Raw genomic sequence first — 57671 nt, forward strand, 5'->3', positions numbered from 1 at the left:
GGGTCGCGCTGACCGCGGACGACCATCGCGTAGAGGGTCCGGCGGTTGCGATCCTCAGGGAGCGGCGATGGCTGATACGCCGGAGCATAGGTGCCCATGACCTGACGGGGCTGAAGCGCCGCCTCCAGGTTCATGTCGGGCCGGACGGGGACGCCGCCGAGCGCTGGGTTCAGCTCGCCGGAGGCGGTGAGCATCGCGTCTCGGATCTCCTCGGCCGCCAGGAGCCGAGGCCGGAATCGGGCGAGGAGGATCCCTTTCGGATCCCTCGCGGCAAGTTCGTCCGGGGCGGGGTGGCGGGTCGATCGGGCATAGGCGTCACTTGTCATGATCCGTCGATGCATTGCCTTGATCGACCAGCCGGTCTGGACGAACTCGGAAGCGAGCCAGTCGAGCAATTCGGGGTGGGTCGGCGGATCGCCCTTGGTGCCGAAGTTATTCGCCGAGGGGACGATTCCCCGGCCGAAATGCCCCTGCCAGATCCGGTTGACCATCACCCGGGCCGTCAGGGGGTTCTCCGGGCGGACCAGCCAGTCGGCGAAGGCCCGGCGACGGCCGGAGACCGTGTCGGGAATATCGGCGATCAGCGGCGAGGAGGGCGGTCCCTCGATCAAGGGGACGCAACTCAGGGCCCCCGGCGCAACTGGTTCGGTGGGGGAGAAGACATCGCCCCCGGACAGGATGGCAGTCTGCTCGACGGTGCCTTCGTGCAGGGGGTCGTTGGGCATCGCGATCGGCGAGGAGACGTTCTGTCGCGCCCGGGTGGCACCCGAGTAGACCGAGAAGGCAACCGGGCGATACCGATCCAACTCCCATCGGTGCCGTTCCAGGGACTTGCGGGCGATCCGCTCCAGGCCGAGGTCCTCGGCGGTCAGGCCGTAGTTCTTGGGGACGACCTGGTCGGCGGGCACGTCCTTCTGAAACTTGACGTTCCGGGGGGCATAGTCAAGCCCGCGATCGGCGTACCAGGAACGGGCGGCCGCCTCGGCCTTCGCCTGGAGGTCCCGAAGGATCGCCTCGTACCGGGCGATCCGATCCTCAAGATAGCGCTGGCCGTCGAAGCCGGCCGTGGTGTTCTCGACGGGCAGAAATGGGGCCTCCCGGTCGGCGAACTGGGTGGTGGCGAAGACGGCCTGGATGGCGTAGTAGTCTCGGGTCGGGATCGGGTCGAACTTGTGGTCGTGGCATCGGGCGCACTGAAGCGGGTGGGCAAGGAAGGCCTGGCCGACGAGGTCGGTCACGTCGTCGAGGAACTGCTGGCGCGTGACCTTCGCCACACTCATCCCTGTTTGCTCCCAGGGGCCCATCCTCAGGAAGCCGGTGGCGATGAGGGCCTCGGGGTCGCTCTTGCCCTCGTCCAGCTCATCGCCGGCGACTTGCTCGCGGAGGAACTGATCGAAGGGGGTGTCTTCGTTGAACGATCGGACGACGTAGTCGCGGTATCGCCAGGCGTTGGGCCGCTCGTAGTCGTTGGCAAATCCAGCGGTGTCGGCATAGCGGACCACGTCGAGCCAGTGGCGGCCCCAGCGCTCGCCGTAGTGGGGGGAGGCGAGCAGTTCGTCAATCAGAGCGGAGAAGGCTTCCCGGTCCCCCCGGGGATCGTTCACAAAAGCGTCGATTTGATCCGGAGAGGGCGGCAGGCCGAGTAGGTCGAACGACGCCCGCCGAATCAAGGTGCGACGACTGGCGCGGGGGGCCGGTGTGAGCCCGGCAGCGTCGAGCCTCGCGTTGAGGAAGGCGTCGATCGGGCTCGATGCGGTGCGGGACTCGGGGACCTCGGGGCGCTGGACGGGGCGATAGGCCCAGAGTGCCTCGGGAGCATAGCGCCGGGTCGTCCAGTCCTCGGAGAGTCCACCGCGGGTGGGGACGATCACTCCTTCGGCCTCGGCGGCGACGATCGCGGCGATCCGGGCGTCGTCGGGCCAGGGGGCACCGGCATTGATCCAATCTCGGATGAACCAGGTCTGCTCCTCGGTCAAGGCGTCATTCTGCTTGGGGGGCATCTCCAGGCCGGGCTCGGTGCGGGTGACGGCCCAGTAGAGCGGGCTGGCCTCCGCGTCGCCCGGCTCGATCGAGGGCCCTTGGATCTCGCCGCCGTTGAGCAATCCCTCGCGGTGGGACAGGTCGAGGCCCCCTTCCAGCGCCTCCGGATCGTCGCCGTGGCAGGCGAAACACTTCGCGGCCAGGATCGGCCGGACGTGAAGGGCGAACAGCCGATCCCCCTCTCCCTCGTCACCCTGCGCGGGCGCGACCAGCATGAGGAGACAGACCAGCAGGGCGGATCCGGCAGGAACAATCGATTGCACGGACATGGAGAATGCCTCCGAGGACCGAGAGGCAGGCGTGGCGTCTTGACCATTGCTTCTCCATCCTATCCGATGGCGTGGGGTGGGGTCATCCGACCTGCGGGGGAGCCTGGTGAGCAGCGCGCAACGACTTTGTTCGAGAGCCGGGGCTTGCGTGACGTTTCAGGAGGGAAGCTCATGCTTTCACAATCCGGTCCCGGTGTTCGGTGACCCCGCGCGTGGCGTTTCGGGTATCGATGATCAAAGGAGCGTGCGCCACGATCCAGGGCCAGTCGTAGGCCGAGTGATCGGTGACAATCAGGACACAGTCGCGGGAGGCGAGGAACTCGGGGGTCAATTCCTGGCTCTCCATGCGAAGGTTGGGATACTTCCGCATCGAGGGTAGGACGGGGATGTGGGGGTCGTGGTAGCTGACGTCGGCCCCGCGTGCGAGCAGGAGTTCCATCAACTCGAAGCCGGGCGACTCGCGCGGGTCGTCGACATCCTTCTTGTAGGCCATCCCGAGCAGGGTAATCCGGCTCCCTTTAACCGGCTTGCCCCGATCGTTCAGGGCGTCGGCGACCTTGTGCACGACGTACTCGGGCATCGAGGTGTTGATTTCACCGGCCAGTTCGATGAACCGCGTGCTCATGCCAAAGCGACGGGCCACCCAGCTGAGGTAAAAGGGGTCGATGGGAATGCAGTGCCCCCCAAGCCCTGGCCCCGGGTAGAACGCCTGGAAGCCGAAGGGCTTGGTCTTCGCCGCGTCGATCACCTCCCAAACGTCGATGCCCATGCGGTCGTAGAGGATCTTCAGCTCGTTGACCAGGGCGATGTTGACGGCGCGATAGGTGTTCTCCAGGATCTTGCACGCCTCGGCCACCTCGGCGGAGGAGACGGCGACGACCTTGACGACGATCTGCTCGTAGAAGGCCGCGGCCAGCTCGGTGCTGATCGGGTCGAGGCCGCCGACGACCTTGGGGATCGTCGGGGCGGAGAAATCCGGGTTCCCTGGGTCCTCGCGTTCGGGGCTGAAGGCGAGGAAGAAATCCTCTCCGGCGAGCAGGCCGCTGGACTCCAGGATCGGCTGGACGACGTCTCGGGTCGTGCCAGGGTAGGTCGTGCTTTCGAGCACGACCAGCTGGCCCGGCCGCAAGGTCGCCGCGATGGCCCGCGCGGTGTTCGTCACGAACGAGAGGTCGGGCTCCCGGGTCTCACCCAGGGGGGTGGGCACGCAGATGAGCACGACGTCGGCCTCGCCCAGCCGGCCCAGGTCGCTGGTCGGCTCGAAGCCCGACGCGATCATGGCCCGGACCGCCTCGGGACCGATGTGGCCGATGTAGCTCTGGCCGTTGCGCAGAAGCTGGACCTTGCGCGGGTCGGTATCAAAGCCGAGCACCGGGAACCCCCTGGTCGCACAGGCCCGCGCTAGCGGCAAGCCCACGTACCCGAGGCCGATAATCCCGACACGGGCTGAGCCCTGCTGGATCTGCTTGAGGAACGTGTCTCGATGAGCGTTCAACATGGATCACAGGTCCGTGACCGTTGGGAATCCGTACCCTGCACACTTAGCTTATCTTACAAGGACCGCCAGGTAGGATGTGACACGCTGTTCGCATCCCAGGCACTTCTCTCTTGAGTTGGGACGGGATGGTCGAGCACCTGGTCCACGGAGACCGCTGCGTCGCGGAACTGGTCCTTCTCGATCCCCGGCCTGGGACATGACCGGCGATTGACTGCCTGCTTGGGCCGAGGTCACCACCTGAAGGCTGGTAACCCGCCATCATGGGCTGTCTTAATAAGATGATAGTGTCCGTGTTTCGGCGTTGTTTGACACAAGTCAAGAAATTACAAATGATAGGGAAGATTTTGCTTGGCGCGCAGTGGATGCGAATGTGAGGATGAGTCAGGATCGGTTCTGTGTGTGACCTTGATTCGTAGCGTGTGCTGACGTCTGGGATTTCAAGGAAGCAGGCGGGATCGATTGATGTGTTTTTTCGTCCGAAAGAGCGGATCAGGTTCGATTGAGTTAGCAATCAATCTCAGCGTTGGAGCACGGCCCATCGCCACACATCCAGGGTGATATGTGATTCGGGAGTTCGATGCCGTTGTGATTCTGGGCCTCGTACCGGGACCGGCATGCAAAGAATTGAGGGCCGAGTACCCGACACGGCCCAGTATTGGTGGAGTCCAAGTCATGACTCAGAATTATTCCGGATTCGGAATCCGGGCTGGGTATGCGCAGATCATCGCATTTCTCGCGATGGCTGCCATTACACATCTGACCATACCTACGGCGCAAGCGGGCCTTGATCCCGCGCCGTTTAGCGGATCTAGATCGACCGCCGACCTTCAGGTTTTTGCCACGGATCCCAATGCCAGTGCTGGCTGGGACTCCAGCCACGGTGGGTTCAAGATCACATGGGAGATTGTAGCAGTCAACTCTACGACGCTGAAATACACTTACACCATCACAAACCAGACGGGGGGAAATCTTGGAAAAGCTCTGAGCAATATTATCATTCAGGTGACTTCTCCGGATGAAGCCTTGGCTGCTGGCACCACGGGTTTCACCTACGATAATGCGAGCACAACCAATGTAGGAAGCGTCGAAGTTGGCACGTTCGTTGGTGGTGGTGGTAGCACTCCTGGGCTTCCCGGGACCCTCTACGGAATTAAGTTCAACACGACGGGTGATCCCGCTCAATTCACCTTCTCGTTTGAAACCACGAAGGTGCCAGTCTGGGGCAGCTTCTATGCCAAAGACGGCAAATCTGACCAACTCGAAATCTATGCCATGAATCAGGGTCTCTATGGGACCGATGGCACAAATGGGTCTTCTCGGCCGGGTTCCGGCGATGATGTTCGATTGTGGATCGCTACCCCAAACGGTGAGAATTTCACACCGGGTCCTCTCCCCATCCCCGAGCCTTCCTCGCTTGCCCTGGCAATTGGCTGCATCGCGCCGCTGGCGACAATAGGAGTGATCCGACGTCGGCGTCAGCTCAAAGCGGACGCGGCCTGATTGGCTAGAGAATTAGTTGCGAGACGAAGTCAACGAACTGCGTGGCAAAGGGCCTCGTCACCGATCGAATCGGTGGCGAGGCCCCACCCGTTTTGGGTGCCAGTAATCAGATCTCGCGCTCTGAGAAAGATGGGTCAGCGAGGTCATTTCCATCTGACAGGTAGCTTCGCACTCAGTCGAGGGCCCACCAGGGACGATCAAGCCCGACGCCGAGCCCGTGGCGGCGGTTGGAATGGGTTTCGACGATCTGGTCGACCAGGTCAATGGCGCCGCCGCCGGGGGTGGCGATTGGCAATTGAGCGGGAGAGAGGCTTGCCAGGTTCGGGGAATCGGCCAGGAACAGCAAGGGAGTGCGCGGCATGGCGTCGCGAACCGGCTCGGGCGAGGCGTCGGGGGCCGGTGTCGTCTCGGTCGCCGCGGAGGCAGCTTGACAGAGGGAGCAGCCGCACCCGAAGGCGAGGAAGTCGTCGATCACGCTGCTCGACGAGCCGTTAGAAGAGACCAGGTTCAGGCCGAGGCCGTTGCTCTGACCGTTACCTTGCCCTCGACCCTGGCCGCCGCCCTTGGTTGCGGAGGGTGTGGTCACGGAAACGGTTCCGCTGGCGGGTGATTCACCGGCGTCGTTGAAGGCATAGACGCGGTAGAGGTAGGTTTTGCGGGCGCTGACGCTGGAGTCGGTGTAGGTGGTGACATCGGAACTCGTTTGTCCGACCGTCGACCAGCCCTTGCCGCCGTTGGAGGAGCGTTCGATTCGGTAGCCGGTCTCTCCTTCGACATCGTTCCAGTTCAGGACTACCCGGTTACTGGTGGCCGAGGCGGTCAGTCCGGTCGGGGAGTTGGGAAGCGACGGGGCGTCGAGGGTCGTGGCGCTGGCGGTGCTGCTGAAGGCCGACGCGCCGCCGGCGTTGAGGGCCTGGACGCGGTAAAGGTAGGTGGTGTTGGAGGCCCGGCCGGTGTCGCTGAAGGTGGTGACCCCGGCGTCGGTGGTGCCGGCGAGGGTCCAGGTGGTGCCGTTGGTACTGCGTTCGATGCGATAACTTGTCTCGCCAGCGACGTCATTCCAGGACAGATTGATCCGGCTGGACGAGACGGCCGAGGCGGCCAGGCCCGAGGGAGCCACGGTGACCGTGGTGGCCGAGGCGGTGTTGGAATAATCGGAGGTTACCGAAGCGTTAAAGGCCTGGACGCGGTAGGAATAGGCCGTACCCGCGGCCGTCGTGGTGTCGCTGTAGGAGGTGGAACCGGCGGGCAAGGAACTGGTGAGGACGGTCCAGTTGGTGCCGTCAGTGCTGCGCTCGACCCGATAGCCGGTTTCGTTCGTGGCGTTGTCGGTCCAGGAGAGATTGATCCGGCTGGTCGACTGAACCAAGGCCGTGAGATTGGAGGGGCTGTTGATGAGATTGGTGGAGGCGACAATCGAGCCGTTGACGAAGTACTGGCCGACGCTGCCGTAGGTCCCATCGCTGGCCACGACGATCCGGTACGAACCGGCCGCGAGATTCGCGCTGACCGTTGCGCTGAAGTTCGACGAAGGGCCGGCAGTCGCGATCACCGTCGAACCGCCCGCGTCACGCAGCTCGATGCGAGGGGTGAGGTTGTTCACCGGCGTCGGCGTGCTGACGGTGAAGCTGACGGTTCCGGCCCCGGTGCTGAAGGAGAAGGTGTCGAGGTCGGACATCTGCCCGATAATGCCCGAGGCGGTGGCGGTCGAGCCGGAGATGGTCAGCGGCGTGGCTGAGCCTGCGGTGTTGCCGTGGTCGTCGGCGCGGTAGCCGAAGCCGTTGGCCGACCGGGAGATCACGGCCATGTCGTCCTGGAAGGTCGATGCGGAGCTGGTGGTTCCGTTCCACCAGAGGCTCCGGGTAGCACCATAGCTGTTGCCCATTAGCGGGGCGGTTCTGCCCCCGTCGGTCCCGGTGGAGTACGTCTCCAAGAGGTTCCCGCTGCTGTCGTACTTGCTCTGGTGCCGCAGGCCGAAGGCGTGCCCCGCCTCATGCGAGGAGGCGTCGGCCGTGTATTTCGGGTTGCCGTTGCCCAGGTTCTTCGGGAAGACGTAGGCCACGCTCGCTGTCGAGCTGGTGAAGCTGTTGACGTAGGCTACCCCGCCATACGTCCCCCCCGTCCACGACCCGTTACCTCCAATCACCACCCGCAAATCGCGTCCGTTGATGAAGGTGGAGGGTTCCACCGTCGTAACGTTCACGTTGAACGGCGCGTAATCTTCCGCAACGTATTCCCAGATGCGGGTGATGTTGGCGATCTCGGAGGTCGTGAACGACGACGTGTTGCCGTCAGTATCATAGGCGGGCGTGTCGATATTGCTGTATGACCCCCATTGCGACTGGAAGTGGCCGTCGAAGTCGAGGTAAACGGTCGCGGCGGCTCCGACCAGGCTGTTCAGCACCGGGATTGACGAGAGCACAATCCGCGGTTCCAGCTCCATCAACCGGACGTCAACCCGAGGGGAGAGGCGAGGTCCCCCGGAGCGCCTGGAGGAGCGAACCTTCACCGCGAGCGCACGACGAGAGGCGGTCGCGGTCCGACCGGACACGGAATGGGGAACCATCATGTTTGTCGAACCTGTTGCGTGATTCTTGGACTCAGTCAATCCATCGTCTGCCGATCACTCCTGCATCGCCCGATCAATACCCGGCGAGAGCCGGGGCAGGCTCGGAGAGGACCTGCGTGGTCCCCGATCGCGACCACTCGTTCGGAGTGGTCTCATCAATCAGCGCACATCACGATCGTCAGCGTCTGGAGGGTGCGCTCCAGGCTGTCATGGGCATGTGAGATGTGCGAGAAGAGTCGAGGTCAAAGGAATGGTAGGTCGAAGATTGTGGTCTCGACCAGAAATTGAGAGCGGATCATAATGAGTCTTGAGTCCCAATGCGACCCTGACGCGAGGCGAGTTTCATCAAATGGGAACGAATCTTCCAAAGTGTTGTTTTTGGTAAACACTTCAATCACAACATGTTGCGTTCCAGGAGCCAAGGATCATATCGTGCTTCGAGCATTGGTTTAATGGAGGCATGATTCGATGAAATGGTCTTCTCAATGGAGAAGACAGGAGGGTGTGCCAAGACGGCGGATGGGATGGTATCGCAGGCGGTGGAAATCCGTGATAATGGAACGGGATGGGTCGTGACCCCGTCACGGTGAAGCCGGATGTGTTCGTGGATGAACATCATTTGAGAGAAGGCGAGGCGCGGGGCTGTGGATCGACGCGTGATGCAGCGGTTCTGGGAGTCCTGTGGCGCGCGGGGGCCGATGGAGGTCCGAATTGAGGGGGGGGCCGACGCGGGGGACGTGCATCGGATCATTCCGGGGCCGTTCGCGGTGATTGGGAGAGATCCGAAGGCAGATCTGGTGCTCGAGGACGAGGCGGTGAGCCGTCGTCATGCGTTTGTGCAGGTGATTGCGGGGCGAGTGTTCTGGATGGACCTGGGGAGCAGAACCGGTATTGAGACCGGAGGAATCGTCGCGCCGATGGGGTGGCTCGATGAAGGGGGGACGATCGGGATCGGGCCGTTTCGGGTGTCGATCGTGGTCAAGGGGTTGTTGGCCGATCCTTCAGGAGATCGGCCGAGCCCGCTGGCAGATCGAGGGTCGGAGGGTTGGCCTGACGCGAGCTTCGAGTTCCCGAACCATCCCGGGGGCGCAGCCCGTTGGAGGATGGGGCGTGTCTTGACCCTGGTGGGCCGGGGAACCGACTGCCGGCTCCGGATTGGCGATGACGGGATCTCGCACTTTCACTGCGCTCTGTTGCGGACGCCCAAGGGCCCGTGGGTCGTCGACCTGTTGAGCCGGACGGGGATCCGACTGGAAGGGGCTCGGGTGCGTTGTGCCCCGTTGGAGCCGGGGGCGAACCTCCACGTGGGACGGTATCGGATGATCGTACGGCCGGTCGATCTGGCCTGGCAGCGATCGGACAGTGGCGAGGCTCTGGCGGCGGACGTCTCCCCCCTGCCCCGCGAACAGCTTCCGGAAGTCGCTCCGCGCTGGAGGCCGCCCGCAACGAGGGAGGAGCGTCAGCGGGTCGAAACACCGGCGGTGTTGGGTCCGTCGGGGGATCTTGATGCGTACATCGGGCGGCTCGAACAGATGCAACAGCAGATGTTCGACCAGTTCCATCAGATGATGATGGCGATGTTTCAGGCGTTCGGCAGCATGCAACGCGATCAGATGACCCAGGTCCGCGAAGAACTGGACCGCATCAAGGACCTGGGCCAGGAGCTCCGATCGCTTCAGGAAACCGTCAAGGAAGCAGCTCCCGAGGCCCCGAGAACTCCCTCTGCTTCTGCCTCCTCAGGCAAGGAGCCGCGGGAGACAGCGACCGAACGACCCGCTTCTGCTCCCTGGCAGCCAAGGGACCGCACCGATCGCGAAGTCCACGATCTGATCTGTCAGCGGATCGCTCAGATTGAGGGGGAACGTCAAGGGCGCTGGAAACGGGTGATGGACCTGGTGACGGGGAACTCGGGCGGCTGATCCTATTTCGGCGCGCAAAAAAAAGGCCGCCCCGGTGAGGGGGCGGCCTTTGAGGCGTGAACCGGAATGTCGTCGAAGGTACGGCTAGACGCGTTGCTCGGGAAGTCGAGAGCGGCTCAGGAGCCGTTCGAGACGCCGAGAGTCCGCGTCAGCTGCTCGAACGCAGAGCGCTCGACGGGGGGAATCGTGCTTTCGTCGAGCCCGAGCGCCCGGGCGCTGGCCAGGGCTTCAGCCGCCTCGGTCCGGCGGTTGGCCGCCAGATGGGCCTGAGCGAGGTGGACGTACCAGATCGCGTCGGGTTGGCGGGATCGGGAGATCGCCAGGGTGAGGTCGTTGACCGCGTCGTCGACCCGATCAAGTTGGAGCAGGACGAGCGCCCGCGTGTCAAGCAGGTTCGGATCAGGTCCGACATTCGCAATCGCTTGATTGATCAGGTCAAGGGCCTCGGGCGCCTTCGAACGATTGGAGATCGCGAGGAACCAGGCGAGGTTGTTCAGCGGGCCGGGCTGGCCCGGTGCGCGCCGGACGCTGTCGCGGAAGAGGCGCTCGACCTCGTCGTTGCGTCCCTGGAGGCTGCGGAGGTTGGCGAGCTGGAAGAGGATTTCGACCTCGTTGGGGTTCTTGATCCGAAGCTGGTCGACGAGTGTCGCGGCTCGATCGAGCTGATCGGAATTGGCGGCTCGACCAAAGATCAAGGCCACGACGGCGTTGGCAACCGCGTTGGGCGGGCAGGAGGCGACGGCCTGCTCGCAGAGGGCCAGGGCGTCGTCGAGCCGGCCTTGACGGGCGAAGAAGCCGGCCAGCGGGAAGACGGCCGTCGGCTCCGATGACTCGGTCGCAAATTGGCGGTAGAGCTGTTCGGCCTCGGCCAAGCGGTCCCCTTCCTGTCGTTCGAGCGCACTGGCCAGTCGGAGCAGCGGAGCCGGCGTGTCGCCTTGCTCGACCAGGCGACGGTAAAGGGGTTCGGCGCGGGCCGGGGAGTCGAGCCGGTCGACGAGCAGGGCGACGGCTTCAAGCTGATCGGGCTGGCGATCGGCGAAGCGCTGGAGGCCGGCGATCGCCTCGTCGAGCTTGTCGGTGGCGACGAGATAGCGTGCCTGGGCCTCGGCGGTCTGGATGGTGTCGGGGGCGAGCCGGGCGAGCCGCTCGATCCAGGGGCGGGCGGCCTCGGGGTTCGGCTCGTGCCCTCGGCCGGGCTCGGGGACAAGGAGCCAGCCAACGTATCGGGTGACATAGGTCGGGTTGTCGCCGAATTCGGCCAGCAAGCTGACCATGGTTTGCTGGGCTCGGCTCCACTGGCCGTCGGCTTCGAAGAGCTGGGCGAGCAGGTAGCGGTCGTCCGGGGTTCCCGCAGCCCGCTGGTCGATGATCTGTTCCAGGAGCCGGATGGCCTGCCGCCGGGACTCGGGGTCGACCTGGAGGGTGAGCACCTGAGCCCGGGTCCGCAGTTCATCGACGATTGCGTCTCCGGCCGCGGGTTGGTCGGTGCCGAGCTGGTCGAGGGCCTCGCGACGCTTGGTCGGGTCGCCGCTGGCGGCCATGATGAGGGCCAGGGTGCGGCGGGCCCAGGTGGCATCGTCGGGGGCCTCGGCACCGAACCGGGCAAGTTTCCCGAGGTAGTCCTCGGATTTCGGAAGCTGGTTGGTGATCAGGGCCGTCTCGGCGGCGGCGCGCAGTGGAGCAGGGTCCTTGGGGGCCGATGCAATGGCGCGATCAAACTGAGCGAAGGCCTGATCGGTGTCTCCCAGGGCAGCATAGCAACGAGCCAGGGTGAGAGCAGCCTGATCGGCGGGAAGGTCGTTCTTGGCCGATTCGATCGCCTCAAGAGCCTCGTCGCGCCGATCGTTGGCGGCCAGGAGCCGGACCAGAGAGATCAAGGGGGCGGGTTCCCCCTTGGCCAGCGCGAGGGCCTTGCGCAGCTCGGCCTCGGCCTCGTCGATCTGGTCAGCCGCGAGGAGGAACTGGGCGAGCCAGAGATGGTCGCGGTAATCCTCCGAATCGGCCGGCACGATCGCGCGGGCCTGTTCGAGGGCTCGGGCCGGATCGGCCTGGCGGAGGCTCGATTCGGCGTTGAGGCGGGCGATCAGGCCGTCTTCGTCACCCAGCCCGAGGGTTTGGAGCTCGGCGGCCAGCGCATCGGCCTGCTCGGTGCGTCCCTCCCCCAGATAGAGGCGATAGAGCCGGAGCAAAGAGGTGCGGTCGCGGACGCCTAACTCCCTGGCCTGTTCAAGGGCCCGGATCGCGGCCGGGGCATTGCCGTCGAGGTCCTCGACGAACGAGAGCGTCAAGGGGACAGGAGCCCATCCGGGACGGCGCGAGGCGGCTTCGTTCAGGAGCCCTCGGGCCTGGGAGAGCAAGGCCCGGCGCTCGGGCCCCTGGTTCAGCCGCTGGGCCTGAAGGATGAGCAGGCGGGACTCGGCCTGTCGCCAGATCGGGCCTTCCTCCCCTTCGGCCGGTCGCAAGAGCTTCAGGACCTTCGCAGCCTGCGGCTCGGCATCGGCCGCGAGGGCAAGGTCAAACAAGCGGGCGAGGATCGGCAGATCCTCGGGAGGCAGCTTGGTCAGGAGCGTGTCGATCTCGGCGGCGACCTCCTTCCGTGCCTCGTCGGTGTCCTCGGCCAGGGTCAGTTCCATGCCGACGAGTTGGAGGGCCACCTCGCCGGGCACGAGCTTGCCCAGGTCGCCCAGGAGCCGCTCAGCCTCGGTCAAGTCGCCGAGCTGGCGACGGGCGATGATTAGGGCATTGATGATCCGACGCTGGTCGTCGGGCTCGAACGAATCGATCCCCTGCTCCAGTTCGGAGAGCGCCGCTCGGGCCTCGTCACCGCCCTGAGCAACCCAGTAGCTGATGCGGGCGATCCGAGTGGTGGCAGTGTCCCCCTCGCGAGCTTCCAGGTCGTCCAGCTCCTCCAGGGCGGCGTCGCGATCGCCATCGCGGCCGATCAAGGAGGCGAGAGCCGAGCGGAGCGCTGGATCTTCTGGATGCTGCTTCACCGCCTGGGCGAGCCGATCGCGGGCCGCGGTGGTCTGGTTGCGGGCGAGCAAGGCCTGAGCCCTGAGCAGGGGCAGTTCGGTGGAATCGGGCTGATCGGCTTCGGCCTCGGTCAGGGTCCGATCGACCGCAGCCCAGTTGCGGGCACTCTCGGGCCGAGCGAGGACCTCGGCCAGGCTCAAGCGAGCGATCTCGGTCCGAATGCCGGGAACCTGATCGACAAGCGGGCGGTAGGCGGCAATCGCCTCCTGGTAGCGTCCCAGTGCCGCCTGCGACGACGCCAGGCCGAGCAAGCCGGGAATGGCCACCGGATTGGTCGCCACCGCGCGACGATACGAGGCGAGCCGCTGGTCGGGATTGCCAATCCGCTCGTACGCGTTTCCAAGTAGTAGGTCGATCTGGTACGTCAGCTCGTCCTGATCGATAAGGGACGTCCTGGCGTTTGCGAGCGAGGAGATGCCCTCTCGCCAGTTCCCCTCGGCGATGTGCGCCTTGCCTTCGAGGAAGTCGAGCAGGCCAGGACGGATGTTGTTGCGGCGGAGGTCGGAAAAGTGCTCGCGGGCCTCGTCGAATCGTCCCGCGTCGACGAGGGTTTCGGCTAGGCTGAAGAGGAGCTGGACACGGGCCTCCGTGTCGTCTTCGGAGATGGTATCCAGCCCTTGCTGGAGGCTCGCGATGGCGGCCTCGGAGTCGTTGTCGAGCATCGCCAGGCGAGCCAGACCTTGAGCAACGCGGACATCCTCGGGGGCTTGCGTGCGGGCTCGCTCTAGCAGGACCTTCGCCTCGTCGGGATTCTCCCGGTCAAGAGCCACTCCGGCCGAGGCGAGCAGGACCTCCGGATCGTTCGGAGCCAGCTCCAGGGCGCGGTCGAAGTCCTCGGCCACCCCCTCCTGCTCGTGTCTGGCCCGATAGAGCCCGCGTTCCAGATAGGCGCTGGCATCGTCAGGATTGTTCGCCACGAGGCCTTCAATGGTCGAGGTGATCCCCATGACCCGATCGGCCGCGGCCTCATTGTCGAACCGGTCCCGGTACAAGTCTGCTAGCCGGACATAGGTTTCGATTCGTTGCGGATCGACCTTTAACGCTTCCTGATACGCCTCCTCGGCCTCGTCGTCCTTCCGGTCCCCATCCAGCGCGCTGGCCATCAGAAACCGCAACTCAGGGTCCTCAGGCTCCTTGTCCAGAAGGACCTTCAGATGCACGACCGCGTCATTGAACCGCGCCAGGTCGGGCCTCATCGCCAGCTCGACCGCCTTGCGCCGGACATCGTCTCGGCTCGGATCCAGCCTCAAGGCCCGTTCCAGGACGAGGAAGGCCTGGAGCGCCTCTCTGCCGTCGTCCACCTGGTCCGCCCGGATCAGGCCGGCCTTCGCAGCGGCCTCGGCATCGTCGGGTCGCAGGCCGATATAGCGATTGAGGTAGCTGAGAGCCTCGTCGAGGTCCCCCTCCTGCTCAGCCAGGTCGGCCTGCTGAAGCAGGAGGCCCGCACTCCGCTTGATTTGTGCCCCATGCAGAGCATACACCCCGGCGCTGGCCGCGAGGAGCGGGACGGCAACCGCCACGAGGAACTTGAGATTCGGGCGCCTAATCATGGTCATCGCTCATCGCTACAAAGACAGGGAGAGGAAAGGGAATCACGGCCGCGAGGGTAGGGAACGGGAGCCATTCTTCCATCAACTCTTTGAGGGGACGAATCTCTGCACAGCCCGTAACCGAATGCATCAATTAATGTGGCGAATCGTCGGCCGGCTCGGCAAGTCAATTCGTTCGCCTTGCCTTGAAAAAGCCACAGGACGATCCGAGGGATGCCATTCGGGGCCCGATCCGTCACGAATGCGGGGCGGCTCGATGGGCCGCCCCGCAAGGGTGCCGCTGAGTAGACTCTACGCCGCGGCGGTATCCCCGCGGAACTCGGTCGGCGTCATGGCCAGGACGCGACGGTCACGCCACGGCGTCGGCGTCCTGCGTGCTCGGATTGCGGCCTCCGGTCGTTGTTCTGTCGATCGAGCGGCACCCGGCGACGCAGCTTCCGGTCACGAGGTAGCCCCGATCGACCCAACACCGCAGCGGTAGGTCGCTCCGCGAATCCCTGTAGGCGATCGAGCCCTCCGGCGGCTTCACCGCGTCTAGAAGCCGCCGCATCACCTCGACCTTCTTCGCTCTCTTGCAATTCGCTCCGTCCAGACGGCCCGAGCACTGGCTCCCCTCGCTGGCGACCCGCATGCTGACGACCTCCTCGAAGCAGCTCTATGGTCAGGAGGTGTAGTCGTGGCACGCCGAGAGCAGGCAGCCGTCCCGGGACTCACGCCTCGACGAATCACTGGGTGTGCTCCTCGATCTCCGCGCTCGGCCGGCCCCCGTGAAAATCCCGGATCATTACCCCTTCGCCTTTTGATCCTTCAGGACCTAGGTGGTGAGGTACTATCTGACGACGGCTGGCATGATCACCAGAGTTACCACCCGCCACCGGGCGGAGAAGGTCGCGAGAAAGGGCACGAAGGCGTCGGAGCGGGGCACTGTCTGGCATCACGGATGCCGCGCATGGAACGAGCGAGGGGTGACCCGGATCGGGCCACCCCCCACATTGGGTGACATCATGACGATCGGCGAACGCCTCAAGCGCGGGCCCGACGGCGTCGTGACAAGTAGCCGAGCCCCAGCAGCGGCAGGCCGGTCAGAGCCAGGGCAACCGTACCCGGTTCGGGGACCGGAACAGCGGTAATTGAACCGGAGTAGGACGACATGAATGGATTGTTGAGGAGCGTTGTCAGGCTCACGCCTTGCGCGAATTGGAATGAGAGTGTTGTGACACCTCCATTAGGCGTCGCCTCATCGCGGAGCTGAATCAGGTCGGAGTTGGTCCCTGTGTACGCAACGTTAGTAAGGTTAATGGAGCCCGACGTGTTGATCAAACCGCCCGTTCCCAAGGAGGCGATGTCAATTCCTGTGATCGTGCCGGTAAAATTCCCGCTAGGACTGTAAAGGGTGAGCGTGCCGGATCCGCTCAGCGACGCTGTTTGCAATGGCCCGATGACCGTGATCGGGGTTCCAAACGTGTAGCTTCCGGAGATATCCCCGAACAACCCGACGGCATCCCCGAGCCCATTAAAGACGCTGGTGATTTCAAAATTGCGACCTCCCGGATTCAACAGCGTCACAGTCCCCGGGGTCAGCGTAAAGGAGGCCGAGGTTCCGGGCACCACCGGCGTGAAGGAGATGTTCGATCCTTCCGCCGCGGCGAAGTTGAGAACGATCGCAGCCTCGGAACGAGTGCCTGCGAGGGCACCAAGGAACAAGGCCAGTGCTAGACTGAAGCGACTCATGGAATTCTCTCCTGGAGCTATCGTAGTCAGAGAGGGCGTAAAGAACGAAACAATGGGCCTCGCCGGACTGACGATCAAGTCATGCCGACGTTTCTCCACCGGAATCACTCCAACGGAGTCTTCATAATTCCGGTGGGATTCGCGGACTGTTGGTCGGGTTGACAGACCCAACGCCGCCGACCGTACTCAGAACAGCCTCGCCACCGACTCCCTTAATAACAACACATTGAGTTGTGTATCAATCTTAAATGCTTGGCGACAAGGACTGATAATCGCTGCTAATCCTTACATTATTCCACCAAGCATAATCGGAACTTTAAAGAGATCGCGTCTCAAATGCAACAAAAAAATAGCCAGAGAATTAGAATGATAAACTTACCAATAATAGACACGATTGCCTTTCAGTTCACGCATAAAATAACGCATCCACAGAGGGCAATTAGGCCATGACCGCACTGATCGGTTCAGCCGCGTCAGCGCTCGATCGGGCATTGAAAGATATCTATCGTCCGGGAGGGCGTCGAGCCGGGGCCGACTTGATCGCAGACTCCGCCCGCCCAACCCGGCCACAACATCGCGGGCGGCCGATGCAGGCTCAAGCCGCCAGACCCATTGGCCACGGTAAGTAGGCCGTGTTCATCCAAGTTGTCGACCGCGATACCTGTCCGGCGGACGACGACGATGGTCGGCCCGTTCGCCGGGACCGGCCCTCTGTTGATTCTTTGCAACATGTCAATTCCGCGACTCGGCGTCATTCCCCGAGGAGACGAACACGACAGCCAACCCGCCGAAGCGGTGGATTGCCTTGTGGACGACCTCAACTCGCCACGACGCCTCGTGGGGTCCTTCCTCAGCGAAATTGATGACGCAGCGGACGTTGGAAGAGCCATCGAACGTGATCAAGAACCGGTCGTGTTGGTGGAGGTGAGGCCAGCCGGAGGCTTCGACGAAGGATCGCTGCCCACTCGCTTCGAGGCCCGAGCGAAGGACATTGGGATCCCAGAAGATCTGGTCGCCCAGGGCTGAATGACACACATTGGTTATTGATAATTCAGCACGATCTCTGAAGAAAGGGTGCGAGGATACGTCGAGCATTTCGCACCGTCGATTCGCCGGGCTATATCGGCCGCCCGACCGAAGTGGCCTTCATCTAGCAACGCAACGAGTCGTCGCCGCCCGCGTCGGATTCCGGAGTACGTACGGACGTGGCTCAGGCCTTGGAGCGGCAGACGGGGCTGTCCTGGATCAAACTCCCAAGGGTGGAAGTACAGTGTTGCCACTGCCGGGTCACCGTGGCGGAACGATTGCCTGATCCCCCACTTAAGGAACAATGTGGGCAGGAGACGGAAGTACCCCCCGCCACCGACGGGCAGGTTCATACCCCCGATCCTGAGCGTCGCGGGTGGCAGTTCCAGGATCCGGCCTCCGCCAGGTCCCTCGACCAGGAACGGGGAGCACGGCGCGTCCGGGATGCCGTACCGATCATGGCAAACCGGGTAGATCGACGAATCGTAAAGTAAGCCAGATTCGGCCAGGATGTCGATTGCCCATGTGGTGTGCTGGACAACGCTGAATGTCGGTGCCCGGTATCCGCAGACCGCCTCGCCGGTGATTTGTTGCAATAGATCAACACTGCACCGGAGATCCTCGCGGAATTCACCCGGGGTCATGGCCAGGATGCGGCGGTGATCCCAGCCGTGGCTGGCGACTTCGTGTCCGGCGGAGTGGATGTCTCGGACCAAGCCGGGGTCGTTTTTTGCCAGTTCACCCACAATGAAGAAGGTCGCCTTGATGTCCCGCTCGCCGAGTTGTTCGAGGATCCAGCGCGTGACCGGACCGACTCGAGCGGCATACTGAGCCTTCACCTCCGGAGAGAAGGAGAGATGTGAGGCGGCCTCGATCCGGTAATGCTCCTCAACGTCGAAACTGAGAATGACGCAGGGCTCGGGCGTGGTCCCGGAGTCAGGGGGAAACGAGAAGGGTGCGGGCGTTGAGTCGACCACCTGATTGCTGTCGTTCATTGGGGACTCCGATACTCATAGGCTCCGACATCAGGAGCACCGCCCAGGAACGGGGCGGTTTCTTCGGCAGGGTCGACCGCAGCGTCGACGGGAGGAAGTTCATCACGTGAAAGTTGAAGGTTTCCCCGAGACGGGTCAACGAACCACTCGTGACGAGCGTCGGTGATGTTTCCCTGTTCGGCCAGACGGGCGCCGTCGCGCGCCATGATCCGGCGGTTCGTCAGGTTGTTCAGGACGTCGGCATCGGTCGAGGGGAATCGGACGCTGATGGACCAGGGCATCTTACCTTCCACCAGGACCGTGTTGTGCTCAATTCGAACGCCGGGGCAGGCATTGGCTTCAATCGGTTCGTCGGCCCACCGGTTCAGGTTCCAGACCACGTTTCGACGAATTGCCCCGCAGAGATGGTCTGAAAAGGCCGCTTGGTTCCCCTGCCCCCCTTCAGGCTGATTCGTGAGTCCGAGGGCAATCCCACGGTAGCAGTCGAGGACGAGGTTCCCCTCGATGAGGGTCTCGGCGGAACCGCGCCAGAAGAGGATGGCAGGGCCGGCCTGGGGGCGACCTTCCGGCCCTCGGATGCGTTGGAAAATGGTCTGACGCACCGTCCAGCCACGTCCTCCGAGGACATCCACACCATTCGTGTAGTCACTCGGTGCGTGGCTGGAGTATGCGAACCGAGAGCAGGCGACGGTGCCCCGATGAGGTCCCCGGCCATCGGATCCCATACTTCCTTTCAGCAGTTGCTGACCCGTGTTGATCACGCGAACATTGTGGAACATGCAATGATCAGCCCGCTTTTCACCGCGGACCTGAATTCCATGGAATCCTACGTTCCCCACGGTGATGTCTGCCAGCGTTATCCTTGATGCACTGAGTGACAGCGCGACGCCAACCTGACGCTCATTCATGCCGGCTCCCAGGAGCATCACGCGATCAGGATCACCACGCTCTCCCCTCAGAACAACGTCTGACGTGTTGATATCGATCATTCTTCGGAGTCGATACGTTCCTTCTTTCAGCAGGATCGTCGTGTTTGGTCGTGCGTGCAAGACAGCGCGCTCCAATGATGCAAGATCACGAACCGTCACGAGATGCTCGGTCTGAGGTGGGCTCCACCCACACCGGTCACAGAGGGACCGCGGACCGAGGTCTTTGGCGTTGATTGAACCCACGACTCCCGGAAAAATTCCCAGGTATAAAATACCTATGAATGCATGGCGTAAATCGTGTCGGATCATTTTGCTCGACTCAATAATTTTGTTTACAGAAACGATTTTCCGGCCTAAATTGCTCTTGCAAGAAAGCTAGATAAGCGACTATTATCCCTCAATGATCGCTTTTTAAAGAATGGCGGATGACGAAGTCGTCTCAATGGCCATCAGTCTTCCATGCAAGGAAGAAATCGCATGTGCATTGGCCCCGTTCACAAAAATCACCATTTGACCGCGTCATGATCGGTCGAAGGTCTGGACTGTTTCGGCTGATTCTGTATCGTATCGACCTTCCCTTCGGCGTGGCACGCGATGGTGCACAAGTCGTTCAGAACCACGCCGAATCTCTCAATCGTTCCTGACCATCACATCCAGAGACGTACCACCGATCGATTCGCGTGTGCACGCATGTGAAAGAAACGCGCAATCGTCCGGTTGAGTGTGGAGAACGCGGGCGATGACGACCAGGTTTCGGCTCCGACGTCGGAGCAACGTTGAAGCGGCTTCTCGGCGGACCAATCGATTTCACCTCGCGATGAACATGGAGCAGCTTGAAGAACGAGCCCTCCTGAATGGCTCTCAAGAGGTCCTGCGCCTGGATTTCGGACTCCCTACATCGGCCGTAGCGTCTGGATGGAATGGCTTTGCCCCGTCTCTTTACAGTCCCGAACGCGGTTATGGTTGGACAGGGACACTACCGCCGAGTGCAGCAGATTTCGGCACGATGATTTCTGATTCACTAGTAACAGATTTTCACTACGGAATAGACAACTCATTCAAGCTCGATGTGCCGAATGGACAGTACGACGTTGTGGCGATCGTGGGCGCCCGCCCATTCCTCAAATACGGCATGACCGTGTGGGCAGAAGGGTTGATCGCTGCTTCCAGGAACGACGACCAACTTGCCTTTCGGGTTGATGTGACGGACGAGCAACTAGACCTCCGGTTTTTAGGTATCAAGGGGTCGATCTATTTGCTCGCAGGATTGCAGATTGATCGCGTAAGTGGAAGTCGCTCCGTGTCTGCGGGCAACGGTTACAGTGGACAAGAAGGGGCACCGATCACTCTGCGGGCCACGGCGTCGAGTGATAATAGCGACCTGACGTTCTCCTGGGACCTCAATGGGGATGGCACGAGCGACGCAACGGGCCAGGAAATCGTTCACGTCTTCCCGGACAACGGCACGTATCCCGTCACGGTCCGCGTCACCGATCCCAGCGGCCAAGAGGCCTCGGCGACCACAACGGTGACGGTTACCAATGCGCCTCCTCGCGTCACCCTCACCAGTCCCACGGAGGGCGTGATCGGTAACCCGTTGGTGTTCGAGTCGATTGCAACAGACCCGAGCTCAATCGACCAAGCTGCCGCATTCAAGTATGTCTGGGATTTTGGTGATGGAACCACCAGTACCGCGGCCAGACCGAATCACACGTATACGACCGCAGGCACGTACAACGTCTCCGTGACTGTTACGGATAAGGATGGCGGTGTTGGCTCAGTCACCAGCTCGATCACGATCAAGTCCTCAGGGCTCACGGCATCGGCAGGTGGGCCCTATCAGGCGAACGAGGGTTCGCCCGTGACCCTGCGGGGGTCGGCCAACGGGACGTCCGTGGGACCACTGGCCTTTTACTGGGATACGAACGGCGACGGGAATTTCGACACGGCGGGACCCCAGATTTCACCTACGTTCGCGGATAACGGTCAATACACTGTCCGGTTGCGGGTCAGCGACGGCTCGGGTCAGCAGTCCTTCGATTCGACGACCGTGTCCGTCGCCAACGTCGCTCCTTCAGTTTCTGTCGGAGGCCCCTACTCCGGCATGCCAGGAATGGGAATCTCGTTCCACGGCTCGGCGACGGACCCGAGCTCGCTTGATCAGGCTGCTGGTTTCCAGTACGCCTGGGATTTCGGCGACGGGAGCACCAGCAACGCGGCGATGCCAACCCACACCTATGCCTCGCCAGGAACCTACACCATCCGTCTGCGCGTCACCGATAAAGACGACGCTGTCGGCTCCGCGACGACCACCGCCACCGTCACCATGACTGATCATGATCATGGGAACCCCATCCATACTCATCACGACACTATTCCGGATTTCGGTGCCAATGCGACCATCGTGAGCGCTTCCAGCGGTTCATGGTCAGACCCCAACACCTGGTCGACCGGGCGCCTGCCGACCACGGATGATGTCGTGGCCATTCAACAAGGCCACACCGTGTCGTATGACCTCGTCAGCGATGATTCATTGAAAGCCGTCTCGATCCACGCCGGCGCCACGCTCGACTTCCGGACGAACATCGACACTAAGATGCTCGTGGGCACACTCCTGGTCCGACCAGACGGCGCTTTGATTGTTGGCACTGAAGCTAACCCGGTTCATTCCGACGTTCGAGCCGAGATCGTCATCGCCGACCGAGCAATCGACACGACCTTCGATCCGGATCAGTTCGGCACAGGACTGATCGCTCTCGGCAAGGTCACGATGCATGGTGCGGCAAAAAGCGAAACCTTCGTCAATCTCGCGGTCGAGCCAAAGGCAGGTGACACGACCTTAACCTTGAGCCAATCAGTAATTGGCTGGCAACCAGGCGACCAGCTGATTTTACCTGACACAAGTCAATGGAAAGGAAGCCTATTCGAAGAACTGACCCTAGACAGCATCTCTCCCGATGGAACAATACTGACTCTGAGGAATCCCCTGCAGTATCACCACCTTGGGGCTCGAGACGGTGAGGGAAACATTGACTTTTTAGGGGACGTAGGCAACCTGACCCGCAATCTTATCCTCCGCTCGGAAAACGCTCGGGGCACACGCGGACATAGCATGTTCACATCAAGGGCTGATGTTGACATTCGATACGTTCAATTCGCAGACATGGGGCGAACACAGAATACATTATTCGACAACACGAAATACGACTCAAGTGGAAATGTCATCCACGTTGGAACCAATCAGCTTGGCCGTTATGCACTTCACATGCACCACATGATGGGACCAGTCGAGACACCTGAAAATGGATACCAGTACACACTTCAGGGGAATTCGATTGTCTCACTTGGAGAGACAAATCCGAATCGCTGGGGAATCACAATTCACGAAAGTCACTACGGGCTGATCCAAGATAACGTTGTCTACAACGTGGCCGGAGCAGGAATCATCACTGAGAATGGCTCCGAAAGCTTCAATGTGATCGCTCATAACTTTGTTGTTCGAGTTAATGGCACTGGCCACCGATCTGATGCTGGCGGTGGCAAGGATCTCGGTCGCGAGGGCGCGGGATACTGGTTCGGGGGAACAAACAATATCATTCGGGAGAATGTAGCCGCGAACATTTCTGCACCAGGAAGTACATACGGATACACCTATTATAATCAGGGAATAGTTCGTGTTCCAAAGTTTAAAGGTGCTGATACTTCCATGCAAGGTCAATTCGAATTCAGAAACATGAAGGAAACTCCAATTTTAGACTTCACAGGAAACACTGTTTATGGAACGCACCGAGGACTAACCATATGGAACCTCGGCGCAGGGATTACACTCACACTGCCCATCTCAACAAGCGTGGTGAAAGACTTCCAAGCATGGCATGTGCTGAATGCATTCTATAACTATCCAGTTAATAACTTAGTTTTAGATGGCATGATTGTTCGTGGAGATTGGGAACAACTAAAGAACGTCAATATAGGTTCTACAGGGGTCTCCATGACAGATTACTTGGGCCACAATATCGTCATTAGAAATGCTGATATTCAGGGGGTGGCAGCTGGCATTGGTGTTGTAACCAAAGTGGGCGACACAAGAGACACCGAACAAGCAACCATTAGCTACACTATCGAAGACTCACACCTCCAAAACCGGACAAATGTGTATATTGAATCGATGTGGGCAGTCACTGGCGGCAAAGAAGGATTATCTCCGAGAAAGACAATAATCGATAATGTAAAATTCACACCTGTTAATAATTTATACGTTGGCTTAAGTAGCCAATATGATATATTTACAAAAATAAGTCTTGATGGGAGGCCCGGTCGCAACTTGATTCAGCGAGACGAAATTTTCGTTCACAACTACAATGGAGTCATGGGCGACAATTATCAAGTTTACTACGAAGAACAACGGGCAGATTATGTTGTCCCTAAGTCCGAGGGGGAAATTCTCGCATCTCCGGAAGAGGGACTAACCAATCAAGAAAACTGGGAACGCTATGGTATTGCGATGGGGGGAGGGATCGCACCCAACAGTGTTGTTAGAAAAAATCGGGTTAAAGGTCTTGTTAATCATTCATGAATAACGCTCCGCCGGCTAAATAACTCCCCGCAACTGAAAAAAGTGCTGACCGTCACGGATATTGGGTGGATGGCTGTCGGCGTGCTGACGTGATCCGACAAAACGGCCATGATCCACGGTGCACGGAAGGAGGTGGATCATGGCCGACGGGACCGTGGCGCGGCCCTCGCGAGGGCACCGTACCATCTGTTTGCCCATCTCGGAAGATTCCAACGCGCACACCGTCGACGATCCGGCAGCGTTCCGCCTGCTACTCGACGAGGCCTTCCGGGCGACCCCGGAGCTATTCCCACCTGGGTTCGCCCGGGGCTATGAACTGAAGGACGAGCGGACGTCGGCCAAACGGGGGCTGCCGATCCGACGCATCCGCTTGCGGGACGGCGCCGCCTACAGCGTCCGGCCCTCATTCCTGATGCCCTACATGACGGCCCGCGTCGCGGACGTCGAAGGCCCGCTGTTTCTGCGGACCTTCGGCGTGCCGTTCTGGGAGTTGGCCAGCGTCTTCGGCCGCAACCCGCTGTTCTGGTATCGGCTGACGTGCGGCCTGGGTCGGTCGAGCATCGTGGTGACCACCGTGCGACGGGCCCGGCTGCCCGAGCACCTCCTGGCCGACGAGAATCACCAGACGATCGACGGTGAGAAGGTCTACCTGGCCACGACCGTCGGCGGCGGCTGCGTCCTGGACGTCGAGCTGGCCGCGTCGGCCGGGGCCGCCGCGCTGACGGACGCCTACGGCGTCTTCCAGGCCGAGGCTCGCGACGTCGAGCCGGAGTACACGCCCCGGACGGTGAGCGTCGACTGCTGGACCGCGACGCATCAGGCGTGGCTGACGCTGTTCCCTCTGGTCGTGCTTCTCCGCTGCTTCCTGCACGGCTGGCTGAACATCCGCAGTCGGGGCAAGCTGAGCGAGACGTTACGGGAGCTGTCGCAGCGCGTCTGGGAGGCGTACCACGCGCCGTCGCGCCGGAGCTTCGCGCAGCGGCTGAGGCGGCTGCGCGAATGGGCTCGGCGGCAGGCGATGTCGGCGTGGCTGCAGGAGCAGGTCGAGAAGCTGTGCGGCCGGTCGAAGGAATATGCCAGAGCCGACTCGCACCCCCACGGGCGTCGCACGAGTAACATGCTCGACCGGATGATGCGCGGGATGAACCGCTACTTCGATCGCGGCCAGCACCTGCATAGCTCGCCTGCCGCCTGCCGACTCCACGGCCGGGCCTGGGCGCTGCTGGCCAACTATGCCCCCTGGCACCCGGCCGTCGCGCGAGCCAACGCGGGATGGTGATGTCCCGCCGAAAGTCTCAACGGCCATCGCTACCACGACGACTGGGTCCAGAACCTGCTCATCTCCGCTTCCCTCGGCGGATACCGCTCGGCTACCCCCCAATATCCGTGACGGCCAGACTAACCTAAGCATTCCACACCAATCGTAAGATCAAACCCTCGCTCCACAAGTTGTGGCAATGCGATCCTGAGCATCTCTGGGGTCTGCTCTGCATCGTCATGGGATAGAATAATTGTTCGTTCTCGAACCTTTGTGACGAGATTCTTCGCAAGCTGTTCTGGTGAAGCATCACGGAGGTAGCTATATTCGCCCGTATCAAGCGTCCATCGAATTGTCCGTAGCTTGCAGTGCATCACGGCAACCAATAGCGGTATCGTCAGCTTACCTTGTGGCGGGCGAAAATAGTCAGGCCGACTTCCGGTGACCTCGAAGATCGTCTGCTGGCAACGCTCGATCTCTTCTACACATCCTTGAAAACTAGACTTCACGTTATGCGAGTATGTGTGGTTTCCAAGCCTGTGTCCCCGCTTTAAAATCTCCACGAGAAGGTTCGGTGCGCGGGGAACCCTGTCTCCGGGCACGAAGAACACCCCTCGGGCGTTCCACCGATCTAGCAAGTCGAGAACTTGCGGCGTAATATGTGGACATGGTCCGTCGTCAAAGGTTAACAGCGCTGCACCCCGGCCCCTCCTGTTCAGTTTTTGCCGAACAAGCTGGGGTGGCATAATCGACTTGGCGATTGCCTTCAATGCCTTCATCGTTTCCATGTCCTTCGTATGAGCTTCTTCAGCTTGTCCTTCACTCCCACGCGATCGACCAAGCTATTGACGCAAGATGTTGTCTTATCAACTAATATCTTTAGACATACAAACAATGCGTGATGAAATGTTATAGGGAAGAAGTAAACGTTTGCACAAAGCATGGATCCTGTCGCAAACAGCTCCTTGTGACGCCCCTCTCCCGTACAAAGGTCGTAGAAGCCAAATCGGCCTTTTTCAAATAAGTTCTCAATGATCTTATATTGAAGCACCGTCCCAGGAGAGTACTTGCTGAATTCGGGATCATATCCGGTGTGGTCGTACAATACAGCGTTTCCCCCACGAACAGGGCAACAGTTGTAAGCAACTGGCGTATCCTCAACATAGAGCAGAAAGCCGAGAAATCGTCCTTGTTCGGCGTCTGATTTGACGTGTTCTCGATATTCCATGGCCCTTGGCAATCCCTGCCCAAGAAGCTGTTGTTGGTAGGATTTTTCGGAGATTGGAAGAGCAGTATCAAAGAACTCATCTATGTCGTCTGGGTGTGAGTATGTCCGGAACAGTTGCCTTTGCCGATTGGACGACTCCGCTTTCCTGACTTTTCGCATCAGCGTGGACAAGGTTTTTGTGCTAAAACCAACCAGGTAATCCCGGAATTCCTGATCAAGGCACACGTAGTAGTGTTGGTATTGTTGAGAAACATACCTGATGTGTCCGCCGACAAGGGAAAACGTAGGAAGACGGCTGTACAAAGGACACGAGTATATGTAGGCAACTTGTCGTCCGGCGTTCTTCAGGGCGGATACAGGAGGGGGTACCTTTCCCATCGTGGGGACTTTGAAAATATCCGGATCACTGCGTATTCCACGAAACTTCAATGCGCATAGACACACTTCGCCAAGCGTAAATGGGAGGAGGATACGCTCGGGGTTCCAGGATAACGAGTCGCTATCATTCGCCTGCACGGCGCACTCAATATCCTTGGAAATATAGATCATTGATTCATCAGTTTTCACCAGAGACCACTCATGCTTAATGTGAAACTTGATGCTTGCGACATTGCCCTGCGAGATTACAGCATCGACGCGTCTAACTCCACACTTTCCGAGTGACTCGATGTGGGCTAGCTGCAATTGGGACCCCAACCCGACTTGTCGATGTTGCTCTACAACGGTGATGTCGATGTGCCTTGCAATCGATGTAGAACTAGATCCCCAAGCGACGGTGGAACAGCGCGGCCAATCCATTTGGCCGTTTTGACCAAGTCCGCTCGCTGTAGGGCTACAGGCTTCCCGTTTCCCACGATTGTTGGCACGAGCACTTAGGCGACCAAACACTATTCGGGCACCCAATAACGGATGGCGGAGGATGAACCTCCGCCAGTACGATCGAGAGTCTATGACTGCGATTGACCAACCAATGATCTCACCGCCCAAATCAGCAAGAATTATGTTAACACAATTGCATATAAATGAATCTTTAACCACGGCAGTCAGAAAGCCGATGTCACCAAGACCTACCATCGTAATGCCATGCTGCATCAGCAACGCACTCAATGACTCTACATCCGCCAAAGTTGGTTTACGGAACACTACCATTGGGGCGACTGCCGATTCTCAGGGTACCCGTCGTGATTGGTTTGCTTACACGATCCCACTCAGTTCATTTGCTCAAGTGTGGTCTCGCCAGATCAGCCAATACCCGCAATCAACGCTATTGTGCGCTAAGGTTTTGAACCCTTGACGTACTGCCTGGGCGAGTTTAACTCGTCGCACGAGAAGCTGCCCCACGACTCTCGATTGCGCGTTGTCCAGAATTTGCTCGTGGCTGTCGGAACCGATCTGCGAAACTCCTCCGACTCGGAGGCGAATGAAGGAACTAGCCCTCAAACAAGCGTAATCCCTGTCCTGTTTGGATCCAATAGCTCGAAAGCCCCCCGGAAATGCTGAACAATCGAGGTAGTTGACGACCCTCGCCTGTTCGCAACGGGAGGCTTTCGAGTGAACGCTAGTCTCCGACGCTCGCTCGCCCGACGCAACCGGCGAATCGCCCGCCGCCTGGAGCACCGCCTCGGCGTCTGGACTTTCCCACGGATGGCGGGCGCCGGGTTAGGAGCGTAATCTCGAACCCAGGAGTCCACCGATGCCGACGACACGACGTACATTCACCCCCGAGTTCAAGGCCGAGGCCGTCAAGCTCGTCACGGAGCAGGGACGCAGCTTCGTCGAGGTCGCCCGCGATCTCGACCTGGGCGAGAGCCTGCTGCGGGACTGGAAGCGGGCCCTGGCCACCCAGGGGGACGAGGCGTTCCCCGGCACGGGGAATCTGCCCCCCGTCGAGGAGGAACTCCGACGGCTGCGGGCCGAGAACCAGCGGCTACGGGCCGAGCGGGAGATTTAAAAAAAGCGACGGCCTTCTTCGCGAGGGAGTCGTCGTGAGGAATCAGTTCATCGAGGCCCATCGCGAGCGTTGGTCGATTCGGTTGATGTGCGAGGTGCTGGACGTCTCCCCCAGCGGCTTCAATGACTGGCGTGGGCGGCCGCCGAGCGTCGGCCAGCAGCGACGCGACGCCCTGGTCGCCGGGATCGAGGCGATCCATCGCGAGGTCAAGGCCCGCGACGGCAGCCCGCGGATGCATGCCGAGCTACTCGTTCGGGGCGAATCCTGCAGCGTCAACACGGTGGCTAAGCTGATGCGTCGGCACGGCATCGCCGCGAAGACGAAGCGGAAGTTCCGGTGCACCACCGATTCGAACCTCAACCGCCATATGCCTGAGAATGGGTTGAATCGTTAGTTCGAATCGGAGGCCCCGGTTCAGGCCTGGGCAACCGACATCACGTACGGCGCGACCGGCGAGGGCTGGCTGTCTCTGGCGGCGGTGGAGGATCTGGACTCGCGGCGGATCGTGGGCTGGTCGATGTCGGAACGGATCGACAGTCGCCTGGTCGTCGATGCCCTGGAGATGGCGATCGTGCGACGGCTGCCCGGCTCCGACCTGGTGGCCCACTCGGATCGTGGCATCCAGTACGCCAGCGAGCATTACCAGCGAATCCTGGCCGGCCACGGGATCGCCTGCAGCATGAGCCGCCGGGGGAATTGCTGGGACAACGCCCCGATGGAGAGCTTCTTCGCCTCGTTGAAGAAAGAGCTGATCCATCATGAGGACTACGCCACGAGAGAGGAGGCCAAGGCGAGCATCTTTGAGTACATTGAAGTGTTCTATAACCGCGTCCGAAGGCATTTTTCCCTGGGGTACCAGTCCCCCAACGAGTTCGAGCGGGCCGGATCACCGTTAACTCCGCGCTCGCCATTCGTGGGGAAGTCCAGATCCAGGTGCCCTGCCAGATCGTGCGGGGAGCCCGGCGGATCGTGTATCGGTTGCTGTCGTGGAACCCGTGGCAGGGCGTGTTCCTGCGGCTGGTGGAGCGGCTGCACGGCCGCCGACTGTGCTGACCCGGCGGTCAACCGAAGCCGGAGTCCGGATGCTCCGGTCCGCAAGGGCTCCGAGGCGAAGAGAGGCGGTGTGGCCTTGGACGACCGAGATCGTGGGCAGCGGAGCGGGTGGGGGGACCCGGCCCGTGGAAGCTCCGTACTCATCCAAGGCCGAGATGAACCGAGAAGGGCGGCTCACATCACGCTTGTTTTGGGACTAGCTCGGTGCAGCGCCGCATCGCCCAAGGTGACCTCGGCCCCTATTGACCTTCAGGTTGCAAGATTCTTGTCTAGAAAGGGGAGTTTCGAGCCGCTCCCGAGCGATCGGATCATTCCCGGTTCCTCTACGAGTTTGCTCAGCTGACCGCGGACGACCCGATCGAGATGCCACACGTGCCGGAGGACGAAGTTTGCCATCCGCCCGTGTTTCACGTGGCTCCAGATCAGCTCGACCGGGTTTAGATCCGGGGCGTCGCCCGGCAGCCGCTCCAGATGCAGCTGCGGGAAGCGTACCAGCAGTTCCCGAATCAGCGGGCTCTTATAATTGCTCCCGCCGTCCCAGATCACGATCACCTTCCCCCCCAGGTGCCGGAGCAACTCCCTCAGGAAGGCCGCCACCGCGGCCGCGTCGAGGTAATGCTCCGGATCAGTCCACCTATAGACAGGCCGAGCCGGCGGCGCCGCGGGGCCACCGAGATGGCCGCGATGGTCGAGACCTTGTCGCGGTGTCGGCCGAAGCCGGTCAGCACGGGCGTCCGACCCCGGGCTGCCCAGGTCCGGAGGACCAGCGGGTTGAGGAAGAAGCCGCTCTCGTCGATCAGGACCACGTGTGCCCCCTCGTCCCGCGCCTTTTTTTGATGCGCGGCCAGTCCTCGGCCACCCAGTGGGCGATGGCCGGCTCGTCCCGCTCCACCGCCCGCACTTCCGGCTTCTGCGGGCGGAGGCCACGGCTGGTGAGCCATTCGACCAGATAGTTGGAGTTGAACCGGATGCCGAAGCGTTTCTCGATGACCTCGGCCAGCCGCCGCGTCGTCCACAGGTCGGTGGCGTAGCCGAAGGCCTTGAGGCTCTTCTCCAGCCAGGAGAGGACCGAACGCTCCTGCCGTCTGGTGAGCTTGGGCCGGGAGCCGGGGCGGGGCCTTCAGCCCGTCCTCGTCAGCGACGCGGTAGGCGGCCACCCAGTTGGAGCCGGCCTTGGTCGAGACGCTGAGGAAGCCGGCCACGTCCTTCTGCGTCCCGCCCCCATTGACCCGCGTGACGGCCAGGCGACGCCGGGTCTCCAGGTCGAATGCCGATGTGTTTCTTACCCCCAGAGGTTACCATCAGGGCGAAGGACATCGCAAGAACCTTGCAACCTGAAGGTCAATAAGTATGGCATCTGGATTATGAGCTTCATGTCATGTTCTTCAAATCATTCAATGCGATGTTATAAAATTCGTAGATCTATGGAACACCCCGGACGATGAAAGGGCCGATGCCTCTGGTAAGCCAGACTGGGAGGCGTCTCCAGGCACTGATAAAGAGGCGATAGCGGGGGTGGTCCGGGTGGATGGAAGTGGATTCACCGGTGTTCGAGTAGAACTGCCACGAGGCGGAGATGGGGGTCGCCCCCCACTGAGACTTGAACTTGTAAGTCGGCCCGTCGGGGGTTGAGCGGCCGAAATCGAAGACACCTTGGCCGAGCTGGACGGCACGTTCGAGCAAGTTCCAGTACATCATCATGTTGGCGCAAGTTGACTTGTAGGGTCGAAGGGAACTGGCGCTGGGGACCTCGGTGATGTTCCGGCCGTGGATGAGGAGGGCGGAGGCGATGGGCCTGGTGTCGAGGCGGACGACGCAGATCTCGGAACGATCGGGGAACTGGCGGAGGATGCCGCGGAAGAGGGAACGGCCGTAGACGGGGGTGCCGAGGTCGCGCATGTTGCGGCTGAAGACGTCGTAGAAGGCGGGAAGGAGTTCCTCGCCACCCCAGGAAACGGTGAGCTGGTTCTTCTGGCCTTTGCGCACCTGATTCCGGACGGAGGGTTTGAGCTGTTTCCAGAGTTCTTCGGAGGTGGAAGGTAGGGGTAAGCGCATGTGAACCTTATGGCCGGTCCTCGTGGTGAGGCGAGGGTGCTCGAGGGCTTGCTCGTGGCGGAGTTCGAGGTGTCGAACGTTGAGGTGATCGGACAGTTCGATGGCGCGATCGATCAATTGAACAGCGATGTCTTCGTCGTCGGCCATGGCTCCGCCGTAGTTGAGGTACGGGAGGCCGACAAGGTAGCGACCGAAGAGCACGCTGCGCACGAATGCCAGGGGAAGCAGGCCACGCGTCTCGTCTCCCTCGGTGGCTTCAATCCAGTAGGGAATGTGGCGCAAGCCGGTTGAGAGCACCGAGGGCCAGGCGGGGTGGTAGCTAAGTGGCAACGGACCTCGGCGCGCGACAAAGGATTCCCAGCGAGGAAGATGCGCCTCAACATTTTCGTCGGGGCCGAAAAGGCGGATCGCAATCATCGGGAGAGTGCGGGTACTCATGACGTGGTTGGCTCCGGCCGGGGAGTGGCGCGATCCATCAGGTCGTCGTAGATCGAGCGGATCCGAGCCATACGCGTTTCGAAGCTGAAATGATTTCGGATCACGTCGAGCCCTTCGCGAGCAAGTGCTTGCCGTAGATCCGGGTCGGTCGCCAGTCGAGCGATGGAGGAGGCGAGCGATTCGGAAGAGCCCGATTCGACCAGCAGTCCGGATCGGCCATCATTGACCAGGCGGGGGATTCCGGCAACTCGTGTGGAGACCACGGGGACCCCGGAGGCCATGGCTTCGAGCAGGACGTTAGGCAACCCCTCGCGCAAGCTGCTGAGGACAAAGAGATCGAGGGCCTGATAAAAGGGGATGAGGTCCGACTGGTAGCCGAGCAGTCGGACCCGATCTGATCGGCCAAGTTGGTGAATCAATTCATGGAGATCGGAACACCTTCTGCCTTCCCCAGCGATATGAAGTTCGAGATCCATTCCCTTCGCAAGGAGACGATCAATGGCTCGGATTAACAAGCCGAAGCCTTTCTCATCGGAAAGTCTCCCAGCGGCACCAATCAAGATACGGTTCGGAGGAACCCCAATTGCACGCTTTGCATCGTCGACAGTAAGCGTCCGATCATACTGAGTCGCGTCGATCGCGTTGTCGACCAGAAGACATCGTTCCTCGGGAACACCGAACTTGAGACAACGATTTCGAAGATCCTCAGACACACAGAGTACCCGCTCATAGCGAGGCAATGTGATGCGGTCCGTCGCGTAATAGATCGGTGTTCGCCAAGTCCGCTCGACCCAACCATGGACAGTGGTCACCAATCGCATAGGCCAGCGCCGTTGCAATAGAAGTCCGAAGACATTGCTCTTATAATCGTGCGCATGCCAAATTTTTACGTCATTCTTGATACAAATTTCTAACAAGAACTTGATTACTTTTCGATCGAATGGCCCGCGGTCGTCAACAGGAAGTAAGGTTGCTCCAAGGGTCTCCGCACGCTGAATCAACCGCTCGAACCCGAGATCTCCAGGAGGGCGCATGTAAGCACAGAGCATCTCATAGCCGGCTGGCTTAAGGAATCGTGGAGAATTGAGGATGGTTTTCTCAGGGCCGCCCCCAGCACCTGTGACCACTCGGGCGTCAAGAACAACTATTGGATCAAGGTTCATGAATGACTCAGGTTTCCCAACCGAATGGACGGTCTCTCCGTCGACAAGAACGCGTCAAGATAGCTTCGCAACAACGCTGAACGTTGTTCCCACCCCTCATGTTGGACGGCCTTTTGGCGAGCGATGACGGCAGTTGAATCACGAGGTTCTGAGAGCGCCTCGCTGACCTGATGAATGAAGTCTTCATGGCCAGTGGCAACTCGCACATGTGGCTCCAGGGCTCGCACTTCAGGCACATCGACACTCACGGTTGGCCGGCCCGATGCGAGGCACTCTTTTAATTTCAAAGGCCCGCTCCGCTGGATCATCAGATCGTTTGCCAGATAAGGGAGCAGGAGGACATCGAGCCCAGCGATATATGAGGGAAGCTCCTCATAAGGCCTGGGACCGAGGAGATGGATGTTAGGAAGCGATGTGAAATCCTCGGGGCAGTAAGCGATGGAACCAATCAATACAAGACTTGCTGAAGGGAAGCGGCGAGCCAATTTCGTTAACAATTCAAAGTCGATCTTCTCGTAGATCAAACCAAAAAAACCAATTCGCGGGCCAGGGAGTGTGGCTAAATCGCTGGCAATCGTACGTTGGGGGCTGGAGGCGAAATGAGCGTAATCAACGCCATGTGGAAAAAAACGACATCGTCCCGCCACATCGTGCTGTTGATAGAGCGCATGCGAAACGGCGAGGATCAGGTCAGCCTCGGCTGTAAGTTCCCGATCAGCTTTTCGGAGCGTTTCCCCATCGGCGGACGGCCAGTGACTGTAGTCGTCGGTACAATAGTAAATCGTCGCGCGTCGTCGAAGTCCTGGAACGAGCCAATGGGTATAGGGCAACGTCGTGAGCACAAACGGCTGGTCCATATTCAGTCGTCGAAGAACCTCGTTGAGCCGGTGCGTGACGAGCTGTCGATTGATCCACCGCAGAGCCGGTTTGTCAAGACCTGGAATCATCGGAACATCAATCACCCACATCTGATCACCGACTTTCTGCAGTCCACCTCTCCAATTTCGGAGTTTCTCGAGGCCTCGTCGGAGGGTCAACGAATCAGGTTTCACCTGGCGAGTGCCAATCGTATTCACCCAAAGCACTGGGAAGGCATCTCGGAGCCGCCTGATCACATGCTGACAACTCGACGGATGTCGCCCCCAGTCGTCGGCGAAGACAAGCAGGGAAGGGTCAGGCACGTCGGCCAAGGAGCATCTCGCAGTAGAGCTGGCGATAGTAGTCATGCATCAGCCGTTCGGAGAAGAGTTCGCAGGCACGATTACAACCACACATTCCCATTTGATGTCGTGTTTTCGGGTCTGCAGCCAGCCGGATCAGGTGACCGGCCAGCGCCTCGTCATCGCCTGGAGGGGCGAGCAGACCGGTAATGCTGTGCTCGACGACTTCACCCACGCCCCCGACATCGGTGGAGACAACTGGCAAGCCAGCCCCCATGGCCTCGATGAGCGTCAGCGGGATTCCCTCGCTCACACTGGTCAGGAACGCGACATCCGCGGCCGAGAGGAGGCGAGGCACATCGGTCCGGAGGCCCAACAAGCTGACGGAGGATTCCACTCCTTTGCCTTGGATCAGTTCCCGAATCGGCTCACGCTCAGGGCCATCACCCACCAGAAACAAACGGGCCTCGGGTTGGGACGTGACGACCCTTGCCATGGTCCGAACCGCCGTGGCGTGGTCTTTCAGGCCATCGAGCCGAGCCACCTGGACGATCGCCAGATCGTCGGGGCCAAGCCCCAACTCGCGGCGTGTCTCCTCGCGGCTCGTGTCCGCCTCGGCGAAGGCCGCGAGGTCGACCCCGTTATAAATCACACGAACCCGTGCCCCCGGAATTCCCTCGTTCCGGATGAGGGCCTGCCGCACTGCCTCGCCAACGCCGACCACGCGATCGCGACGTTCGAGCAAGATCCGGTTCGCGACGATCCGCTTCGGACGCCGGTAGTCGGGATACCATCGACCGTGCTCGGTGAAGAGGACCGGTGGCCTCCGGCAGAGCAACCGGGCTGTGATACCATAGAAGAATGGCGTGTATTGATGAGCATGAATCAGATCGATTCGCTCCCGACGGAACAATTCCGCCAGACGTTGCGTGCATCGCCGATCGAATCCGCCCTCTCGACCCACGAGGTGGACCGGAAACCCCTCTTCGAGCAACGCTCGGCCCAGGGTTCCCAACTCGTCCAGGCAGACGAAGACGAAGCGGAACTCTCCCTGGAGCTGCCTCGCCAATCGGGCGGCAAGAACCTCGGCTCCACCTACCTCAAGACCGTGGAGGATCTGGCAGATTGTCGCGCTGGGTACCGGGGGATCAAACCCGATGCTCACCGAGGAGGGATCGTGTGACACGATGGAGCTCGGGGTGGGTCGATCAACCATCGCGTTTACGAAACCTTGAAACAATCGATGGCCTCCAAGTGCGAACTTCCCGGAGCCTCATCGGTCTCGTTGTCGAGAAATTGACGCTGGCCCACTTCAAAGATCATGAGAGCCATGAGCAGGTAGGTATGATTTCGTTGCCCAGCCATGTGCTGACCGACAACCGAAGTCACGGTATCCGGGTTGAAGATGGCACGGTCGCGGCAGCGATCGGAGAGAAGGATGTGTTCGACGACGGGGCGGAGTTCACGGCGGAGCCAGAGGCCGAGGCGTTCGTAGGGCTGGTAGCCGGGGGCACCGAGTTTGGCGAGGACCTTCATCCGGAACTTGCTTGCGGAGCGGGCCAGGCGGCCGGCTCCGACGCGGGTGCCGGTGTTGGCGTTGGGGATGGCGAGGAACTCGGGGCGACGGCGGCGGAGGATCGCGGCCTGAAGCGTCTCGCCGACCTTGAGGTCCGGGGGCATCCGGAAGATCAGGTCGATCAGGTCGTGATCGAGGAACGGGAGCCGGGTCTCGACCACAGAGTGGAACTCGACCATCGAGAGGGCGGTTTCGCGACGCAGTCGCTGGGTGAGGAAATGGTGCCAGATGCGGTGGGCCGGCGGGTCAAGGCCGGCCGATTCGGAATAGCCTTCTCGAAGGGAGTCGCGGGCCAAGGATTCGCGATCGCGCTCCAGGTCGCCCTGGAACAGAGGACCGTCGACGGCTTCAACCATGTAGGCTCGCAGGTGGCCCCAGAGCCAGGCCTCCAGGTCCGTCTCGTTACGAAGGCCGAGGGCCGCGTGGTCGAGTGAGTAGTTGTAGGCCTTGTTCATGTGCATCAGTTCGCCGGCATGGCCGCGGAGCAAGACCTCGATGCCAAGCTCGCGATAGAGCGGCAGCGTGGGCATCACGATGCACTGGTCAAGATACTGCCCATCGGTAAGGTGGACCATCCGACGCAGGTGGACTTCGAAGCGGGAGAGGAAGCCCTGATCGAGCTGGTAGCGGTGGTGCTCGCAGCCGGCAACGCGGGCCATCCGCTCGGCACTGAGCGTATCGATGCTCCCCGGCATGCCGAGGCTGACCGTCGTGATGGGTGTTTGCTTCGTGTTGATGGCACCAAGCACTGCGCGGGAATCCATGCCGCCGGAGAGCGACAGGCCCAGCCGACGCCCTCCCGAGACGCACCGCTCGACGGCCCGGCCAAAGGCGGCGTCGACCTGGTCGATCGCCTCAATGCCGGAGAGGGCCCCCCCCCCCTGCCCGACCTCCAGGCGCCAGGTCCGATCGAGCGTGAGCCGGCCGGTCTCGGTCTCATGCTCCAGCCAGCCGGCTGCCGGGAGGACCTTGATGGCGTGGTAGAGTGTCTCCTCGTTCAGCAGGTGGCCAAAGGTGAAGAACTGGGCGATCCCACGGGGGTCGAGGTCGGAGGAAACGGCCGGATAGGCCAGCAAGGCCTTGATCTCGGACGCGAACGCGAGCCCGTCCGGGATTCGGGTGTAGTAAAGAGGTTTCATCCCGAAGCGGTCATTGACCAGGACAATCCGCCGCCGAGGCTGATCCCAAATGGCCGCAACAAAGGTCCCCCGCAGCCCACGGAAAAAGTCTCGTCCTTGCTGCTCGTAGCCGTGCAGGAGAATCTCGGCGTGACTCTCACCCTGGAAGGCGTGGCCGAAGCCGGACAGGGTACGCCGTTGGTCCTCATAATCGAGGAGTTCGCCCTCCATCATCGCCAGGAGCGAGCCATCCTCATTGGTCGCTGGCTGGCTGGCGCTGTTGACGAAACCGAGGGACACGCGGCCGAGATGGAGACGGTGGTCGACCGAGGCATACTGTTCGACCCGGTACGAAGGGTGGTAAGTCATCCGCTCGCCCATCAGTTGCGCAAGCAACTTGAGGTCTTCGGACCCGTCGCGATGAATCAGTCCCCAGAGACCGGGCATGATGGTTGGATCCTATTACTCGGTCGGAGACGCCAAGGAGTGGTCACGCATTGGGTCGAATCATCGCGGTAAAGCGCTGAAGGTCAACGATCAGGACTTCCCAGGCCCACCCGGCGACGAAGAGTGCGATCAGGGCCAGGGCGACCCCGAAGGCCCACGTCCTCCTCCTGGACCAGATCTCCCGAGCGTACACAACCGCATTGCCCGCGTAGACAAGGATCAGCGGGATCAAGGGCAGGTGATAACGCGAGTGTCCGAACGAGAGGGTGTGCATCGCGCAGAGGTAGCTGATGACCAAAAGCAGCAGCACATGTCCTCGCCAGTCCGAGGGCGGCCGGACGACGGCTCCGAAAATCCCGGCGATCATGGCGGCAACATAACTCCCGAAGATCAGAGCGGTCAGCGCCAGAAGGCCTGGAGTGGAAATTTCACCGAAATAACCACTCGCCGCACCAGCGACCAGTTCACGCTCCAGGCCCCAAAAATGGAAGAACTTGACGATGTCGCGTTTGAGCGTCAGGACGGGGTTCTCACGCACGAACGCAACCGCGGCCTTCAGAGCCAGCTTGTCAATTTGTCCCTGGGTTAATCCGCCCATCTCGTCGGGGTATCGCTGCGAGAGGACATAGATCCACGATCGTTCTCCCTCCACCGAGATCGCATCCCATGCGCGGTACATGGGCGTGTGCTCGTAGTTGCCCATCATGAGATTCCGGCCACTCATGACGTCGACCGTAGTGAAGGTTTCCTGGAGCTTGGTGTTCCGGATCGCCCACGGGGCAATCGTCCCCCAGGTCGCCGCCGCCAGGACCACTCCGGCCAGTAATCGCCGCCCGAGATGTCCCCGCCAGGCAAGCAGCAAGTACACGCCGAAGATCACCGGCGTCGGCCAGAGCACGCTTCTCGCCAGCGCACCGAGTCCTAGCAGGACACCTGCCGGAACGAGCCGAGCGATGGAGTCACGTTGTTGCGCCCTGATCAAGGAAACAATGAAGGCCATCAGCAAGGCCGTGAAGAGGATCTCGGTCAGGAGGAGGTTGTGGTAAGCCACCAGCGAGGGATAAACACTGCAGAATCCAGCGGCCCATACGCCAACCCGTCGCGATTCGATCTGAGCGCCGAGGACATAGGCCAAGCTCACGATCAATAGGCTCAACGGGATCTGGACCAAACGCACGGCCTGGTAATTCTGCATCCCGGCGACCTCATAGACCCCAGCGACCAAGGCCGGGTAAAGGGGTGGCCGGAGCGAGATCGGATAGCCGGGTTCGAAGGCGAACTCACCGTATTCAGCGAGTGTCATCGCCAGGGTGTCGTAGTCACGTTCATCCCAGATTTGAGGGGGCTTCTGATCGAAGTTCAGCCAGAGTGCCAACCGTAACACCAGGCCAACCAGCAGGATCAGACTGAGGTAGATTCGAGCCTGGTTGACCGTGAAATCGTCCGGATCACGGCGAGCCTTTTCATCAAGCCTTCTTGGGGATTCGGAGGTGAGGTCCTGGGCTGATTCCGAGTCGCTCATGGTACCTTTCGGCCTTCGTTCAGAGGCTCCACAGCGGATTCACCGGGGACGGATTCACGTTGAAGACGCTGTAAAGTATCGGAATCTGCACGAACATCAACGTCACGAAAGCGAGGACGCAGACGATCAAGTAGACCATCAGGCCCCACTCGCGATAGAGTCGCTCGGGGTTCTGGGCGGCACTGTCGTCCTTGAATGCGACGTTGAGGTAATAGCAGACAAATCCGGCAATGAGCGGGAAGGTGAGAATGAGTTCGAGCCGATACCGAATGATAAAAACCCCAAGAAAAAGTGCAAAGGTTGTGACATAGAAGAACATACTGACAAGAAGCTTTCGCTCGTCGTAATGGCGGAACGAAGGACGGTAGGCTCCGGCCACTGCGGCATCGGCAATGGATCGATACTCCGAGAATCGCTTGGCCGCCATAAAGAATGCGCCAATCATCCAGTAAGACAGCAACAGCGAGACCGGCGGCACCTCGATCGTCGAGACGGCGAACCATCCCAGCAAGAGCCGGATCGGATTGTTGATCGACTCGGACAGGACGTCCAGATAGGGTTGATCCTTGGACCGAATGGGGGGCACATTGTACACCAAGCCCATAAAGAGCAGTAATGCAGCCGACGCGAAGAAGGGACGATTCAGCATCGCCGCCATCAGCAAACCAAGGGTGCCCAGGATCACCCATTCCGCATAGGCAATCGGAATGGAGACCTTTCCCGAAGGAATGGGTCGGTTCCGCTTGACCGGATGGGAGAGGTCAGACGGCGCATCGAGGATTTCATTGATCACATAATTGCTTGATGCGATCAGGCAGGTTGCCAGAAATGCCCAGCCGATCCCTGCAAGCGTATTCCACCGGAACAGTTCCGGATGATAGAAGCACGCCAGGGCGACCCCAAGCAGCATGAAGACGTTCTTGCACCAGTGATCCGGCCGGGCAATAGCAATGTAGGGTCCGATCCGGCTTCCAATCCCGGTTGCCAGAGGTTGTGTCATGTGAACTTTCGACATGATGAGTCACCTAGATTTCAACACTTATCATCTTAACGAACGAAGAGTGCAATACCCAGGTCGCTGGCGGTGCAGTGCGCACACATCAAGCGTGAACCAGGGTCATCAGTGAGAGTGTGCGGTGCTCAGTCGATGCCAGCGAACCGGATTAAGCACACTGATCAGCGCCCTTATGAGCCCGCTTCCGGTTGTCAGGCGATTCCGCACGCGGGCTTTCTGGGGAACAAAGCGTTCTGGAGTACCAAAATCAGGAACAAGACCCATCGGACAATCGACTCGTCTGGCCCCTCGATTCCGGTAAAAGGCATCCAGTGAACCTTCAACCATCACCAGAGCAATTGCCCGAGCCGTCGACCGGTGTGCATCATCGAACGCCAGCAAGTCGGCCCAAGAGCGTTCGGAGATCTCCAAGGCCCGGCGCATCAGATCGGTTCGGAGCGGTTCGTCGGCGTGCTCTGCGGCCATCCGCATGGCATTGGCTTTCCGAAAGTCCTGAGCCGGCCAGGCTTCGGTCGGATACTCCAACTCCTCAGGACGGTCGAAGTAGGGCCGTTCGTGCTCAAGCATCCAGCGGGTATACGTCAGGAGACTTTCACGGGCGTAGGCATACATGAAGTCGTATTCGCCAGCTTCAGCCTTGTGACCGAGATACCTGCTGAGTGTCGAGAGAAACACAGGATACGACCAGCGCTTCTCAACATTCAGAAGGTCGTGTTTCTCGATCTCATCATGTGGGTGAATGCACCGACGAATGAACCCCTCGGCAACCTCGAGATACGCGCGACGGCCGGACGCAAGCCAGCCATCGATCAGGGTGTTGACGGAGTTCCCGACGCCACGTCCGGGTCCGTGATAATCGGTGGTTCCCGTCGCACTCGCCAGTCCCGTTGGGCCATCGTCGATCACGCCAAGGATGTTCCGCCGGCCGTCATCCATCGCAACGACCCAGTCGGCGAGTTCGATCACGGCATCGCGAGCGGCGGGATCACCCGTCAGGTAGTGGTAGAGCAACAGGCCACTTGTGAACAGATGATTGCTGCTCGGCCCCCCTCCGTAGGAGCGATCTCCAGACCGACAATTGTGTCGAGAGTAGGTGCGATGCGTACTGGTTTTCGCATCCTTGTAATGGTCCGTGAACCAGAAAAGGCCGCCGTTGTAGGCCGATCGATCTTTCTGTGTGTGGTAGATGTCGATGTCGAGGACGTGACGGGCAAGAGGGTCGAAAATCTCCGACCACCGGGGGTCGCCCGTTCGGAGGTCCTGGAGCATCGCCCCCAGGACCATGTCGTACTGGTTGTTGTAGTGGGAGATCGCAGGTCGAGGTCCCTGATAATGTTCCTGCTCATGATCGGCGAAGATCTCGCCGTAATTGCGCCAGCCGTACTCGTCGATGATCTCCCGGCGAGCAATCAGGCCCGTTTGCTCATCGAGTGCTGCCGACTTCAGGAAAGATTCAAGGCAGCATTCCTGATTCCCACCGACAGGGAGCAGTCGAGGAATCGCTCCCGTACCCGCGTACCATTCGGGCCTCGCCCGCACTCGGGCTGGGAAGTGGGTCCAGTCCAGTGGGGCCGTCGAGGGATCGCTTGGTGGTCCGAAGTGCAACCAGAGCGTATGGGTCTTCCGCTCGCCCCCTTGCAATTCGAAAGGGTCTCCGCACTGGACAGGAAACACACGAAGGTGAATAGAATGGCCAGCAACTTCGAGCGCCTTGGGAAATTGCTGCCAGAACTCGGGAATCGCCGCCGTGATTGTTCCCCTTTGACCCGCGATCGCTAGAACGGGATTGGCCCGCAGGCCATATTCCTCCCTCCCTGCATGACGGTTGCGGAAACCGCGAAACGTCAAGGGAACCTGATTGTTCCGATTGACGTGGTTCGTGCTCGCCCAGTTCTCGCCCCCGCTGGAGTCCTGATAGATTTCCAGGTCCGCAATGTCCGAGGACCGTACGGCCTCGTCAGGCATGGTCCTCCAAACGATCCGAGGGTCGTCCATCCCCGCTATCGTCATCGCGAGCGAACAGTCGCGGAAGAGGACTGATCCCGGGTCGCCGAGATCCCAGAGACCTCCTGGATGCCGAGCTCGACGGGGATTGTGCAGCGTCCAGTCCACCTTCACCAATCCGGTCCCGGCGAAGAAGGACAGGCGAGCATCGAACACACATGTGACCCGTCCCTCGAACCGACCCCGCACTCGAACGGTGGCCCGCACTGGGCCATCGGCCTCCAACTCGACCGACTCGATTCGAGGGCTGGCCTGACGCATCCGAACGTCCGTCAGGACGAACTCCGCTGGCCCCTCCAGGATTTCCTGCCCTTCGATCTCGACGCCGGCCAAGCATGTCCCGTTTCGCCGATCGACCGTGAACCGAGCAACGCCGGTGTTGATCTCGAACCCATCGGCGGAATCTATTACCCGCAGAGCAACGTCAGGCCGCAGCTCGCTGGTCGATTCTAATCGCCAAGAATGCTTACCAGGAGTTGAAGGCCCGATCACGGCGTCGATCAGGACCCATTTCAGGCTCCCGTCCGACCATCGGGCGAGCCCCTCGGCCTGAGTCGCCACTGATTTCCCACCGGGTCCAAACAGGGCGAGGTTTGAACGATCAACCAGGCGTCCCCTGGGCATCGGTAAGCCAAAGGTCACCGGCTGGGGCAAGGCCGAATCCCGGGGGACATCGATGATGAGATCGACTCCAGAAGCCGGTTGATCGCAGCCAGGCCAATCGACCCCACGGTCCTCACCTTCAGGATGGTTCACGGCCAAATCGTTCTGCGTGTCTCCGCTGATCGAATCTCTCATCAATCACGACTTTGTAACAAGTTTGACATTCGAACCAAGATAGCGGTCGGCCCAGCGGGCGAGGACAAGGAGGCTCCAGAGTGTTTGGCCGTGCCGACCGGTTCCGGACAGGTGTGCTCGATAGATGCGTCGAGCCATTTCCTGGTCAATCAACCCACCAACGCGAGCGTGAGGGTCGAGCACCGTGTCTTCGATCATTTCCCGGAGCGGACCTCGGAGCCAGTCGTCAATCGGCACATCAAACCCGTGCTTTGGTCGACTCGCCACCGAGGGGGGCAAAACGTGATTGAAAGCCCGCTTGAAAATCCACTTGGTTGTTCCTTCTCGGATTTTCCAATCCGAGGGAATTGTCGCGGCCAGTTCAAGCAGTTGGTGATCGAGTAATGGCGGGCGGACTTCGAGGCCATGTGCCATGCTTGCCCGGTCCACCTTGACCAGGAAATCATCGGGCAAGACGGTGGCGACATCGGCGGCAATCATTCCTCCGAGCGCATCCCCCCGAGGCGCGGATGCGAACGCATCAACGACCAGGCGTCCCGGATCATGACCGTTGAGGCTGGTGACAAGATCGCGAGCGATCAGCCTGCGTCGCAATGGCATCCGACACTGTGACAGCGTGTTGGCGTAGGCCTGGTCAGCCTCCATCGCCACGTTGGTCAGGAGTGTCTTCGCCCGCAATGGGCGGGGGAGCCAGTCTGCTTTCGGCCAGCGATTGCCGAGGGGTCCCAGCACCGCGTGACGAAACCAACCGGGCAGCCACTCCCTGAGCGTAGACTCCTTCAGGTCGTGGGCATATCGTGCGTATCCGCCAAACGCCTCGTCTCCCCCATCTCCTGAGAGTACGACCTTGACACTCTGGCTTGCCATTCTGGAAACCAGGTACGTCGGGACCGCCGACGGATCGGCAAACGGTTCGTCGAAGTAGTGGGCGAGTTCCTCCAGGAGCTCGACTGCGTCCGGGGTCACGACCTCCTCGGTGTGTTGTGTGCCATACCGCTCGGCCGTTTGTCGGGCGTAGGGCAACTCGCTGAACGATTCCTCCCGAAACCCGATGGAGAAGGTTTGCAGCGGTTCGGTCAGCGCCTTGGAGGCCATCGCAACGATGACTCCGGAGTCCAAGCCCCCGCTGAGAAACGCCCCGACCGGCACATCGGCGATCAGATGAAGCCTGACCGATTCGTCAAGCTTTTCTCGGATCCGTTCGACCCATTCGTCGGGGCCTGGATCTCGATCCGGTTCGAACCGAAGTTGCCAGTAGCGTTTGGGGCTGCGGTCGAGAGACTCCGGACCAACCTCGAGCACATGGCCCGGTGGCAGCTTCTCGATTCCCTTGAGAATCGACTTCGACCCGGGAATCATCCCGAAGGTCAGGTAATCTTCCAGCGCTTCCGAATCAACCGCTCGAGCCACATCAGGACATGCCAAGATCGCCTTCAGCTCCGAACCGAAGACCAGCATGTCCCGATTGCGGTGGAGATACAGCGGCTTGATGCCCAGCCGATCCCTCGCCAGGACCAGCCGTCGCTTCGAACGATCCCAGAGGGCAAACGCGAACATCCCTCGCAGCCGTTCGACGAGGGCAGCCCCTTCTTCCTCGTAGAGGTGGACCAGCACCTCAGTATCGCTCTGGGTCGCAAATCGATGGCCTTTGGCCTCCAGGCTCGCCCTCAGTTCACGGTAGTTATAGATCTCTCCATTGAACACGATCTGTACCGATCCATCCTCGTTGCCGATCGGCTGATCGCCCCCCTCCAGGTCGATAATCGACAACCTCCGATGAACCAACCCGATCCCAGGCTCAATCCAGTACCCATCAGCATCGGGCCCTCTGTGCGACACAGCTCCGCCCATTGTCATGAGGGATTGTCGATTCAAAGGACGTTGAACGCTTCGATATAGAATACCTGCGATTCCACACATTGGCTTAGTTTTCGAGAGCTTTTCGGTTTCGTTTTCGTTTCGAGCATCGTCGTTTCACGAAACGTGGCCCACGATTCCCAGCAACCATCTCAGGCGTTATTCCTCGGTTTTTGACCGCGGAAGAAAACAGCCGATGCGACTCGGTGGCTGCGAGGACTTCGGATCACGAGATAATCAAGATAACGAATCGGTGCAGTCACCAGAGCTGCGGCAATTAACATCGCGTTTGACAAATATCGATTCCCGCTACAACTGTCAGCCCACTCCCGAGCGATCCACACCAACCCACAGCTTGGTCCGATGTGAACCCCGGCATCGAGTTCCTCGAATCCGCGACAAAGGAATCGAAGACCATCGAGTGTAAATCGCCAGTAATCGGTTGGATCAGCGTGATAACCTTGGATGAATGGCACGTCAATATGCGCGATCCCTCCGGGTTTGAGCACTCGCTGGATCTCCCGAACGGCTATCCAGGGATCCTGAACGTGCTCGAGTGTTCCGGTACAAATCACACAATCGAACGAGTCAGACCCCAGAGGCATTCGGTGGATGTCCCCGACAACATCAACACCCTTTACTGGTACCGCGTCGAGAGTCACCACCTTGGTGAGAACTCTCCGACCACCCGCGCCAACATCCAGAATACGTGCACCTTCGGGCAGTGCGTTCAGCGTTTCCTCGAGGTGATTTCGGGGAACAACCGTCGGTCCCGGCAAGTACTTCAAGATGCCTGGAAGTCCCCATCCCATTGCGATCAGCCCTTATGCTATACCGATCGAACCAAAGTTAGCAGTTATCTCGTTATTTCCCAAATTTCCATCACCCATTCCTGCACTTGATGATCCTTCGTGTTGATTCCGATAGCGGATCACTCGAGCCGGAACACCAGCCGCGATGGCGTAGTCAGGGATCGGCTTCGTGACAACCGACCCTGCACCGATCACACAATGCCTCCCGACATTGGCCAATACCACCGAACGGTCCCCAATCCACGAATCAGTCCCAATCGTCACACGAGGCCAATGACCCGGCTGCTCTCGGATCGGTACATCCAGCCGATCGATGCCATGTTGACTTCCCCCATTGACGACCGAAACGTGCGAGCCGAGCAGCACATTGTCCTCCAGCGTCACGTCTCCCAGGCAGCAGTAGAGTCCAGCGTAAACGAATCGGCCCACCTCGGCCGTCGGATGTGAAAAGACGGTGCCGAAGCTGAGACAACTCCCCTCGTCACAACGTGGCAGGACCATGCGATAAAAGGCCCGCCTAAGGTAGACCCCCGTCAGCCCCGGAACCAGGGCAAGAGCCTGCGACCACCCGGGGAACGCCCGGTCCGACCCCATCGCCAGTTTCCCGACGCGGTAGCAAGCGTAGGCGGGCAGGACTGCCAGCGCGGCAAGGAGCTCAGCCAGTCGTTTCGCAACCGCTTTCATCCGACTCCCGAATCAACGGTCGATCGCTCAATCTTGTCCGAGGATTCGCCTCGAAACATTGCTTCGGCCCGGCGACTCAGCACCTCCCAGTCAAACCGTTCCACTGCCCACTCCCGCGCGGACTTGCTCATCCGCGCTCGTCGTGCTCGATCCTTCAGGAGTTCGACCACCTCTCTCGTCAGTTCTCCAGGCTCCTCGCACGAGACCACCAACCCCGTCTCCGGGATTTTCATCGTTTCAGCCGTCCCCCCCGACGCCCCGGCGATCACCGGCTTGCCGCAGGCCTGCGCCTCCAGCAGGACGATCCCGAAACCCTCGATGTCCCGCCCCACGGTTCGGTTCGGGAGGACGAACAGATCACATTGCTGATAACACTCCCGCATGGCATAGTCGTCGAGGCTACCATGGAAGCGGACATGGTGCTCTAGGCCCTTGCTGGTAACCAGTTCGAGGAGCGAGGAGGCACATTCTCCGTCGCCGACGATTGCATAAAGTGCATCGGGAACATCCCGCACGATCTCCTTGAACGCCCGAATCATCACATCGTGACCCTTGCGCTCCTGGAGACGGCCAACCGTCAACACGACAGGCCGATCCCCCCAGCCGAGACGATCCCGCACTCCCGGGTCACGATCCGCTGGCTTAAACCATCCAGTGTCAACCCCAGGATTCATCAGGTAAAGCCGATCTTCCACCAACCCCCACCCCTCCTGGAGCATGCGCAGGGTATTAAGACTATTCGCGATGATCGCATCGGCATTTCGATAGACTCGTCGCATGAGCCAGGCCAGCTCTCGACTCATCTCTGCGTACGTCAATTCCTCGCCGTGTGCATAGCAGACATAGGGCAACCCTCTCGACACTTTCAACCAAAATCCAACCAAACCCTCCGGCAAGCATCGTCCGCAGTGAACCGCACCAACCTTCCGAGCTTGAGCCAGTCGTCCGATCTGCGTAGCCAACCTCTGGTACGCTGCGGCCCCTTTCGGATTCATCACCCCCCAGGTCTCGAAGGTCATGGGTAGCCGAACGATCCGCAGGTCATGACTTTTGTCGAACGCCTCGCACTCCGGACTCTCACCGGCGACGACAATGATTTCCTCACCCGGAAGCCTTCGATAAAGCTCCCAGAACCATCGACCGCTGCCTCCAGTTCTGGGGGGGAAAACCTCAGTCAGCAGAAGAATGCTCATGCTGACGCACCCTTGCCGGAATGGACCAGAACATGGCGGTACTCATCGAGCACCTTCCGAGTATGGGCCTGGAGACTGAACTGTTCCTCGCAACGGACTCTGCCCTGACGGCCGAGACGCGCCCTTAACGACGGATCACGTAGCAGTCGAGACAGGGCCTCGGCCAGACGATCGGACGCGTGGGGAGGGACGAGCAGGCCCGTCTCCTCATGAACAACCATTTCGGGGATTCCCCCGACGTTCGCCCCGATGACGGGTCGGCGGTGGGCCATTGCCTCAAGTGTTGCATTGCCTAACGGTTCGACGTGGGACGGGACGACCGCGAAATCCGATGCCGTGAGCCAGTCCGAGACGTTATCCTGGAACCCAACGAAGCGAGCGGAACAACCCAGGGATCGGGCCAGGGACTCCATCTCGACCCGGTATCGCCCGCCGTCCTTGAGATCATCCCCCACGATGACAAGTGCGGCCCCCGGAGACACCGAATCGTCGAGCAGGGTCCAGGCCCGAATGAGGTCGGCAACCCCCTTGCGCTCGATGACCTGGCCGGTGAAAACGGCAATCGTACGATCCTCCGGAAGGCCAAGCAGCAGTCTCGCTCGACGCTGCCCCTCCGCATTCGGCACGGGCGGGAGCGGTAGCCCGTCATGCACCACAGTTCTCGGGCTTTCGTCGAGTTGCACCGAGTCCGCAGCCATCTCGTCCATCAGGGCCTTCGAGACAAAGAGATGCCGCTCCGCCCCATACTTGTTCATCCAGTCAATCGCCGTACTCCCGAACGGGAAACGGTGATGGCAGATGCGCGGGATGCCCAGCCCCCGAGCGGCATGCGAGACAATCTGATGCGTCGGTAGGTCGTTACTGTGGACCACTTCCGGCGCGAAGTCCCGGATCAGCCTCCTGAGCCGTTTCCTCGCGCGCTCATACTTCAGCCAATGCCATTTATCCGTCAGGAGCATCGGGCTGTAACGACACCTCAGCCCCTCCCGCTCCATCCGCTCCAGCACCTCTCCCCGAGACCCCAGAAGAACGAGCACCTCATGACCTGCCTCTCCCAGGCCAATCGCCAATCGCTCGGCCGCCACCTCGGCGCCACCGACAAACGGGGCCATGCTGGCCAAGCAGATGCGGAGTCTCGCTGGCACGGTCACAGACTCGGAACGAGATTCGACGGTCACGGCATGATTCACTGTTTCGAGTCTACCAACTCCGCGTAAATCCGCCTCAGCCGGGCAAAGCTGGCGACTGGATTGAACTGCTCGACCACTCTCGCCCTGGCTCGTTCACCGAACGCGGCTCGCAGGATGGGGTTCTGAACCAGTTCCCGAACAGCTTCGGTCAACTGAGCGAGGTCTCCCGTCTCGACAATGTAGCCTGTCTCTCCCACCACTTCCTGGACGGATCCACCCCGATAAGCCGCCACGGGGCGCCGGCAGGCCATTGCCTCACAAACACTGTTGCCGAAGGTTTCGTACTCACTGGTGCTGACGAAGATGTCAATGGCGTGGTCGAACGGCTCGATCGGCTCCAGGTTTCCGAGCCATTGGAAGCGACGTCCCAGGTTCTTGGATCGCATCCGGGCCAGAAGTTCTTCGCGGTACGCTTCCTCCCCCAACGGCGCGTCGCCCGCGATCACACCGACTACCCGTTCGTCTTCGTGGGCCAGTTGTGCCACCATATCAATGAATTCTTCCAACCGCTTGATCGGCTTGAGCGCCGAGGCGGTCCCGATCACGATTTCGTTGGGGTGGACTGCCCAGGAAGCTCGAGTGGCTTCACGCCCATCGGCCAGCGTGCCAAACTGATTTAGGTCCAGCCCCAGGTAAACCACCTGCTGGCGATCTTCGGACACAAGACCCGCCACAGCTTCCTCACAATCCGCCTTCTGCTGGTTTGATGTCCAGAGAAGCGCGTCCGGCACCCGTGCTGGCGAGCCGAACACCCACTCGCAAAAAGGCCTCGACACACGGAACCGGACGTGACAGACCAGGGGCCGACGCAACAAACGACGCAGAACCAGTCCGAACGGGTACACGTCGTGCTCGTTGCAGTGAATCAGATCAACGCCTTGGCGACCCGCCCACCACGCCAGTCGAGAAGCATGCCAGGCACTCCTCAGCGGCCTCTTTCGATCCGGCCAGGGCATCGAGTCAATCTGATGCGGGAAGCCACTCACCCTCATCCACTCAGCCAGGTCCCCCTCACGCGGGACAACCGCCATCCCGTTCACCCCTTCGTCCCGGCCTAGTTCCAGCCAGTTGTGCAAGATCCTGGCAGTACTACCGAGGTTCGGGTTGTTGGTGAGATAAAGGACTCTCAAGCAATGCCTCATTCTCGTACGCGAAGAGATTCCGGAAACCTATCCCTAATCGTGAACAGAGCGTTGAAGGTGGTGTCCTATGGTGACTGAACGGCTGGACGATGGAACCATTCCGCCCATGTCCAGACATGATCGGTCAGCCCGGCGACCATCGCGGGGGAACGCTCACGCCAGCGGCACCGATCGTCCTTGATGCGCAGCGTCCGCACGCTCCAGCAGAAGTTGCCGCTGTACATCGTCAAGTATGTCATCGCCTCGTGGACGCGCCAGTCCTTGCTGAAGCGGGAAGTCTTCCGCACCTTCCGGGCGTTGCAACCCCGGTCGGTCCCGTTCTGTCGCTCCACGAACGATGTGTTGACACGACGGCTCGCCGTCGATGCGTCCAATGCCGCTTGCAAATCCTCCGGCGAGCCGAAGACCTGCCGCTGATCCACGGCCACGACGCGTTTTCCCTCGCGGTGCTTGTGGGCCGTGGCATAGACCACCTCCTCGGGCAACCGACGCTCGGCGGCGATCCGGAGGACGGCCCGGCTTCGGCCTCGGCGGAGGCGGGACGGGTTGGCTGAACGCCGTCTCGTAGGCCGGGTACTCGTCGCTGGTCATCAGGGCCGGGGTCGCCTCGCCGGTCCGCCACTTCGCCCCGGCGACCGTGGGCCTCGGCGTTCTCGATCGTCCGGGCACCGGGGATCACCGCCAGCACGAGCTTGTGCTCGGGGTCGTAGGCGACATGGTCCAAGTAGTCGCCGCAATGGTCGTCGCCCGGGTCGTCCGGGTCGCAGTTGTGTTGCTTCTTGGCCACGAAGGCCCACTTCTCATCGAACTGGACCTCGCGGGTCTCGGGGGGAAAAGGCCACGACTTCGTCGTGGGTGTCCCTGGCATGCCGGCCGGCCAGCAGGGCCAACCGGGTGACGGTGTCCTTGTTGACCCCAACCAGCCGAGCGGTCTGGCGGACGCCACAGCCGTCGGCGAGGTGCTCCAGCACCGCCTGGACCTTCTCGCGAGGCAGCTTGGAGTTGAAGAAGGGCGTGCCCTTAAACTCGGAGAAGCGGGCCTTGCACCGGGTGCAATACAGCAGGCGGTGTCGGGCCTTGCCGAAGTGATCGATGACGAGGATGTTCCCCCCGCCCCGTCGGCCGTAGGAGTCGCAGTCGGGGTTCTGGCAGCAGTAGCGAGCGAGGTCGTCCGTCGGAGGCATGGCGCGTCCAGGTCCGATCCGTCTCGGCGAGTTAACTCCTGGACGACCAGTCTACTCATCGCTAGAATCCCATTCAACCTCGGCCGGACACCACCGCGTTGAACTGCCCGGAGAAATTTGATTTTTTAATGTTTAACAGGCACAGTTCTTCATGCTCGATCGAATATGCCCTGTAACCGAGATCGCACAGTCGATGACAGAGATCTTGGGCTGAATGCCCCAAGGGTTGCAGGTAGCGATCAGTGACTTCGACAACCAGATCAGGATGATCTCGCTCGATCTGGCCGATCATTCCCTCGATTGCATGGTATTCCGCACCCTCGACGTCAATTTTCACGAGAGCCACCCGTTGTCCCTGTGGAAGCAGACCGTCGAAACGAGCCGTCCGGACACAGATCGCCTTTCTGCCTCCCTCGACAGGCCGCAGTGAAGAGGTCCCGCAATGGTCTACTGGCCCAGGATAAAACGTCGCCATCGCGATCGGACGCAGCGTCGTCATACAAGACGACGTTCTTGATCCGATTAAGGTCAAGATTTCCCTTAAGTCAGCGTTGGTTTCCGGCATGGGTTCGAATGCGAGGACACGTCCCGAGGCCCCTACGCATTGTGCGGCGAGGAGCGTGAAGAAACCTATGTTGGCCCCAATGTCGACAACCAAGTCACCAGGTTGGAGCAATAGACTTGATCACGAAGGCAGTGTACGGCTCGTAGTCTCCGGAAATAAATACATGCCGGCCCAACCAATCCTGCAGATCGCCCCGAATCAGGAACCCGTGGCGCGTCCGTACCACCCGGTCTTCCTGCTTGTTAAATACCGACCGAGCCAAAGGAAGAGCCGCCCTGTAAAGTCTCCATCACCCACGCTCCCACGGAGAGCGCCGCGTGCAAAAGGCGAGAGTTTCCAGGACGGCTCGATAACCCATTTGACCCATCGTCGTTAGCACTCAATTTCGACAGGGGATGTGAGTCGACAGGCTATTCGCCGTGGAATCCTTCGAAAGTGAAGTACTTCGCCGTCACAACTCGTCGCATTCGGGCCAGGACATAGGTCTTCCAGCACCACGGGTCCCACGGCCAAAGCTGGAGACCCCGCTCAAATGCGGCGAACGCCTCATTCTGCCTGGCGGGGTCTTGAAGCAGCTGATACCCGAGTCGCCAGAAGTAGTCCCGACCCAACCGTTGTCGCAGAGCACGGGCATCCGCCGGAGCGAGTTGAACCTGCTCCCTGAGCGACTCATATCCAGTTACCAACTCGCACATGACTCGGACCGTACGGACGGGATCAGAACTGCCACCCGCAGCCGAAGAGTTCTGAGCATGGACGATGTAAACAACGTGAACATCGTCAAGGTAGGCAAAGCGGTAACCAGCGGCAAGGGACCGGACGACGAATACCTGGTCTTCGCACTCGTTACGAGGTTCAGTCTTGAAGTGGGCCTCATGGAAAACCCGTCTCCGGATCACCGAGTTCTGCAAGCCGCAGTACAAGCCATGCAGGAGCGCACACCGCAGAGTACGTGGATCCTCAAACAACTTTGCCCTGCCCACCGGCCGAGCATGGAGGCTCAGGAATGGCCGCGGCTTGCCGTTCACGTGAAAGGTACTCGCAGCGATCGAGTGACCAGATTCGTGCTCTACCATACGGCAGGCCCCATAAACCCAGTCGATTACCGGATCTGATTCGAGGACTTCGACACTGTTCTTCAAATGATGACACAGCCAAACGTCATCGCTGTCATAGAACGCAACGTACTTACTTTCAGCCAGCTTCAGCCCCGTATTTCTCGCCCCATAAGCCCCCTGATTCTCCTGATAGATATAACGAACCGGCTGCTCCCATCTCCGTGTTTGTTCAGCGACCAGCGCCTGGGTATGATCCGAGCTCCCGTCATCGACGATGATCAGCTCCCAATCCTCGAACTGCTGATCCCGGATCGCCTCAAGGGCATTCGGTAGGAATTGGGCCCGGTTGTACGTCGGCAGGATGATGCTGACTTGTGGTATTTGATTCATCAACTACGGTCCGAAGTGTTCCAGGAATCCGTCTCAATTCGAGTCAATCGATTTCGTGCGATGTTTATGAGCGATCAGAGAGGGGCCAACCCGCGCGAAGAGTTCATAACCTCGGGAGGAGAGGAATGAAACGATAGGAAGCCCGGGGATCTCGGCAAAAGGCACTCCATCTTGTTCAAAAATCAAAATACGGGGACTCCACCGAGACCAATCGAGGCTCTTGAGGATCGACTCGTCCAAGCCCTCACAATCAATGCTCATCACGTCAATCATTTCAACTTCGGGAATCCAGCGAGTTAGAATATCATTCAGGTTTACTACAGGAACATCCCTCTTGCAGACAAGTTGGTGTCCTGCGTCGATTCGCTGTTGTGCAATTTCATCAGAAAACGTATTTAACTCTGACTGTTGAAAACAATAGAATTGCGTCGTCCTCTTTCCATCAGGCGTCACACCGACCGCCAAGCTAATATCGCGTGGCCGATAAAGCTTAAATGCATCAATGCGCCCCGGCGTCGGTTCGATATTGATCCCTCGCCAACCACAACAGTAAAGACGATAGGTGTTCGAGAGATGGACAGGATGATACGCGCCGACGTCTACGAACACTCCTTTTCTTATTCTATGCAAGTTTAACAACGATTTCAGCGCGATATCTTCTCCGCATTGAGAGTATGATGGCTCGCAATAATCGGAGAGGGCGCGAGCAATCGAAGGCCACAGGAAAGCTTTCGCTCTCCTTATGGAGAAATATCTCATCTTATTATCCCTAGCCCGAGCGGCAAATCAGCTCCAATTCGGCCCACTGCTTATAGTAGACCCCAGATTTCGGACCACTCGATAAGTTTTCCTTGAGAGGAACTGATCGAGGACAAACCATGGAACGAATCCGCAAGCGGCACTCACCGGCCTTCAAGGCCAAGGTCGCCCTGCAGGCCGCCAAGCAGGAGGCCACGATCGCCGAAGTGGCCCGGGAGCATCAGGTCCATCCGGTGCAGATCAGCCAGTGGAAGAACCAACTGCTCGACGGTGTCGAGGACCTCTTCGCCGGGGGATCGAGCCAACGAACCCCCGATCCCAAGGCCCTGCAGGGGGAACTCTACGAGCAGATCGGCCGGCTCCAGACGGAGCTGGCCTGGGTGAAAAAACTGGCCTCTGACGTCGCCACGCGGCGGGCCTGAATCGAACCGAAGCATCCGCACCTGAGCATCCGTTGCCAGTGCGAACTGCTGGGCCTGAACCGGTCAAGCTACTACGCCGAACCCGCCCGCGAGTCGGCCACGAACCTGCGACTGATGCGGCTGATCGACGAGCAATCGCTCAGGACACCGTTCTTCGGCAGCCGTCGCAGACGGCCTAGCTGGCCAAGCAGGGGGAGCGAGTCAACCGCAAGCGCGTCGGGCGACTGATGGCCCGGATGAGCCTGGAGGCGATCTTCCCCGGTCCACGCACCAGTACGCGAGACCCGGACCACCTAGTCTACCCGTATCTGCTCCGAGGGTTGACGATCGACCGTCGCGATCTGGTCTAGTCCACTGATATCACGTACATCCGGCTGGATCAAGGCTTCATGTCTCTAACGGCGGTGATCGACTGGTACAGCCAGTATGTGCTCTGCTAGCGGCTGTCGAACACGCTCGACGGCCGGTTCTGCCAGGAGGCGTTGGAGGAAGCCCTGAGCGGCGGTCGGCCCGCGATCTTCAACACCGATCAGGGGGTCCAGTTCACGGCATGTTCATCCACGAGCCGCCTGCAAGACCACGGGGTGGCGGTGAGCATGGACGGCCGGGGACGTGCCCTGGACAACGTGTTCATCGAGCGGCTGTGGCGGTCGCTGAAATACGAGGAGGCATACATCAAGTCGCATCAGAACGTGAGAGAACTCGAAGACGGCCTTGGGGGGTGTTCGCGTTCTACAACCACGAACGGCCCCACCAGAGCCTGGCCTACCGGACCCCCGCCGAGGTCTGCCACAGTGCCAGGCCGATTAGGCCATGAGCGGGAATGCCTGGTCAGAGCATAACGTCAAATCCGGCCCGAGTGGTCTGGACAATGGGGTCCACTTCAGAGAGTCCCGTCGTCAACGACGATCGGTTCCCAGTCCGTCCACCGCTGCTGGGCAATGGCCTCGAAGACCTGCGGCAAGAACGCGATCCGGTTTTACGTCGGCAGGATGACACCGCCCACCGATCGCCCGCCAACACCAAACTCTCTAACATGTTTATTTCAAATAAAACTGTTTTGATATATGTTTCTGATTCATTATTTCTTCAATTAGCTACTAGATCATATAGAATTTCGATTTAACTTCGTTGTAAATTTCGAAATCCTTCTCATAGTACAGCTCAACGAGTCTCTTTAATTTGTCGTTATAATGCTCTTCTGCATTTGCGATCTTTGCCTGATGGTCCCGTGAAATCTCGCATCGTATCCCTGTCTGACGATAAACAACATCCAACCCCCTCGCCAGCAGTTCTTGACACCCAACAAAATCAACCAACACCCGACCTCGGTGATCCAATAAAAACACCGACTGCGGCTTAATATGACGAGCATGATCTCGACACAGCCACACCTTTAATTCTTTAGGGATACACCTGGTTACGAACCAATCGAAATTGCCCATCTTAGCATACCCATTAAAATACACAGATAAAGTCCTTGCAAATGGATTTCTTACAATTGAAAACTTGTAATACTCATCGAATGTTTTTTTCCCGATATATTTTTTGATTTCTTTCGCTGCAAGGTGTTGCAAAAATCTTCTTCCATCGAATCCAAATAATATATCTCTGGCGAGCTGGTTTCCTCCGGAATTGTCTAATCCACAAATTCCTAGACTTTTTTCAATGCTTGTTCCCGCAGTCCTTGGTATATGGACAAACACGATTTTCCTTGCATGACAAACGGGCATTTTGGCAACCTCCGACGATGAATTTGATCAAGTTATTTCATTACAATTGACAACTTTCCATTTCCCACGCACAAGAAACTGCGCTTGACCTTGCTTCGGCATGAATCCCGTCCCAAAATAGTCCGTTTCTTCGACATGAATAGTGATTGCCCGGTCGAGATGATCGATTCGACCAGCCCCAGGAATCGAACAAACGAACGAAAGATTATACATTCCTGGTATCAATGGAACTTCTGGCACATGGCATTCGACAACTCCACGATTTGTCGCACCATTTAAGTTCCCGTGCTGTTGAAGTGACTGGAGAAAGAGTAGACGTTGACCAACCGCAGAATCGACGAAGATACCAAACCGAGGTTCGGGAAGTGATTCCTGAGTTTCATAGTGAATCCGAATTGTCATCGACGATCCGATCGGCAAATATTCGATGTTGTCGCCGTTCGCTCCAAGCACTTCAACAAGGCGTATCACTTCACGGGATCCTGGCACTCGACATAATGAAAGGTTAGCGGCTCCATTTATACCACCAAGTGATTTAAGATACGTTTCCACGACTGTTCGACAGTCGCCCTGATCAACCAGTTCTCCTTGTCGCAAGTAAACTCCTCGATTACAAAGGTTCTGTACCATCGCCATATTGTGACTAACGAACAAAATCGTGCGTCCTGAATTGGCCACATCGTTCATCTTTCCGAGGCACTTGCGTTGGAACTCCGAGTCACCAACGGCAAGGACCTCGTCGACAATCATGATCTCCGGCTCCAGGTGTGCCGCCACGGCGAAGGCCAGTCGGACGATCATACCACTGGAATATCGTTTGACGGGGGTATCGAGGAACTCCTCGACTCCGGAAAACTCGACGATCTCGTCGAATTTTCGGTCGATTTCCCCCCGCTCCATTCCCAGGATGCTCCCATTTAGATAGATATTTTCTCGTCCCGTGAGCTCTTGGTGGAACCCCGTCCCTACCTCGAGCAAGCTGCCGATCCTACCCCGGAACTCAGCCTGTCCGGAGGTCGGCTCGGTAATCCGGCTGAGGATCTTCAACAGAGTCGACTTCCCCGCCCCGTTACGCCCAATGATGCCGACGACCTCGCCGGGCTGGACCTCAAAGGAGATGTCCTTTAGGGCCCAAAAGTGGTTGCGACCAAGTTCCTCACCATCTTCGCTGGCAGCAGATTCCCGACCCGAGAGCTCTCGCAAACGTTTCCAGGGGGCGGCCACCGCGTTTGTGAGGGATTCGCGCAGGGTCCGGTACTCGCCGGTCGGTCGGGCGCCGATGCGGTAGCTCTTCGACAGGTTCTCAACGCGGATGGCGGGTTTCATCGGTCCAGATCGACTCTCTCGTTCCGGGTTCAGGTGGTCACATCGACTTCGTCGGCTTCTGATGGCGCCTCGGAGATGTACGGGGCACCTTCTTCGTCCCAGCGATGCAGCGAGACCAGCTTCAAGACACCCGCGCCGATGATCGCGACATAAAAGGGCGGCTCGACTCCGGTCGAGGGCAGGAACTGGGCTGCGATGATGAAACCGGTAAGAGAAGCGATCACCATCCGGGCTAAGCCCGCATACCAGGGATCAGGGACGAAGGCTCCGGTTCGGGTGTAGGGCCAGAGCCGGACGATACAGAGTCCATAGAAGCTAAGGATGAACAGCATGGCGGGTGCGCCCAGCTCAGCTCCATAAAGGACCCAGGTGGTATGGGCCATCTTGCCTTCGGTGAAGCCAAACTCATGGGCATACAACGTGAAGTGGGCGGGGCCAATGCCGGTCAGCGGATCACTGACCATCGCATCAATACACGCCTTCCAATGATCGATCCGGCTCTTGGCGGATTCATCGAGGTTCTCGTCACCCACGAAGATCGTCGCGAATTCTTCCTGGACCGAAGGCCCGGCGAGCCCCAGGACAATCAGGATGCTCAGGAAAAAGACTCCATAATGGATCGGCCGCTTAGGGATGATGAGGAAGCTCACCAAGCCGACCACAGCCAGGGCGAGCATGCCCCCTCGTGACATCGAGAACAAGACAACGTGGGCCATCAGCGGCATCATTCCGAAGGCGAGCAGCTTCTGCCATCGAACCTTCGACTCCAGCCCCAGGAAGAAGGCCATGGCTGTGCCGATCACCATATAGAGCGCGATAAAGTTATTGTCCCCCGCCCCTCCGAAATTCCATTCATTGGGATTGATTTGGCCTTGATAGTATTGCTGGTTGAACTCGAGTGCGAGGTAGCCCAGACAAATCGCCATGACCCAGGT

At 59.9% G+C, this 57671-nt stretch carries 39 protein-coding genes and 2 pseudogenes (2 of these 41 cut by a window edge); 7 read left to right on the forward strand and 34 right to left on the reverse strand.

Annotated elements, in window-relative coordinates; all coding sequences use genetic code 11:
- Together HG800_RS20460 and HG800_RS20465 are read right to left on the reverse strand one after the other, a co-directional pair.
- On the reverse strand, window positions 1-2309 hold the 5' portion of the coding sequence (locus tag HG800_RS20460; RefSeq protein ID WP_206352373.1) for a PSD1 and planctomycete cytochrome C domain-containing protein. Its footprint begins 484 nt before the window's first position; the window shows 2309 of its 2793 coding nt (coding positions 1-2309); the start codon lies at window positions 2307-2309; its stop codon lies off the left edge, out of view.
- A gap of 169 nt (window positions 2310-2478) precedes the next feature.
- A complete protein-coding gene (locus HG800_RS20465) occupies window positions 2479-3807 on the reverse strand; it encodes a nucleotide sugar dehydrogenase (protein WP_169978964.1) in 1329 nt (442 codons plus the stop codon).
- A gap of 672 nt (window positions 3808-4479) precedes the next feature.
- Between HG800_RS20465 and HG800_RS20470 the strand changes: the two genes are divergently transcribed.
- Window positions 4480-5307 (forward strand): hypothetical protein, encoded by an 828-nt coding sequence (locus HG800_RS20470; RefSeq protein ID WP_169978966.1) that lies wholly within the window; start codon window positions 4480-4482, stop codon window positions 5305-5307.
- A 172-nt stretch (window positions 5308-5479) separates the two neighbouring features.
- On the opposite strand, the gene HG800_RS20475 is transcribed toward HG800_RS20470, so the two are convergent.
- The gene (locus HG800_RS20475) at window positions 5480-7750 is read right to left on the reverse strand and encodes a fibronectin type III domain-containing protein (protein WP_169978968.1); all 2271 of its coding nucleotides are present in this window, start codon (window positions 7748-7750) and stop codon (window positions 5480-5482) included.
- A gap of 785 nt (window positions 7751-8535) precedes the next feature.
- Here HG800_RS20475 and HG800_RS20480 point away from each other — a divergent pair.
- Window positions 8536-9795, forward strand: a complete 1260-nt coding sequence (locus tag HG800_RS20480) for an FHA domain-containing protein (protein ID WP_169978970.1) — start codon at window positions 8536-8538, stop codon at window positions 9793-9795.
- 116 nt (window positions 9796-9911) lie between these two features.
- On the opposite strand, the gene HG800_RS20485 is transcribed toward HG800_RS20480, so the two are convergent.
- The 3 genes from HG800_RS20485 to HG800_RS20495 all read right to left on the reverse strand — a co-directional run bounded on the left by HG800_RS20485 (window position 9912) and on the right by HG800_RS20495 (window position 16109).
- Window positions 9912-14378, reverse strand: a complete 4467-nt coding sequence (locus tag HG800_RS20485) for a tetratricopeptide repeat protein (protein ID WP_169978972.1) — start codon at window positions 14376-14378, stop codon at window positions 9912-9914.
- A gap of 349 nt (window positions 14379-14727) precedes the next feature.
- The gene (locus HG800_RS20490; RefSeq protein WP_169978974.1) at window positions 14728-15009 is read right to left on the reverse strand and encodes a hypothetical protein; all 282 of its coding nucleotides are present in this window, start codon (window positions 15007-15009) and stop codon (window positions 14728-14730) included.
- Between the two features lie 392 nt (window positions 15010-15401).
- Window positions 15402-16109, reverse strand: a complete 708-nt coding sequence (locus tag HG800_RS20495) for a PEP-CTERM sorting domain-containing protein (RefSeq protein ID WP_169978976.1) — start codon at window positions 16107-16109, stop codon at window positions 15402-15404.
- Between the two features lie 729 nt (window positions 16110-16838).
- Between HG800_RS20495 and HG800_RS20500 the strand changes: the two genes are divergently transcribed.
- Window positions 16839-17135 carry a hypothetical protein gene (locus HG800_RS20500; RefSeq protein WP_169978978.1) on the forward strand — a complete coding sequence of 99 codons (297 nt, stop codon included), beginning with the start codon at window positions 16839-16841 and terminating at the stop codon, window positions 17133-17135.
- A 14-nt stretch (window positions 17136-17149) separates the two neighbouring features.
- Here HG800_RS20500 and HG800_RS20505 read toward each other — a convergent pair whose 3' ends face one another.
- Together HG800_RS20505 and HG800_RS20510 are read right to left on the reverse strand one after the other, a co-directional pair.
- A complete protein-coding gene (locus tag HG800_RS20505) occupies window positions 17150-18130 on the reverse strand; it encodes an XrtA system polysaccharide deacetylase (RefSeq protein ID WP_169978980.1) in 981 nt (326 codons plus the stop codon).
- Window positions 18127-19179, reverse strand: coding sequence for a hypothetical protein (locus HG800_RS20510; RefSeq protein ID WP_169978982.1), 1053 nt, complete (start codon window positions 19177-19179; stop codon window positions 18127-18129). Before HG800_RS20510 ends, HG800_RS20505 begins: the two co-directional genes overlap by 4 nt.
- A gap of 697 nt (window positions 19180-19876) precedes the next feature.
- Here HG800_RS20510 and HG800_RS28265 point away from each other — a divergent pair.
- Both HG800_RS28265 and HG800_RS27580 read left to right on the forward strand, forming a co-directional pair.
- Complete coding sequence (locus HG800_RS28265; protein WP_169978984.1) at window positions 19877-23635, forward strand: PKD domain-containing protein; 3759 nt, start codon at window positions 19877-19879, stop codon at window positions 23633-23635.
- A 118-nt stretch (window positions 23636-23753) separates the two neighbouring features.
- Window positions 23754-24914, forward strand: coding sequence for a hypothetical protein (locus HG800_RS27580; protein WP_235963836.1), 1161 nt, complete (start codon window positions 23754-23756; stop codon window positions 24912-24914).
- A 119-nt stretch (window positions 24915-25033) separates the two neighbouring features.
- Here HG800_RS27580 and HG800_RS20530 read toward each other — a convergent pair whose 3' ends face one another.
- Both HG800_RS20530 and HG800_RS27585 read right to left on the reverse strand, forming a co-directional pair.
- Window positions 25034-25672, reverse strand: coding sequence for a polysaccharide deacetylase family protein (locus HG800_RS20530; protein WP_169978986.1), 639 nt, complete (start codon window positions 25670-25672; stop codon window positions 25034-25036).
- Window positions 25669-26688 carry a GNAT family N-acetyltransferase gene (locus tag HG800_RS27585; protein ID WP_169978988.1) on the reverse strand — a complete coding sequence of 340 codons (1020 nt, stop codon included), beginning with the start codon at window positions 26686-26688 and terminating at the stop codon, window positions 25669-25671. The genes HG800_RS20530 and HG800_RS27585 overlap by 4 nt, the downstream gene beginning before the upstream one ends.
- Before the next feature lie 1126 nt (window positions 26689-27814).
- Here HG800_RS27585 and HG800_RS20540 point away from each other — a divergent pair.
- Window positions 27815-28955, forward strand: a pseudogene (locus HG800_RS20540) (IS3 family transposase); the annotation flags it as partial.
- Window positions 28956-29374: 419 nt separating this feature from the next.
- Here HG800_RS20540 and HG800_RS20545 read toward each other — a convergent pair.
- The 21 genes from HG800_RS20545 to HG800_RS20645 form a co-directional block, all read right to left on the reverse strand.
- A complete protein-coding gene (locus HG800_RS20545; RefSeq protein ID WP_169978989.1) occupies window positions 29375-29722 on the reverse strand; it encodes a transposase in 348 nt (115 codons plus the stop codon).
- On the reverse strand, window positions 29707-30327 hold the full coding sequence (locus tag HG800_RS28590; protein WP_235963837.1) for a hypothetical protein: 621 nt from the start codon (window positions 30325-30327) through the stop codon (window positions 29707-29709). Before HG800_RS28590 ends, HG800_RS20545 begins: the two co-directional genes overlap by 16 nt.
- Window positions 30328-30547: 220 nt before the next feature.
- Window positions 30548-31618 carry a FemAB family XrtA/PEP-CTERM system-associated protein gene (locus tag HG800_RS20555; protein WP_206352374.1) on the reverse strand — a complete coding sequence of 357 codons (1071 nt, stop codon included), beginning with the start codon at window positions 31616-31618 and terminating at the stop codon, window positions 30548-30550.
- Entirely contained in the window at window positions 31615-32781 is a 1167-nt protein-coding gene (locus HG800_RS20560) for a glycosyltransferase family 4 protein (protein WP_169978991.1), read from the reverse strand. The genes HG800_RS20555 and HG800_RS20560 overlap by 4 nt, the downstream gene beginning before the upstream one ends.
- Complete coding sequence (locus tag HG800_RS20565; protein ID WP_169978993.1) at window positions 32778-33749, reverse strand: glycosyltransferase; 972 nt, start codon at window positions 33747-33749, stop codon at window positions 32778-32780. Before HG800_RS20565 ends, HG800_RS20560 begins: the two co-directional genes overlap by 4 nt.
- 205 nt (window positions 33750-33954) lie before the next feature.
- A complete protein-coding gene (locus HG800_RS20570) occupies window positions 33955-35127 on the reverse strand; it encodes a glycosyltransferase (protein ID WP_315852069.1) in 1173 nt (390 codons plus the stop codon).
- A gap of 35 nt (window positions 35128-35162) precedes the next feature.
- Window positions 35163-37082 (reverse strand): asparagine synthetase B family protein, encoded by a 1920-nt coding sequence (locus HG800_RS20575; protein WP_169978997.1) that lies wholly within the window; start codon window positions 37080-37082, stop codon window positions 35163-35165.
- Window positions 37083-37125: 43 nt separating this feature from the next.
- Window positions 37126-38604: an ArnT family glycosyltransferase gene (locus tag HG800_RS20580; RefSeq protein ID WP_169978999.1), complete on the reverse strand. Its 1479-nt coding sequence runs from the start codon at window positions 38602-38604 to the stop codon at window positions 37126-37128.
- Window positions 38605-38623: 19 nt separating this feature from the next.
- Window positions 38624-39604, reverse strand: a complete 981-nt coding sequence (locus HG800_RS20585; RefSeq protein WP_169979000.1) for a UbiA prenyltransferase family protein — start codon at window positions 39602-39604, stop codon at window positions 38624-38626.
- A 120-nt stretch (window positions 39605-39724) separates the two neighbouring features.
- Entirely contained in the window at window positions 39725-42379 is a 2655-nt protein-coding gene (locus HG800_RS20590; protein ID WP_169979002.1) for an exo-rhamnogalacturonan lyase family protein, read from the reverse strand.
- Between the two features lie 45 nt (window positions 42380-42424).
- On the reverse strand, window positions 42425-44341 hold the full coding sequence (asnB, locus tag HG800_RS20595) for an asparagine synthase (glutamine-hydrolyzing) (RefSeq protein WP_169979004.1): 1917 nt from the start codon (window positions 44339-44341) through the stop codon (window positions 42425-42427).
- An 89-nt stretch (window positions 44342-44430) separates the two neighbouring features.
- Window positions 44431-45066 carry a class I SAM-dependent methyltransferase gene (locus HG800_RS20600; RefSeq protein ID WP_169979006.1) on the reverse strand — a complete coding sequence of 212 codons (636 nt, stop codon included), beginning with the start codon at window positions 45064-45066 and terminating at the stop codon, window positions 44431-44433.
- A 36-nt stretch (window positions 45067-45102) separates the two neighbouring features.
- Window positions 45103-45774, reverse strand: a complete 672-nt coding sequence (locus HG800_RS20605) for an acyltransferase (protein WP_169979008.1) — start codon at window positions 45772-45774, stop codon at window positions 45103-45105.
- Window positions 45771-46967 carry a glycosyltransferase family 4 protein gene (locus HG800_RS20610; RefSeq protein ID WP_169979010.1) on the reverse strand — a complete coding sequence of 399 codons (1197 nt, stop codon included), beginning with the start codon at window positions 46965-46967 and terminating at the stop codon, window positions 45771-45773. The genes HG800_RS20605 and HG800_RS20610 overlap by 4 nt, the downstream gene beginning before the upstream one ends.
- Window positions 46964-48112, reverse strand: a complete 1149-nt coding sequence (locus tag HG800_RS20615) for a glycosyltransferase family 4 protein (protein WP_169979012.1) — start codon at window positions 48110-48112, stop codon at window positions 46964-46966. The genes HG800_RS20610 and HG800_RS20615 overlap by 4 nt, the downstream gene beginning before the upstream one ends.
- A gap of 41 nt (window positions 48113-48153) precedes the next feature.
- A complete protein-coding gene (locus HG800_RS20620) occupies window positions 48154-49287 on the reverse strand; it encodes a glycosyltransferase family 4 protein (RefSeq protein WP_169979014.1) in 1134 nt (377 codons plus the stop codon).
- 77 nt (window positions 49288-49364) lie between these two features.
- Window positions 49365-49784 (reverse strand): hypothetical protein, encoded by a 420-nt coding sequence (locus HG800_RS20625; protein ID WP_169979016.1) that lies wholly within the window; start codon window positions 49782-49784, stop codon window positions 49365-49367.
- A 315-nt stretch (window positions 49785-50099) separates the two neighbouring features.
- Window positions 50100-50483 (reverse strand): IS1 family transposase, encoded by a 384-nt coding sequence (locus HG800_RS20630; RefSeq protein ID WP_206352375.1) that lies wholly within the window; start codon window positions 50481-50483, stop codon window positions 50100-50102.
- Window positions 50484-50556: 73 nt separating this feature from the next.
- Window positions 50557-51159 carry an FkbM family methyltransferase gene (locus HG800_RS20635; RefSeq protein WP_315852070.1) on the reverse strand — a complete coding sequence of 201 codons (603 nt, stop codon included), beginning with the start codon at window positions 51157-51159 and terminating at the stop codon, window positions 50557-50559.
- 299 nt (window positions 51160-51458) lie between these two features.
- The gene (locus tag HG800_RS20640) at window positions 51459-52496 is read right to left on the reverse strand and encodes a glycosyltransferase family 2 protein (RefSeq protein ID WP_169979020.1); all 1038 of its coding nucleotides are present in this window, start codon (window positions 52494-52496) and stop codon (window positions 51459-51461) included.
- 33 nt (window positions 52497-52529) lie between these two features.
- On the reverse strand, window positions 52530-53255 hold the full coding sequence (locus HG800_RS20645; RefSeq protein ID WP_169979022.1) for an FkbM family methyltransferase: 726 nt from the start codon (window positions 53253-53255) through the stop codon (window positions 52530-52532).
- Between the two features lie 119 nt (window positions 53256-53374).
- On the opposite strand from HG800_RS20645, the pseudogene HG800_RS20650 reads away from it, so the two are divergent.
- Window positions 53375-54494, forward strand: a pseudogene (locus HG800_RS20650) (IS3 family transposase).
- A 283-nt stretch (window positions 54495-54777) separates the two neighbouring features.
- Here HG800_RS20650 and HG800_RS20655 read toward each other — a convergent pair.
- The 3 genes in view from HG800_RS20655 to HG800_RS20665 are tightly spaced (at most 29 nt apart) and all read right to left on the reverse strand, a layout consistent with a single transcriptional unit that may run on beyond the window.
- Window positions 54778-55410 carry a sulfotransferase family 2 domain-containing protein gene (locus HG800_RS20655; protein WP_169979024.1) on the reverse strand — a complete coding sequence of 211 codons (633 nt, stop codon included), beginning with the start codon at window positions 55408-55410 and terminating at the stop codon, window positions 54778-54780.
- Between the two features lie 27 nt (window positions 55411-55437).
- Window positions 55438-56736, reverse strand: coding sequence for an ABC transporter ATP-binding protein (locus tag HG800_RS20660; protein WP_169979026.1), 1299 nt, complete (start codon window positions 56734-56736; stop codon window positions 55438-55440).
- Between the two features lie 29 nt (window positions 56737-56765).
- Window positions 56766-57671: the 3' portion of an O-antigen ligase family protein gene (locus HG800_RS20665; protein ID WP_169979028.1), read on the reverse strand. Its footprint extends 402 nt past the window's final position; 906 of the gene's 1308 nt are visible here — the last part of the coding sequence; its start codon lies beyond the right edge, outside the window; the stop codon is at window positions 56766-56768.

This window comes from Tautonia rosea (assembly GCF_012958305.1).
GTDB lineage: Bacteria > Planctomycetota > Planctomycetia > Isosphaerales > Isosphaeraceae > Tautonia > Tautonia rosea.

What these genes read in the sequence shown, in the direction of transcription:
- HG800_RS20575 (WP_169978997.1), bottom strand. Translation starts at nt 37,082, where the DNA reads ATGCCCGGTCTCTGGGGACTGATTCATCGCGACGGGTCCGAAGACCTC.
- HG800_RS20655 (WP_169979024.1), bottom strand. Translation starts at nt 55,410, where the DNA reads ATGCCCGTTTGTCATGCAAGGAAAATCGTGTTTGTCCATATACCAAGG.
- HG800_RS20505 (WP_169978980.1), bottom strand. Translation starts at nt 18,130, where the DNA reads ATGAACGACAGCAATCAGGTGGTCGACTCAACGCCCGCACCCTTCTCG.
- HG800_RS20475 (WP_169978968.1), bottom strand. Translation starts at nt 7,750, where the DNA reads ATGGAGCTGGAACCGCGGATTGTGCTCTCGTCAATCCCGGTGCTGAAC.
- HG800_RS20560 (WP_169978991.1), bottom strand. Translation starts at nt 32,781, where the DNA reads ATGAACCTTGATCCAATAGTTGTTCTTGACGCCCGAGTGGTCACAGGT.
- HG800_RS20465 (WP_169978964.1), bottom strand. Translation starts at nt 3,807, where the DNA reads ATGTTGAACGCTCATCGAGACACGTTCCTCAAGCAGATCCAGCAGGGC.
- HG800_RS20500 (WP_169978978.1), top strand. Translation starts at nt 16,839, where the DNA reads ATGTCAATTCCGCGACTCGGCGTCATTCCCCGAGGAGACGAACACGAC.
- HG800_RS20470 (WP_169978966.1), top strand. Translation starts at nt 4,480, where the DNA reads ATGACTCAGAATTATTCCGGATTCGGAATCCGGGCTGGGTATGCGCAG.
- HG800_RS20585 (WP_169979000.1), bottom strand. Translation starts at nt 39,604, where the DNA reads ATGACACAACCTCTGGCAACCGGGATTGGAAGCCGGATCGGACCCTAC.
- HG800_RS20485 (WP_169978972.1), bottom strand. Translation starts at nt 14,378, where the DNA reads ATGATTAGGCGCCCGAATCTCAAGTTCCTCGTGGCGGTTGCCGTCCCG.
- HG800_RS20605 (WP_169979008.1), bottom strand. Translation starts at nt 45,774, where the DNA reads ATGAAAGCGGTTGCGAAACGACTGGCTGAGCTCCTTGCCGCGCTGGCA.
- HG800_RS20495 (WP_169978976.1), bottom strand. Translation starts at nt 16,109, where the DNA reads ATGAGTCGCTTCAGTCTAGCACTGGCCTTGTTCCTTGGTGCCCTCGCA.
- HG800_RS20580 (WP_169978999.1), bottom strand. Translation starts at nt 38,604, where the DNA reads ATGAGCGACTCGGAATCAGCCCAGGACCTCACCTCCGAATCCCCAAGA.
- HG800_RS28265 (WP_169978984.1), top strand. Translation starts at nt 19,877, where the DNA reads ATGAACATGGAGCAGCTTGAAGAACGAGCCCTCCTGAATGGCTCTCAA.
- HG800_RS20630 (WP_206352375.1), bottom strand. Translation starts at nt 50,483, where the DNA reads ATGCCTCCGACGGACGACCTCGCTCGCTACTGCTGCCAGAACCCCGAC.
- HG800_RS20660 (WP_169979026.1), bottom strand. Translation starts at nt 56,736, where the DNA reads ATGAAACCCGCCATCCGCGTTGAGAACCTGTCGAAGAGCTACCGCATC.
- HG800_RS20610 (WP_169979010.1), bottom strand. Translation starts at nt 46,967, where the DNA reads ATGAGCATTCTTCTGCTGACTGAGGTTTTCCCCCCCAGAACTGGAGGC.
- HG800_RS20490 (WP_169978974.1), bottom strand. Translation starts at nt 15,009, where the DNA reads ATGCGGGTCGCCAGCGAGGGGAGCCAGTGCTCGGGCCGTCTGGACGGA.
- HG800_RS20530 (WP_169978986.1), bottom strand. Translation starts at nt 25,672, where the DNA reads ATGAAGGCATTGAAGGCAATCGCCAAGTCGATTATGCCACCCCAGCTT.
- HG800_RS20555 (WP_206352374.1), bottom strand. Translation starts at nt 31,618, where the DNA reads ATGAGTACCCGCACTCTCCCGATGATTGCGATCCGCCTTTTCGGCCCC.
- HG800_RS20480 (WP_169978970.1), top strand. Translation starts at nt 8,536, where the DNA reads ATGCAGCGGTTCTGGGAGTCCTGTGGCGCGCGGGGGCCGATGGAGGTC.
- asnB (WP_169979004.1), bottom strand. Translation starts at nt 44,341, where the DNA reads ATGTGTGGAATCGCAGGTATTCTATATCGAAGCGTTCAACGTCCTTTG.
- HG800_RS20565 (WP_169978993.1), bottom strand. Translation starts at nt 33,749, where the DNA reads ATGTGGGTGATTGATGTTCCGATGATTCCAGGTCTTGACAAACCGGCT.
- HG800_RS20645 (WP_169979022.1), bottom strand. Translation starts at nt 53,255, where the DNA reads ATGAGATATTTCTCCATAAGGAGAGCGAAAGCTTTCCTGTGGCCTTCG.
- HG800_RS20640 (WP_169979020.1), bottom strand. Translation starts at nt 52,496, where the DNA reads ATGAATCAAATACCACAAGTCAGCATCATCCTGCCGACGTACAACCGG.